At 70.5% G+C, this 57,211-nt stretch carries 51 protein-coding genes (2 of these 51 running past the window's edge); 25 read left to right on the plus strand and 26 right to left on the minus strand.

The features are described 5' to 3' along the window. Together AAH991_RS08795 and AAH991_RS08800 are read left to right on the plus strand one after the other, a co-directional pair. Window positions 1–135, plus strand: the final stretch of a protein-coding gene (locus AAH991_RS08795; RefSeq protein ID WP_346225254.1) for a polysaccharide deacetylase family protein. 744 nt of this gene lie to the left of the window's left edge; only the last 135 of its 879 coding nucleotides appear in the window; its start codon lies beyond the left edge, outside the window; it ends in the stop codon at window positions 133–135. Window positions 136–162: 27 nt separating this feature from the next. Next, complete coding sequence (locus AAH991_RS08800) at window positions 163–684, plus strand: hypothetical protein (protein ID WP_346225255.1); 522 nt, start codon at window positions 163–165, stop codon at window positions 682–684. Window positions 685–776: 92 nt separating this feature from the next. On the opposite strand, the gene AAH991_RS08805 is transcribed toward AAH991_RS08800, so the two are convergent. Further along, the gene (locus AAH991_RS08805; RefSeq protein ID WP_428833965.1) at window positions 777–1,235 is read right to left on the minus strand and encodes a MarR family winged helix-turn-helix transcriptional regulator; all 459 of its coding nucleotides are present in this window, start codon (window positions 1,233–1,235) and stop codon (window positions 777–779) included. 93 nt (window positions 1,236–1,328) lie between these two features. On the opposite strand from AAH991_RS08805, the gene AAH991_RS08810 reads away from it, so the two are divergent. Beyond that, window positions 1,329–1,508 (plus strand): hypothetical protein, encoded by a 180-nt coding sequence (locus AAH991_RS08810; protein WP_346225257.1) that lies wholly within the window; start codon window positions 1,329–1,331, stop codon window positions 1,506–1,508. A gap of 141 nt (window positions 1,509–1,649) precedes the next feature. On the opposite strand, the gene AAH991_RS08815 is transcribed toward AAH991_RS08810, so the two are convergent. Together AAH991_RS08815 and AAH991_RS08820 are read right to left on the minus strand one after the other, a co-directional pair. Further along, a complete protein-coding gene (locus AAH991_RS08815) occupies window positions 1,650–3,356 on the minus strand; it encodes a glucuronyl esterase domain-containing protein (protein WP_346225258.1) in 1,707 nt (568 codons plus the stop codon). Window positions 3,357–3,733: 377 nt separating this feature from the next. Then, entirely contained in the window at window positions 3,734–4,663 is a 930-nt protein-coding gene (locus AAH991_RS08820; RefSeq protein WP_346225259.1) for a DUF72 domain-containing protein, read from the minus strand. 93 nt (window positions 4,664–4,756) lie between these two features. On the opposite strand from AAH991_RS08820, the gene AAH991_RS08825 reads away from it, so the two are divergent. The 3 genes from AAH991_RS08825 to AAH991_RS08835 all read left to right on the plus strand — a co-directional run bounded on the left by AAH991_RS08825 (window position 4,757) and on the right by AAH991_RS08835 (window position 7,055). Next, window positions 4,757–5,305 (plus strand): hypothetical protein, encoded by a 549-nt coding sequence (locus tag AAH991_RS08825; protein WP_346225260.1) that lies wholly within the window; start codon window positions 4,757–4,759, stop codon window positions 5,303–5,305. A 74-nt stretch (window positions 5,306–5,379) separates the two neighbouring features. Then, window positions 5,380–6,060: a TetR/AcrR family transcriptional regulator gene (locus AAH991_RS08830; protein WP_346225261.1), complete on the plus strand. Its 681-nt coding sequence runs from the start codon at window positions 5,380–5,382 to the stop codon at window positions 6,058–6,060. Window positions 6,061–6,137: 77 nt separating this feature from the next. Next, window positions 6,138–7,055, plus strand: a complete 918-nt coding sequence (locus AAH991_RS08835) for an aldo/keto reductase (protein WP_346225262.1) — start codon at window positions 6,138–6,140, stop codon at window positions 7,053–7,055. Here the strand turns inward: AAH991_RS08835 and AAH991_RS08840 are convergent. The 15 genes from AAH991_RS08840 to AAH991_RS08910 form a co-directional block, all read right to left on the minus strand. Then, a complete protein-coding gene (locus AAH991_RS08840) occupies window positions 7,031–7,723 on the minus strand; it encodes a class I SAM-dependent methyltransferase (protein ID WP_346225263.1) in 693 nt (230 codons plus the stop codon). The two genes, AAH991_RS08835 and AAH991_RS08840, sit on opposite strands and share 25 nt — an antisense overlap. A gap of 155 nt (window positions 7,724–7,878) precedes the next feature. Further along, the gene (locus AAH991_RS08845; RefSeq protein WP_346225264.1) at window positions 7,879–10,860 is read right to left on the minus strand and encodes a type 2 lanthipeptide synthetase LanM family protein; all 2,982 of its coding nucleotides are present in this window, start codon (window positions 10,858–10,860) and stop codon (window positions 7,879–7,881) included. 80 nt (window positions 10,861–10,940) lie between these two features. After that, window positions 10,941–12,680, minus strand: coding sequence for an ABC transporter ATP-binding protein (locus AAH991_RS08850; RefSeq protein ID WP_346225265.1), 1,740 nt, complete (start codon window positions 12,678–12,680; stop codon window positions 10,941–10,943). Continuing rightward, window positions 12,680–15,265, minus strand: coding sequence for an ABC transporter permease (locus AAH991_RS08855; RefSeq protein ID WP_346225266.1), 2,586 nt, complete (start codon window positions 15,263–15,265; stop codon window positions 12,680–12,682). The genes AAH991_RS08850 and AAH991_RS08855 overlap by 1 nt, the downstream gene beginning before the upstream one ends. Continuing rightward, entirely contained in the window at window positions 15,265–16,023 is a 759-nt protein-coding gene (locus AAH991_RS08860; RefSeq protein ID WP_346225267.1) for an ABC transporter ATP-binding protein, read from the minus strand. Before AAH991_RS08860 ends, AAH991_RS08855 begins: the two co-directional genes overlap by 1 nt. Then, window positions 16,010–16,438 (minus strand): lasso peptide biosynthesis B2 protein, encoded by a 429-nt coding sequence (locus AAH991_RS08865; RefSeq protein ID WP_346225268.1) that lies wholly within the window; start codon window positions 16,436–16,438, stop codon window positions 16,010–16,012. Before AAH991_RS08865 ends, AAH991_RS08860 begins: the two co-directional genes overlap by 14 nt. Beyond that, entirely contained in the window at window positions 16,435–16,692 is a 258-nt protein-coding gene (locus tag AAH991_RS08870; RefSeq protein ID WP_346225269.1) for a lasso peptide biosynthesis PqqD family chaperone, read from the minus strand. The genes AAH991_RS08865 and AAH991_RS08870 overlap by 4 nt, the downstream gene beginning before the upstream one ends. Window positions 16,693–16,730: 38 nt before the next feature. Further along, window positions 16,731–18,527 carry an asparagine synthase-related protein gene (locus AAH991_RS08875; protein ID WP_346225270.1) on the minus strand — a complete coding sequence of 599 codons (1,797 nt, stop codon included), beginning with the start codon at window positions 18,525–18,527 and terminating at the stop codon, window positions 16,731–16,733. Window positions 18,528–18,709: 182 nt separating this feature from the next. Further along, entirely contained in the window at window positions 18,710–18,835 is a 126-nt protein-coding gene (locus AAH991_RS08880) for a lasso RiPP family leader peptide-containing protein (RefSeq protein WP_346225271.1), read from the minus strand. A gap of 111 nt (window positions 18,836–18,946) precedes the next feature. Continuing rightward, complete coding sequence (locus AAH991_RS08885) at window positions 18,947–19,072, minus strand: lasso RiPP family leader peptide-containing protein (protein ID WP_346225272.1); 126 nt, start codon at window positions 19,070–19,072, stop codon at window positions 18,947–18,949. 197 nt (window positions 19,073–19,269) lie between these two features. Beyond that, a complete protein-coding gene (locus AAH991_RS08890; protein ID WP_346225273.1) occupies window positions 19,270–20,703 on the minus strand; it encodes an alpha/beta fold hydrolase in 1,434 nt (477 codons plus the stop codon). 104 nt (window positions 20,704–20,807) lie between these two features. After that, a complete protein-coding gene (locus AAH991_RS08895; RefSeq protein ID WP_346225274.1) occupies window positions 20,808–21,500 on the minus strand; it encodes a response regulator transcription factor in 693 nt (230 codons plus the stop codon). Continuing rightward, window positions 21,460–22,698 carry a sensor histidine kinase gene (locus AAH991_RS08900; protein WP_346225275.1) on the minus strand — a complete coding sequence of 413 codons (1,239 nt, stop codon included), beginning with the start codon at window positions 22,696–22,698 and terminating at the stop codon, window positions 21,460–21,462. The genes AAH991_RS08895 and AAH991_RS08900 overlap by 41 nt, the downstream gene beginning before the upstream one ends. Next, window positions 22,686–24,323 carry an AfsR/SARP family transcriptional regulator gene (locus AAH991_RS08905; RefSeq protein ID WP_346225276.1) on the minus strand — a complete coding sequence of 546 codons (1,638 nt, stop codon included), beginning with the start codon at window positions 24,321–24,323 and terminating at the stop codon, window positions 22,686–22,688. Before AAH991_RS08905 ends, AAH991_RS08900 begins: the two co-directional genes overlap by 13 nt. Window positions 24,324–24,790: 467 nt before the next feature. Continuing rightward, entirely contained in the window at window positions 24,791–25,846 is a 1,056-nt protein-coding gene (locus AAH991_RS08910; RefSeq protein WP_346225277.1) for a ParB/RepB/Spo0J family partition protein, read from the minus strand. Window positions 25,847–26,356: 510 nt separating this feature from the next. Here AAH991_RS08910 and AAH991_RS08915 point away from each other — a divergent pair. Genes AAH991_RS08915 through AAH991_RS08935 form a run of 5 tightly spaced genes read left to right on the plus strand, consistent with a single transcriptional unit; the run spans window position 26,357 to window position 28,962 of the window. After that, window positions 26,357–26,785: a helix-turn-helix domain-containing protein gene (locus tag AAH991_RS08915; protein ID WP_346225278.1), complete on the plus strand. Its 429-nt coding sequence runs from the start codon at window positions 26,357–26,359 to the stop codon at window positions 26,783–26,785. 51 nt (window positions 26,786–26,836) lie between these two features. Continuing rightward, on the plus strand, window positions 26,837–27,328 hold the full coding sequence (locus AAH991_RS08920; RefSeq protein ID WP_346225279.1) for a hypothetical protein: 492 nt from the start codon (window positions 26,837–26,839) through the stop codon (window positions 27,326–27,328). After that, a complete protein-coding gene (locus tag AAH991_RS08925; RefSeq protein ID WP_346225280.1) occupies window positions 27,325–28,005 on the plus strand; it encodes a hypothetical protein in 681 nt (226 codons plus the stop codon). Before AAH991_RS08920 ends, AAH991_RS08925 begins: the two co-directional genes overlap by 4 nt. Before the next feature lie 28 nt (window positions 28,006–28,033). Further along, window positions 28,034–28,411 carry a DUF6545 domain-containing protein gene (locus AAH991_RS08930; protein WP_346225414.1) on the plus strand — a complete coding sequence of 126 codons (378 nt, stop codon included), beginning with the start codon at window positions 28,034–28,036 and terminating at the stop codon, window positions 28,409–28,411. A gap of 5 nt (window positions 28,412–28,416) precedes the next feature. Next, the gene (locus AAH991_RS08935; protein WP_346225281.1) at window positions 28,417–28,962 is read left to right on the plus strand and encodes a hypothetical protein; all 546 of its coding nucleotides are present in this window, start codon (window positions 28,417–28,419) and stop codon (window positions 28,960–28,962) included. Window positions 28,963–29,017: 55 nt separating this feature from the next. On the opposite strand, the gene AAH991_RS08940 is transcribed toward AAH991_RS08935, so the two are convergent. Next, entirely contained in the window at window positions 29,018–30,190 is a 1,173-nt protein-coding gene (locus tag AAH991_RS08940; protein WP_346225282.1) for an acyltransferase family protein, read from the minus strand. Between the two features lie 42 nt (window positions 30,191–30,232). After that, entirely contained in the window at window positions 30,233–31,891 is a 1,659-nt protein-coding gene (locus AAH991_RS08945; RefSeq protein WP_346225283.1) for a serine/threonine-protein kinase, read from the minus strand. Window positions 31,892–32,179: 288 nt separating this feature from the next. Between AAH991_RS08945 and AAH991_RS08950 the strand changes: the two genes are divergently transcribed. From AAH991_RS08950 to AAH991_RS08965, 4 genes are all read left to right on the plus strand, one after another. Continuing rightward, window positions 32,180–33,802 (plus strand): cytochrome P450, encoded by a 1,623-nt coding sequence (locus AAH991_RS08950; RefSeq protein WP_346225284.1) that lies wholly within the window; start codon window positions 32,180–32,182, stop codon window positions 33,800–33,802. A gap of 70 nt (window positions 33,803–33,872) precedes the next feature. Further along, window positions 33,873–36,443, plus strand: coding sequence for a class III lanthionine synthetase LanKC (lanKC, locus tag AAH991_RS08955; protein ID WP_346225285.1), 2,571 nt, complete (start codon window positions 33,873–33,875; stop codon window positions 36,441–36,443). 275 nt (window positions 36,444–36,718) lie between these two features. Further along, window positions 36,719–38,497 (plus strand): ABC transporter ATP-binding protein, encoded by a 1,779-nt coding sequence (locus tag AAH991_RS08960; RefSeq protein WP_346225286.1) that lies wholly within the window; start codon window positions 36,719–36,721, stop codon window positions 38,495–38,497. Window positions 38,498–38,518: 21 nt separating this feature from the next. Beyond that, a complete protein-coding gene (locus AAH991_RS08965; RefSeq protein ID WP_346225287.1) occupies window positions 38,519–39,547 on the plus strand; it encodes a radical SAM protein in 1,029 nt (342 codons plus the stop codon). A 19-nt stretch (window positions 39,548–39,566) separates the two neighbouring features. Here AAH991_RS08965 and AAH991_RS08970 read toward each other — a convergent pair whose 3' ends face one another. Further along, on the minus strand, window positions 39,567–40,484 hold the full coding sequence (locus AAH991_RS08970) for a DUF72 domain-containing protein (RefSeq protein WP_346225288.1): 918 nt from the start codon (window positions 40,482–40,484) through the stop codon (window positions 39,567–39,569). 145 nt (window positions 40,485–40,629) lie between these two features. Between AAH991_RS08970 and AAH991_RS08975 the strand changes: the two genes are divergently transcribed. From AAH991_RS08975 to AAH991_RS08995, 5 genes are read left to right on the plus strand one after another with little or no spacing between them, the layout of a single operon-like run. Then, window positions 40,630–40,803, plus strand: a complete 174-nt coding sequence (locus AAH991_RS08975) for a hypothetical protein (RefSeq protein ID WP_346225289.1) — start codon at window positions 40,630–40,632, stop codon at window positions 40,801–40,803. A 16-nt stretch (window positions 40,804–40,819) separates the two neighbouring features. After that, a complete protein-coding gene (locus AAH991_RS08980) occupies window positions 40,820–41,251 on the plus strand; it encodes a S26 family signal peptidase (RefSeq protein ID WP_346225290.1) in 432 nt (143 codons plus the stop codon). 14 nt (window positions 41,252–41,265) lie between these two features. After that, window positions 41,266–41,790, plus strand: coding sequence for a MauE/DoxX family redox-associated membrane protein (locus tag AAH991_RS08985; RefSeq protein WP_346225291.1), 525 nt, complete (start codon window positions 41,266–41,268; stop codon window positions 41,788–41,790). 18 nt (window positions 41,791–41,808) lie between these two features. Continuing rightward, window positions 41,809–42,354: a TlpA family protein disulfide reductase gene (locus AAH991_RS08990; protein WP_346225292.1), complete on the plus strand. Its 546-nt coding sequence runs from the start codon at window positions 41,809–41,811 to the stop codon at window positions 42,352–42,354. A 59-nt stretch (window positions 42,355–42,413) separates the two neighbouring features. Further along, entirely contained in the window at window positions 42,414–44,324 is a 1,911-nt protein-coding gene (locus tag AAH991_RS08995) for an ABC transporter ATP-binding protein (protein WP_346225293.1), read from the plus strand. Window positions 44,325–44,382: 58 nt separating this feature from the next. Here the strand turns inward: AAH991_RS08995 and AAH991_RS09000 are convergent, their stop codons facing one another. Continuing rightward, a complete protein-coding gene (locus AAH991_RS09000) occupies window positions 44,383–45,195 on the minus strand; it encodes an AfsR/SARP family transcriptional regulator (RefSeq protein WP_346225294.1) in 813 nt (270 codons plus the stop codon). Window positions 45,196–45,670: 475 nt separating this feature from the next. Here AAH991_RS09000 and AAH991_RS09005 point away from each other — a divergent pair, with 475 nt between their 5' ends. Both AAH991_RS09005 and AAH991_RS09010 read left to right on the plus strand, forming a co-directional pair. Then, complete coding sequence (locus AAH991_RS09005; RefSeq protein WP_346225295.1) at window positions 45,671–46,456, plus strand: hypothetical protein; 786 nt, start codon at window positions 45,671–45,673, stop codon at window positions 46,454–46,456. A gap of 55 nt (window positions 46,457–46,511) precedes the next feature. Continuing rightward, window positions 46,512–47,621, plus strand: a complete 1,110-nt coding sequence (locus AAH991_RS09010; RefSeq protein WP_346225296.1) for a helix-turn-helix domain-containing protein — start codon at window positions 46,512–46,514, stop codon at window positions 47,619–47,621. A 21-nt stretch (window positions 47,622–47,642) separates the two neighbouring features. Here the strand turns inward: AAH991_RS09010 and AAH991_RS09015 are convergent, their stop codons facing one another. Together AAH991_RS09015 and AAH991_RS09020 are read right to left on the minus strand one after the other, a co-directional pair. Next, the gene (locus AAH991_RS09015) at window positions 47,643–48,986 is read right to left on the minus strand and encodes a glycoside hydrolase family 36 protein (protein ID WP_346225297.1); all 1,344 of its coding nucleotides are present in this window, start codon (window positions 48,984–48,986) and stop codon (window positions 47,643–47,645) included. 69 nt (window positions 48,987–49,055) lie between these two features. Beyond that, window positions 49,056–49,424: a group I truncated hemoglobin gene (locus tag AAH991_RS09020; RefSeq protein ID WP_346225298.1), complete on the minus strand. Its 369-nt coding sequence runs from the start codon at window positions 49,422–49,424 to the stop codon at window positions 49,056–49,058. A gap of 363 nt (window positions 49,425–49,787) precedes the next feature. Between AAH991_RS09020 and AAH991_RS09025 the strand changes: the two genes are divergently transcribed. Beyond that, a complete protein-coding gene (locus AAH991_RS09025) occupies window positions 49,788–50,096 on the plus strand; it encodes a hypothetical protein (RefSeq protein WP_346225299.1) in 309 nt (102 codons plus the stop codon). A 72-nt stretch (window positions 50,097–50,168) separates the two neighbouring features. Next, complete coding sequence (locus tag AAH991_RS09030) at window positions 50,169–52,082, plus strand: hypothetical protein (protein WP_346225300.1); 1,914 nt, start codon at window positions 50,169–50,171, stop codon at window positions 52,080–52,082. A gap of 3 nt (window positions 52,083–52,085) precedes the next feature. On the opposite strand, the gene AAH991_RS09035 is transcribed toward AAH991_RS09030, so the two are convergent. Both AAH991_RS09035 and AAH991_RS09040 read right to left on the minus strand, forming a co-directional pair. Then, entirely contained in the window at window positions 52,086–52,565 is a 480-nt protein-coding gene (locus AAH991_RS09035) for a hypothetical protein (protein ID WP_346225301.1), read from the minus strand. Window positions 52,566–52,831: 266 nt separating this feature from the next. After that, window positions 52,832–53,764 carry an AMIN-like domain-containing (lipo)protein gene (locus tag AAH991_RS09040; protein ID WP_346225302.1) on the minus strand — a complete coding sequence of 311 codons (933 nt, stop codon included), beginning with the start codon at window positions 53,762–53,764 and terminating at the stop codon, window positions 52,832–52,834. A gap of 428 nt (window positions 53,765–54,192) precedes the next feature. Here AAH991_RS09040 and AAH991_RS09045 point away from each other — a divergent pair, with 428 nt between their 5' ends. Then, window positions 54,193–57,211, plus strand: partial view of a galactose-binding domain-containing protein gene (locus AAH991_RS09045; RefSeq protein WP_346225303.1) — the 5' portion only. It continues 593 nt past the right edge of the window; only the first 3,019 of its 3,612 coding nucleotides appear in the window; it begins with the start codon at window positions 54,193–54,195; its stop codon lies beyond the right edge, outside the window.

The raw sequence follows: 57,211 nt of genomic DNA on the forward strand, positions 1-57,211 counted from the left end.
GACGTCTCGGGCCGTCCGCAGGTCCTGCTCATGCTGGAGCGCCTCATCGAGCACATCAACAAGCACGAGGGCGTCCGGTGGTCCACGTTCGACGCCATCGCGGACGACTTCAAGGCCCGCCGTCCCCGGGCGTAACCGTCCGGGTAAGGGAGCGCGAACAGGATGTGCGGTGCCTGTGGAGGCCCATCCGCGGACTGGGCCGGGCCCCTCGTCTCCGGGCACCGGCGCCGGGCGGCGATCGCCCGGTTCGTCGGCGCCGTGTGCAAGGGAGTGACGGTCCGTCCCGTCCCGCAGGGGTGGCTGGCGTCCGGCAGCACCGGCGGGGCGCGCGTCGCGCCGACCCTCGACCGGCTGCTGGACGGCGTGGCCCGTCTCCTGGTCCCGTCGGGATGGGACGAGCTCGAAGCGTCGCTGCGCGACCACGAGCACGGGACCGCCCACGACGACGACGCCTATCCCGGCTACCGTCCGCCGTCGGCGCCCCATCCGCAGCCGGCCGTCACGGTCATGAGGGTGCCGCCCGGCGGCGCCCTGCACCTGCGGCTCGCCGCGTTCGGGCTGGGCGTCCGCGTGTTCGACCGCCGCGCGGTCGCCCTCGACGCCCTCGGCCGGGCGGCGCCGTTCCGGCTGCTCGCGGCGGAGGGAAGGATCGTCGGCTCCGGCCCCGGAGTGAGCGCAGAGTGAACGGGGTGTGAGCGGAGTTTGAGCGGGTGTGAGCGGAGTTCGAGCGGACAGCGGGCGGCCATCCCAGGGTGGCCGCCCCCGACCGTCCCTCTTTATCGGTGTCCGGCGAGGTGCGCGCCGGTGGCGGCGGCGATCACCCGGGTGAGCGCCTGGTGCAGGTCCTGCAGTTCGGTCAGCTCCATGCCCAGCCGCTCGACGATCGTCGCGGGCACCTTCTCGGCCTGCCGGCGCAGTGCCCGTCCCTCGTCGGTCAGCACCACCGCGAGCGACCGCTCGTCGTCGCTGGCGCGGCGGCGCTCGACGAGACCGGCGGACTCCAGACGCTTGAGCAGCGGCGACAGTGTGGCAGGCTCCAACTGCAGCAGCCGGCTGAGGTCCTTGACCGACAGCGGCGCGTGCTGCCACAGGGCCAGCATCACCAGATATTGCGGGTGGGTCAGCCCCATCGGTTCGAGCACGGGCCGGTAGAGGCCGATGACCGTCCGTGAGGCGACCGCCAGGGCGAAGCAGACCTGGTTCTCCAGGGCCAGCGGGTCGACGGTGTCGCCAATCTCACTCACTACGCACCTCCACTGCCATGGTAGCGGGTTAGTACACTAATAATTAGTGGACTAAGCGCCAGCGCCGAGAACACAGGAAGTGCCATGGCCCGTAGGAAGAGTCTCGAAGAGCGCATCGCCGACCGCGTCGCCAAGCGCCCGCCGATGAAGGACAGCAAGCACTTCGAGCACGGCCCCGCCAAGTGGATCTTCGCCAGCGTGCTGGTGTTCGCGGTGCTCATTCACTTCGTCATCGTCGGGATCGTCATGCTGCTGGGCGGCTGACCGGCGGCAGCACGAGGGACGCCCGGGCGGTTCCCGCGATCCTCACGAATCCTCACGCGAGTGAGCAGGACGGGATCGGGCCCGCGGCGCGGTCGCCGCGGGCCCGATCGATTCACGTTCACCCGGTCGTGGCCGATGCGGTCACGGGCTGGTGCAGGTGATCGCCGGGGTGGCCGAGGACCCTCCGGCGATGAAGCCGAAGGTCGTGCTTCCGCCGGCCGCGACCGAGCCGTTCCAGGCCTCGTTGCGCACCGTCACGGCCGAGCCGGAGCCCGACCGTACGCCTCCCCAGACCTGGGTGACGGTCTGCCCGCCGGGCCAGGTCCAGTTCGCGGTCCAGCCGTTGATCGGGGACGTGCCCGCACGCACCGTGACCTCACCCTGCCAGCCGCCGGACCAGGAGTTGACCACGCGCATCGTCGCCGAGCACGCGCCGGTCACCCCGCCGGACGGCGAGGGGCTCGGGAACGGACTCGGCGACGGAGACGGGCTCGGGCTGGTGCCGGGACTCCCGCTGGGCGAGGGGCTCGGGGAAGGGCTCGGGCTCGGAGACGGGCTGTTGTCGGTCAGGACAGGAGTCGTCCAGTCCCGCCACTGCGACAGGTTGCCGGACTTCCTGGACGAGATCCGGAACACCCCGGCGGCGTTGCCCGACTTCACCAGGAACTTCTGGATGTTCTGCTGCAGAGGCGTGCGCCATTCCGACCTGGTGGCGCAGTGGGTGCCGTCCTGCACGTCGGACCAGTAGCTGATGTTGTCCCCCGCGCCGAGTGCCTTGTAGACCTCCGCGCCGGCCAGCGCCGCCACGCTCCCCGACTGGGCGCCCAGCCAGTCGACGTGGGGGTTCTCCATGATGAACAGCCCGCGTGGGGCGATCATCCCCACCATCTCGTGCGTGTCGACCGGCAGCCGGCTCGGGTTGCCGGTGAAGGAGCCGAACGCGTCACCCAGCCACGGCTGCTCGGAGTAGGCGCTGCTCAGCGGCTGCGCGCCGCTCTCCTGGGCGACGCCGCGCAGGATCGGAACACCGGCGCTGCCGGACTCGATCGGCATGGTCAGCGCGATGCGCTGGTCGAACACTCCGGCCGTGAAGGCGCCCTTGCCGTACCGCGAGCACCCGGTGACGCCGGTCGCGTCCGCCTTGAGGATGCTCCCGCCCGACTGCTCGATGACGTCGATGATGCGGCTCACGCCCCAGGCCCAGGCGGCGAGCAGCCCGGTGCTGCTCGAAGAGCCGTAGATGCCGTAGAAAGCACCCTGCTTGTTGTTGCGTGCCGTGCCTTCCTTGCCGACCGTGAACGGGTCGTAGCTGATCACCGCGGCGCCGCTCGCCTTGATGGTGGCGGTGTCCGCGCCGAACCCTCCGTACACGATGACGGCCGGGAACGGCCCGCTGCCGCTCGGCAGGTCCACCGGCGCCGAGAAGCCGGCACTCCTGCCGTTGGCGGACACGTTCACGGTGATTCCGGTCCGCGAGACCGTGCCCGTGACACTCGCCGGCTTGCCGGGCTTCTCACCGTAGACGTAGCGTTCGGCCAGCTTCTTGATCTCCTCGCGGCGGCACCGCCACTCCGACTTGGACGTGACGCGCTGCCCGTTGATCTTCTCGAACGGATCGGGAAGCCGGGAGTTGGACGCCGGCGACCCCAGGTCGGGCACCGGGCAGTCGGCGCCCTCGTCCTCGACGCCGGCCGCGGCCGCCGCGACGAGCGTGGCGGTGGTGGCGTCCGCCCTGGGAATCTCCGTTGCCGCCAGGCCCAGCGAGAGCGCCGCGACGGCGCCGACGACGAGCGCGCGGCGTGCGCCCCGGGTTCGGCTCCTGCCGTACGAGCCGGCGGCGCCGATCATCGGGCGCTCCCCGGGCAGGGCCGTCCGGCACCGGCGGCGGGCATGCGTCCGGCCTGCAGCGGGCTCTCCATCGGTGCAGGCGAGACCGTGAGACGTTTCAAGGTCGCTCGTCCTTCCTCCTGAGGATCCCGGACCTGTCATCAGGTCCCGGGATGACCACAGGCGAGTAGGGAGGTAGGTATTTTCGGAGAATTGCCGAAAACTTCCGATCTCCACAAGGCCCAAGTCACGCAAGGTCGCCACCGCCGCGGTCACGCCGAAACAGAGCTGTTCCAAGCCATTGCAGCGACATGTCGCACACAAGTTTCGCTTTCATACACGAAACTTTCAGATTCGGGCACGCCTCGCCCGCCCGAGCGGACCGCACCGGCGGCGTCTCAGGCCGCTCGGCCGGGAGGTCTTCCGCCGGGAGGTCTGACGACTTCGGCACCTCGCTCGTGGAGCAGCTCGGCCAGGCGTGCCGCGTTGCGCTGGGAGTTGTCCGCGCAGCAGTTGTTGGTCAGCACGTGCGTGGTGGTCGTACGGGCGGCCAGGTCGGCGATCCCGCCGGCCCAGTGGCGGAGTTCCTCCTCGGAGTAGAGGTATCCGAACCGCTCCTCGATCACGCGGCTCGTCCACTTCTCCGAGTGACCGTGGAGGCGGACGACGGCGAGGTCGGAGGTGGCCGCCAGCACCGGCGGGACCGACGAGGGATGTCCCTGCGGCATGTCCACTCCGACGTACGGCAGGTCGTTGGCGGTCAGGAAGCCGAGGGTGTCGCTCCGGGTGGCCTCGTCCATCCAGGCCGCGTTGCGGAACTCGACGCACATCCGCATCGGCAGGCAGCGGTCACGGCATTCCAGGATGTACCGGCGGTTCGCGCCGCCCGGCGGGAACCACTGCGGGAACTGGAACAGCACCGCGCCGAGCTTCCCCGACTCGTGCAGCGGCTCCAGCGCGCCGAGAAACCGGCGCCACACCTCCTCGACGACCTCCGGGGGGAGGTCGCGCCGGTACAGCGTCCGTTTGGGCTCCCCCAGCACGGCCCGCAGGTCCTTGTAGAGCGCGGCAGGCCGGGTCGGATGCCCGGTGAGCAGGGAGAACGCCTTGACGTTGAAGGTGAAGTCCTTCGGCGTGCGGTCCCGCCACAACTCGGCCGTACGCCGGGCCGGCGGGTTGTAGTAGGTGGCGTCCACCTCGACCAGGGGGAACCGGCCGGCGTAGTAGCCGAGTCTCTTCTCGGGGGTGGAGGCCTCGGCCGGATACCAGCCCGACGCGAGCAGCGACTTGTCCGTCCAGGAGGCCGTACCTACCAAGATCTTGCCCATGCCTTTACCTCTCCCCTCCCTGAGGGAGGGGATTCCGGCCGTCACCGGCATCGGGCCGCGAACTTCTCCGCCGGGCACGGACTCCAACAGGACATGAAGCTCACGACCTCGCTCCGTGTCGTCCTCCCCGCCACCGTGGCCGCCACCGTTGCCGCCACCGTTGCCGCCTCGTCGGTCTCCGCCGCGGCGCTGCCCGCCGGCGCGGCCGCCATGCCGAAGTTCGCCAAGCCCAAGGTCTTCGGCACCTCGTTCCAGAGCGACCCCCGTCACGACTTCACCAAGCACATCTCGCCCCGGCATGACGGCATCCTGCGGGGCTGGGTCACGTACTACCGGTCCGGGACGGCGGAATACGAGCCGATCAAATGGGTGAAGGACACGACCGGCCACACGGAGGGGCACTTCGAGGGCCCCGCCGAGGGCGACGTCATGGCCTACGCCTCTCCCCTGGCGAAGAACGTCGTGTTCTACAGCGCCACCGGATGCGAGGGCACCGTGGTGACGGTGAAGAACGACAGCCTCGGGTCGAAGCGGTGCTCGCGGAGTGTGCTGGTCTCCCGGATGAAGGACGGCCACCGCCCGGCGCTCATCACCGTCTACCGCGGCAGGATCGTCAAGGTCCAGGAGATCTACACCCCCTGAGCGGCCCCGCCGATCGGGGCCGGCCGGGTCCGTCTACGGCGGCGTCGTTGAGAGGGGCTCACCATAATGAGGGGATGTCAACGCCGCGGCAGCGCTACCGGGACCAGGTCCGTTCGGAGATCAAGCAGATCGCTCTCGTGCAGATCGGCGAGGGCGGGGCCGCGGCGCTCAGCCTGAATGCGGTGGCCAAGCAGCTCGGCGTCACGGGTCCGGCGATCTACAAGTACTTCCGCAGCCGCGACGACCTGCTGACCGAGCTGATCCTGGAGGGCTTCGACGAGGTCGGCGCGGCCGTACGCACCGCCGTACGCGAGGGAGCGCCGCGGGAGCGGCTGCACGCGCTGGCCCGGGCCTTCCGCGAGTGGGCCGTCACCAACCCGCGCCTGTTCCAGTTGCTGGCCGGCACCGCCTCGCCCGGCTACCAGGCGCCCCCGGAGAGCGTGCTGCGGGCCCGCAATGTGCTCGCGCCCCTCCTTCCCGTGTTCGCTGGGGGACGCTGCCGTCCGGGTGCCGAAGGGCTGCGCGACCAGATGCTGCGGTGGCTGGAGGAGACCCCGGCGGTGGCCGAATGGGTGCGCGCGTTCGCCCCGCAGGGCGACCCCGCGACCGCTCTCGCCGGAACCGTGATGGCCTGGGCCCAGCTCCAGGGCGTGGTGAGCCTGGAGGTCCAGGGACAGTTCGCCGGGATGGGCCACGACGGCTCCACCCTGCTCGCCGCCTGCATGGACGGCCTCGCCGACCTGATGGATCTGTAGGCGGCCGCTCCGGGCACCCGCAACCGCCCTCCTCGTAGCTTCGGCCGGTTCACGGGGGTTTGTGGCACTCTGCAGGGATGGGTGGAGACAGGATCAGCGCGGCCGCGGCGGGCACCTGGAAGCTCGGCGACCTCACGGTCAACCGGATGGGGTTCGGCGCCATGCGCCTGACGGGCAGCGCGGCCTTCGATCTCGGCACGCCGAGCGACCGCGAGCGGTCGATCGCGGTGCTGCGGCGCGCCGTGGACCTGGGCGTGAACCACATCGACACGGCGGCGTTCTACTTCTCCCGGCTGCGCTCGGCCAACGAGCTGATCAACCGGGCGCTCGCGCCGTACCCGGACGATCTGGTCATCGCCGCGAAGGTGGGCCCGGGGCGGGACCCGTCCGGCGAGTGGCTGCCGTTCGCCCGGCCCGACCAGTTGCGCGGCCAGGTCGAGGAGAACCTGCGCCAGCTCGGCCGGGACCACCTCGACCTGGTCTACCTGCGCCAGCCGGGGCTCGACTCGATCGCCGAGCACTTCGGGGCGCTCGCCGAGCTGCGCGCGGCCGGGCTCATCCGGCACCTCGGGATCTCCAACGTCCGGCCCGCCCATCTCGCGCAGGCCCAGGCGATCGCCCCCGTGGTGAGCGTGCAGAACCGGTACGGCGTCGGCGTCACGCGCAGCCGGGAGCTTCTGCGCACCTGCGGCGAGCAGGGCATCGCGTTCGTGCCGTTCTATGCCATCGCCGGGGAAGGCCGCGAGTCGGGGGCGAGCGGCACGGACCAGGACGAGGTGCGCGCGGTGGCCGCAGCGCGCGGGGCGACCCCCGCGCAGGTGCGGCTGACCTGGACGCTCGGGCAGGGGCCGCACGTCCTGGCCATCCCGGGCACCGGCAACCCCGATCACCTGGCCGAGAACGTCGCCGCCGCCGCGCTGCGCCTCACGGACGAGGACATGGCCCGCCTGGACGCGCTCACCGAGGCGCCTCAGGGTGCCTTACGCGCGAGGTAGACAGGGGTGAGAAAGTGCTCGACCACGTGTCCCCCCAGATCGTCGACGACTTGCGCGATGTCCCGCAGCAGCGCTTCCCGACGACTTTCGGGGAGTTCCCGGACGACGGCGAACGTGCCGTACAACCGGGCCGTCTGTTCCGCCGACATCACGGCCGCCCAACGGATGATCTCCGCTCTGATGTCGTCGAAAACACCGGCGGTGCTCAGCTCTTCGATCCAGGCGTCATGGTCGAGCGGCTCACGGGCCCCCTTGAGTCCGCCGGCAGGCCGATGCCGGCGGAGGACGCCGTCGAGCGACTCACGGAACACGCTCGGCCTCGTCGGGTCACCGTAGATCGTCCACCAGGCGGCGAACCAGCCGCCCGGACGGAGCAGCGCCGCGATCCGCGGGATCGCGGTCGCGCTGTCGAGCCAGTGCAGACTCGCGGCGCAGACCGCGAGCCGGAAGTCCTCCCGCATCCCGGTCAGGGAGTCGAAGTCTCCCTCGACGACCGTCAGCCGATGTCCGGCGAGTTCGGCGCGAAGGCGAGCAGCGAAGTTGGCACCCATTTCCACCGCGATGACCTCGGCACCGCGGTTCAGCAGTTCCCGCGTGGCCTGGCCGGCTCCCGGACCGATTTCCAGGACACGCGCACCCGGGTGCAGCGCCCCGGCTTCTTCGAGCATCTCGTACAGCTCCGGGGGGTACCCGGGCCGAGAGGAGTGGTAGCCGAGAGCGTCCTGGTCGAACAGCTCCCGACGCCGTAACCGATCCTCGATGCCGTACATCGACGTCCTTCCCTCTCGGAGATCCCGACCGGCGAGCGGCCGCTGGTGCATGGTCACGGTCCCGCCGGCGCTGCCAGCCAAAGAACTGATGGAACCTTCGCCGGGGCCACCGATCTCAGAAGCGAGATGCATGCTCCTGCCTTTCCCCGCATCAACCCCGGAGCGTCGTCTCCCGGCAACGAAGTGACACCTCCGCCTGCGCCGGTCTCATCGGCGAGGGCCTCCAGCGCACGCGATCGCAGTTCGCCCCAGCGCTCCTCCTCGGGAAACGCCTCGGCGGCGAGTCCCAGCAGGTCCAGGCGGCCCAGATGCCCGTGACATAGGGAGGAATCCATGAAGTCGGCGCTACACGCGGCCGTCAGCGAACGACGCGCCTCCCGCAGGAGACCAGGGTGTGGCGACAGGCGATGCGCCAGGAGGCAGGCGATGGCCGTTCCGGTGTCGCCACGGCACCATCCGGCTCCGCCACCCGCTTCCTGTCCTCCAGCCGCCCCTCCCCGGTCGGCGTCAGACCGGGCGGCGCCCACCTCAGTGATCATCCGTAGGCCCGTGTCCATGGCCGCGGTGTCGGCGACGAGCCGGCCCGCGCTGAGCAGTGCCCAGCCGATTCCGGCGGCGCCGAAGCCGAAGCCGGCTGGGTCCGCTTGTCTCACCGCCGTGCCCGCCGCCAACCGTTCGAGGCACAGGACGGCCGAATCCCGCAGTTCGGCGAATCCGTGTCGCGCGTACAGCTCCGCGCAGACCACGGCCGCTCCGGCGTACCCCGTCACCACATCCGGCGGATGAGATCCGTCCAGGCATTTGTACAGGTAGGGCGCGCACCGCCCAATGAGATCGAGATACTCCGTCCGTCCGGACACGGCGGCGAGGTGATCCAGAACGTAGAGCGTGCCGCAGATTCCGGTGTACGCACCCACCTGCCTCGGGCGGCCATCGCCTAAGTCCCGCCCGAGATCGGACAGCACCGGGCGCATGCAGCGCACCGCCAGCGTGAGATATTCCTCCTCATCGAGGACCTCAGCGGCATAAGCGAACATGAGCGCCATTCCAGGCAGCCCGTCATACAGGCGCGCCGGAAGGGGCCCATAATCCAGCGTTTCTTCCGGCACACTGTCCGCGATCAGGCCGATCCACGTGCAGTCCCCGACACCCTGGATCACGCTCCGCGCCACCTCGCGGACCGCCCTTCTCGCGGTGGTTTCGAAGCTTGCCATCTGTTCCCCGGACTCACCCCGCCTCGGCATGGCAGCCCCGGTCCCGCTTCGAGCGCGCGGCAACGTGCTCAGCGCACCCGTGAGAATTCGTAACTGGGCGGCACGGTGCTGCTCGCCGAACGCCCATAACCTCCGTTCGGCCGCCGCCAGGCCGGGCTCGGCGAAGAAGTTCTCGACGCTGGCCCCGGAACCGATACGCAGCGACGTGGAGGAAGGCGTGGTCTGGAAACTGGGGACGTCTCCAGCGAGGAGGGAACGCCGCTCGGCCTCCACGACCTCGGACAGTTCTGGGCGTCCCTCGGCGAGATCCCCCAACACGTCCGTGAGCCTCTCGGCGTCCAGCGCGTCCCTCAAGTGCCTGGGCTGGTGGCCTTCGTACAGCAGGAGGCCGTACACGCGCGTCGGCCTGACGAGGTAGCGGATCACCGTGCCCGCGGACCGTCGGAGCAGCTCCGCGAAAGCCGGCTTGTCGCCGGCCATGACGTCGTAGGCGTCCCGGAATCCGGCGAGCATCTCGGGTATGTGGTCTCCGGGATCGATCTGTCCGTCCGATTCGCGATCCCGCAGGAAGGGAAGGTTCCGGGAGGCCGGAAGCGCCGTCTCCGCTGTCTCAACGCGCATCAGATCAGTGAACGGTTCGACGAGGCGGGGTGCTTTCACGGAGATGCCTCTCCTCACCCCGCCGCCGATCGCGCTGTTGTCGACACCGCCTCTGATTCCGTCCCCGGGACCGGTACGCCTGGGCAGCAGACCCGTGGCCATGACGCTGTCGCCGAGGAGGGCGAAGGCCACGTCCTCGGCCGACCCCACGGGCGTCCCGGCGACGGCGGGAGGCTGGACGATCGTCTCGAGGTCGATGGGAACGGGGAAGTCCCCGTTGGCCACCAGGTTCTCCATGTGCATGTCGGCGGCGCCGAGATACATGAGTACGGCGGCGCATGCCCCCACACGCCGGTAGAAGTCGCGGACTCCGTCGTGACCGGAAGCCCCTTCGTGCTCGACGAATTCACACCAGCCGTATTCGCCCCGTACGACCACCTTCATGGCCCGCAGGCCGAGTTCGGGCCTGGCGGCATTGACCTGGGCGATGACCTGCCGGTACAGGTCCTCGGCGTCGAGAGGACGCGGTTTGTACACGACCCGGCCGCCGTCGGTGAAGGTCACCTGGGCCACGGACCGGCCACCGTGATGCGGATCCCCCAGTCCCGTCTGGATCCGCAGGACCCGCGACTCGTCGTCCGGCACGATCCCTTCCTGACGGAGAAGGGGTATGTCCGCCGCGAGCCGGTCGAGCAGTTCGACACTGTTCCTCACCCAGTTGTGCGCGCACCGCACGAGGGTGCGGCCGAGAACCGGGTAGTTCGCGAAGAGCGACGTGAGATACCGCCTGTCCCGCAACATGTGCGAGTCGTAATGGGCGTACCTCTCCTGCGGCGTCGCACCGGCGAGTTCTCCCCTGGCGCGCGCCAGATGCATGTCGACGATCAGCGTGTGGTGGCAGACGGACAGCACGTCTCCGACCAGGTTCCGGATCAGGGAGGCCCACGCCGCCGTCGTCAGCATGCCCCTGATGGCAGAACTCCTCGGGTGCCGGTCCGCCGCCTCTTTCAGGACACGTCCGTAGTGATGAGCGAGTCTCGCCATGAACCCCTCGAAGGGGACCCTCTCGTAGAGATCCCCGTAGACCTGCACCGGGAGGCCGGGCAGCCTCGCGGGGGCGGGGGCGAGGATCATCCGCTCGATATCCCCCATCCATGCGAGCGCCGTGCCGTCCGGCGCCGCAGCACGGCGTACGGATCCGGGTTCTGCCGCCGGCTTCATGGACACCTCTCCTGTCTAGCGAGTTGCGGTCGTTCTCGCCGCGCAGGCGCCGCGGATACGGGAAGACGGTCTCGCATCTTTCAGCCGGCCAGGAGCTGTGCGCCGGCCAGTTCCCGGTAGAGGCTGTCACCGCGGAGCAGTTGTGCGTGCCTTCCCTGCGCTCTCACCCGTCCCCGTTCCAGGACGATGATGCGGTCCGCGTCCATGACCGTGGAGAGGCGGTGAGCGATCATTATCACCGTCGCCGTTCTGGCCACCTCCGTGACCGTCTCCCGCAGCGCGAGCTCGTTGGCGGCGTCCAACTGGGATGTCGCCTCGTCCATCAGGAGTATCCGCGGGCGGCGCAGCAGAGCCCGGGCGATCGCGATCCGTTGCCGCTGGCCCCCCGACAGCGTCGTTCCCCTGTGACCGACCTCGGTGTCGAGGCCGGCGGGAAGCCCGGTGACGAAGTCCGTCAGTCTCGTCTTCGCCAGCGCCTGCCACAGTTCTTCTTCGGTGGCGCCGGGGGCCGAGTAGCAGATGTTGTCGCGAAGACTCCCGGCGAGCACGGGTGCGTCCTGTTCGACGTAGCCGATCTGGCCGCGCAACTCCGTCAGCGGCCAGTCGGCCACGTCCCTGCCGTCGATCGAGATCGTCCCGGAGGTGGGCTCGTAGAAACGCTCGAGAAGTGAGAAGAGCGTGGTCTTGCCGGCGCCCGACTCGCCGACGAACGCGGTGACGCCTCCCGGAGGGATTTCGAAGGAGACGTCATGTATCACCGGGTCCGCGCGATAGCCGAAGGACACGTTGCGGAAGCTCGCACCGGCGGGCGGACGAGATGCGGGCTCCACTGTGGATGCGGCCGCGGCCACCGCCTCCGCCGGCATCTGCTGAACCTCACGCATGCGGCGGACGGCCGCGACACCCGACTGGAACTCGGTGGCGCTCTGGACGAGCGTCGAGATCGGCTGACTCAGGTTGAAGAGATAGAGCAGAAACGCCACAAGGGACGACACACCCAGATCGCCCGCGGCGACCCGCGCTCCGCCCGTGCCGAGCACGACGAGAAACGCAAGCTGGACGGCGATCCCCGCGGATCCCCTGGCGACGGAGTTCCACTTCGCCGTACTCGTCTCGAATCTCCACGCCTCGTCCACGGCGGCCCGCAGTTTCGATGTCTCTCTGTCCTCCGCGACACTCGCCTTCACGGTGCGGAAGGCGCCGAGCACGCGTTCCAGGGCGGCCCCGATGTCACCGACCGCCCGTTGCACACCTTCCTGGGCACGGGAGATCCGGGTCATGACAAGACTCGCCGCACCGAGCGCGAGAACGAGGACCGCCCCCGATATGCCGAGAAGAATCGGGTCGAGGACGGCCATCATGACGATCCCGCCGATCAACATGACGAGCGCGTTGGCGGAGTTGACCACCGCTTGCGTGGCGGCGCTGCTCAGCAAGGTCGTGTCGGAGGTGACCCGGGAGATCAGGTCACCGGGCCGGTCGAGAGCGTCGACACGCAGGCGGACGATCCGCGTGACGAGTTGCCCGCGGGCGGCGCGGACCACGCCCGCCGCCGTTCGTTCCAGGAGATAGGTACCCGCACCCGCCGCGACCGCGCCGAGGACGACCAGGCCGGCGAGGACCACGACCGGACCCCAGACCGGTCCCCGTGCGCCGACGGAGTCCATGACCCACTTGGCCGCGAGCGGCTGCGCCAGCCCCGTCGCCGTTCCCGCGAACCCCAGGACTCCTCCCACCGCGAGGGCACGCCGGTGGGGGCGGACATGTTCCAGCAGAAGCCGCCGGACCTCGCCCCGCATACGGGCCTCCTTGGCGCTCATCAAATCGTCGCCTCCTTGTCCGTGCCGCGCATCGCGGAACGAGCCGTGATCAGGCACCCGACGATCGCCGTGACCAACGCGAGCACTCCGAAGGCGGCGAACGCGGCCAGGGGAAGGGCTCTCACGGTCGCCCCGGCATCGCCACCGGACATGAGGAACGCCATCCACACAGTCGCCGCCACACCCAGCAGCCAGGCGGGGACGACGGTCAGCACCATCTCCCAGACGATCATCAGGGTGATCTGCGCGGGTAGCGCGCTGACCTGCCGGAGTGAAGTGAATTCGGCCGCGCGGTCGGCCGCGCTGAGCACCAGCGCGCTGACAGCCGCCAGAAGCAGGAACCCACCGACCAGAACCACGGCGAGAATCCCGATGTTGGAGGTGTTCGCCGAGCGCTCTCTCACGTACTCCTGCTGGAACTCCTTCTTGTCCTCGACCTTGACGATCGTGGTCGTACCGGCGATGTCCTCGAGAGCCCTGCGGACATCCGGCCGCGCACCTGATCCGGTGCCGACCAGAATCCGGTTGTAGGGCACCTCGGCCATGTGAGCGGCAAGCGCACGGCCGGGGAGGACGAGTCCTTCCTGGCCTCCCTTGTCGAGGCCGAAGACGGCCGCCACAGGGAGGACGACGGGACTCGACGCTCCGGTGATGCGCACCTCCACCTGGTCGCCGAGCGCGATGCCGCGCTGCCGGGCGTAGGAGGCGCCGACCGCGGCGCCGAGACCGGCGTCGACCTTCGCCAGGTCTCCCTGCAACACCTGGAGGTCGAGCAGCCGGCTGGGGGCGCCCGTCGCGACGGTCGCGTACGTGGAGGCGGCGTTCTGGACCGACCTGTCGGAGCCCTGCCGAAGCGACGTGGCCTGTGCCCACGCGTCCCACAATCCGGCCGTGGCCGTGACTCCGGGGACCGCCGCCGCCCTCTTGCGGAACTCCTCGTCGAGGCCGATGTAGGTGTCGCGCACGAGCGGAGTCCGAACGATGTAGTCCGCGTCGATCCGTGCCGCGGCCTCCGCCGTGGTGCTCAGGGTGTACAGCGGGAGACTGCTGAGCGCCCATCCGGCGATCGCCACGCCTACGGCGAGCGGAGCAACGACCCCGGCGTACCGGCGGTGCTGAAACCGTGTGTTCGCCGCGGCCAGGTAGCCGCTGACGGGAGAGAGCGCTCCTACCGGGACGCGCGCCAGGAACGCCATGCCGAACACGATCCATGAGCCGATGAGCCCGATGCCGATCATGACGAGGCCGCTCGCCGCCACGCCGTAGACGCCGCGCAGAGCGGGCGGCATCAGGCCTGCCATGCCCAGGACCTGTATGCCGCCCGCACCGGCGAGCGACAGAAGCCCGAGCACCACCCTGGTCCTGACGCCACCCCGTCTTCCGATGGACGCGAACGCGTTCGTCAACGCCTCAGCGGGCCTGATCTTCAAAGCGGCACGCGCGGCGAACCAGGCGGCCACCTGACTCGCCAGAACGGCGATCAGCACGGCCAGCGCGATCGGCCGAAGATCGTAGACAACCCGGAAAGCCGGATTGAAGATCCCGCGGGACCTCAGAGCCACGGCGAGCACCTCTGCCAGGACCAGCCCCAGCGCGCTTCCCGTAAGGGCGCCCAGTACGCCGAGCAGCAACGCCTCGGCCAGGCACAGCAGCCTGATCTGCCCCGGGGTGGCGCCGATCGCCCGCAGCAAGGCGAGTTGTCTCGCTCGACGTCGAACGGACGTGATCAGCGCGCCGCTGATGACGGTGATCGCCATGAATGCGACGATCACCATCAACATCCCCATGGTCTGGGCGGTGGTCCGATCGTCGGGCAGGCTGGCTTCCAGCGCGCCCCGGGCGGTCCCCGAAGCTACCCGCAGGGTGGGCAGGTCGGCGGGACCCGGGGTGTCGCCCCGGATCTCGCCGGCGAGCGCCGCCCGGACCCGCGCCTCCACCGCCGCCGGATCGGCGCCGGGGGTGACGAAGACACCGAGACCGTCCGCTCTGCCGGCGCCGTGCGCCGCCGCCTTCGCCGCCTGCGCCGGTGTGAAGAAGAGCGTCCTCTGATAGCGCAGCGGCGCGGCTCGGTCCGGTTCGGCTATCCCGGCCACGCGGTATTCGCGAGGGATCCCGGCGACCAGAACCGTCACCCTGCCGCCGGGCGACACCGCGGCCGCCTCCGCCCAGGTGCGGTCCAGGACCACCTCGTCGTCCGATCCGGGGCTCCGGCCCTCGATGAGCGAGAACGGCGTGAGCTTCGCGCTGGTCCACCCGTGACCGAACTGAGCGATCGTCGCCGGGTCGAGCGCCGGCTGCCCCTGCCGGTTCAGGACGACCGCGGTGAACGTGAGCTCGGGCACGACCTCGCGTACCCCCGGCAACGCCTCGACGCTTTTCACCGCCTCGGCGGTGAAAAGGCCCGGCGCGCCTCCCGCCACGACGGGGACCGCCGCGTACCGTTCGACCGGCGCCTCGGAACGGGCCGCCGAACCCTGGATCACCGAGAAGGCGCTGATCAGGCCGGCACCGATGACGATCATCAGGAACGCGCCGGCGAGCGTCCCCGGCTGACGCCGTAAAGTACGCCATGCGACGCCCAGCATCAGTCGCCCACCATGCCCGTCAGGCTGCCGGCGACGCGCTCCGGTGTAGGGGCGTCCATCACGTCGACGATCTCGCCGTCCACGAGGAAGAGCACCTGATCCGCGTACGCGGCGGCCACCGGATCGTGCGTCACCATGATCATGCTTTGGCCGAGGTCGTTCACGGTCTCGCGCAGCACCGACAGGACCGCCCTGCTGGACGCCTTGTCGAGGGCCCCGGTCGGCTCGTCGGCGCACAGGATCCCGGGTTTCGTGACGAGCGCCCGGCATATGGCCACCCGTTGCTGCTGCCCGCCCGACAGCTCGTGCGGACGATGGCCGAGGCGATCGGCGATGCCGGCGCGACTGACGATGGCGTTCATCCAGTCCTCGTCGGCGGAGCGACCGGCCAGGCGCAGGGGAAGCGTGATGTTCTCCGCCGCGGTCAGCGCGGGCATCAGGTTGAAGGACTGGAAGACGAACCCGACCCGCTCACGGCGGATCATGGCGAGTCGCTTCTCGGGCAGGCCGGTCAGCTTGGTGTCGCCCAGGTAGACCGATCCCGAACTCGGTTCGAGCAGTCCCGCCGCGCACTGCAACAAGGTCGTCTTGCCCGAGCCGGAAGGACCCATGACGGCGGTGAAGGTGCCGGAGGCGAAGCTCCAGTTCGCGTTCTTCAACGCGACCACCGCCGTCTGCCCCTCACCGTAAACGTGGGTCACCTCTTCCAGGCGGACGGCGGCCCGCGTGTCCACAGTGTTCGTCTCAGCGCGCGTCATGAACCGCCACCTTCATGGTCACGAAGAAGTGAGCGATCTCCGCCGGGTTCTCACCGATGGGCTTTCCGTTCACCTCGACCCAGGCGTGGGCCTCGAACGGATGCGTGCTGACTCCCGTGCACCACTCCGGCCAGCCGCCGCTCAGCCGGCACAGCAGGGCCGTCGCGATGGACCGTTCGAGGCAGCGCGGGCCGGCGAGCCGGATGCCCATGCCGACGACCGCCCCTCGCGCGCGCTCCGCCTCGTGTTCCGTGGCCGGGCGCGCGCCGCGGCTGAAGATCTCCAGAAGGCGCCTCAGCCGGTACGGGCTGCAGCGAGCCAGCGGCCAGGCCAGGCCCATGGCGAGCAGCGCGGGCGGGCGCAGACGCCAGGGCGGCCGCTCCGCCGTCTCGAGCGTCACCAACTTCGGGCTCATCGGACCACCAACTCGGCCGCCTCGAGCTTCTCCAGCATGCGATGGACGTCCGCCGCCAGATCTCCGGCCGCTTCCGGATAGCGCTCACGGAGATCCGCGAGCGCCGACTCGACGCCCTCCTCCTCCGTGAGGTGCCGGATGACCAGCGCGGCGGTGTCGTTCATCTGCCAGTACCGTCCGCGCCGGGTGTCGAGAAGCACCGCGCCGGTACTGGTCTGCGTGAACGTGATGTGAGACGGCAGATGCCAGGTCATCCCAACTCCTTGAAATCCGTCCGGACGGCGTTCCACACTCATCCGATCGCTTCTCCCGATAGCGACCTGAGCCACAGTTCGACCCCGAGCGTGGTGTCGAACGGCATGAACGGCCTCGCGTCCGCGTGCTCCTCGAAGAGGACGGACCGCAGACCGCCGGGATCGATCAACCCCATGCGGGCCAGATGGGAATCCCCGCAGATCTCCCACAACCGCTGCCGGTGCATCCGGAGCCCTTCGTAGAACTCGGCGCTCCCGTCGCCCTTGGTCTGCCGGTCGAGGACGTACGGCACCAACCCCCGCATCGCGGCGGCGAGGACGGGCTTCGCACGGGCCGTCGACAGCCGGTCTTCGAGGCGGACCGACAGAGCCGCGTCGAGCACGAGGTCGTCCAGGTACGGGGCCTCGAGCGAAACCCCGAACTGCTCGGCCATTCGGGAGACCCCGCGGATGTTCCAGCCCGTCGCCTGGACCGACCGGACCATCTCATGCTGGACCGGCAGTGCGGAGAAGGGCGCGGGCTGTTCCTCCGCGAGTTCGTACAGCAGCCGGCGAGCGGTGCGTACCGCGTCCTCGGTCGCCCACGGCGGCATCCGGGGGACGATCTCCCAGCCCGTCTCGTCGCCCCACAGCCGCTGGTCGTCGATCTGGTCCGCGTTCCAGGCGAGCCAGCGGGGATACGGCTTCATGGTCGAGAACCGCCGGATCGTGTCGCTCGGGCTCCAGCGGTACCGGGCCCTGGCCGACCTGATGTGGCGAAGTGATCGCCACGGTGTCTGACGCGACATGGTGTAGACGCCCGTCGTCGTCGTGTGGAACAGCTCGTCACCGCCGGAGCCCTGCATGTGTCGCGTGGAGCCCATATCGGCGACCAGTTTCAGCACGTGTTCGAGCCGCGCGCGAGGACGGGCGAGCGGGACGGGCCCTTCCAGGTCGAGCCGGGCCGTGGACAGCGGGGCGTACAACGCCGGTCCCGTACCGCGTGACAGGACCACGTGCTCGGCGTGCGGGAGTTCGGCTCGGCACCGATCCGCCCAGACCTTGTCGTCGTTGAGATCACCGGCCGCCTCGTAGTGCACGGTCACCAGGCGGCCGGGGTTCGCCGCCGCGAGGAAACACAGGGCGGTCGAATCCATTCCGCCGGAGAAGTCCGAGCTGATGGTCTCGGCCCGGTGGCTGCGTGCCGCCACCGCCGCCCGCAGAGCGTCGCGGACCATCCCTGCTCCGTCGGCGAGGGATACTTCGGGCGCCGGCGGGGCCCACCAGGGCTCGACGTTCCCGGCTCCGTCCGAGGTCATACGCAGATAGCAGCCAGGCCGTAGCGCTCGGACGCCTTTCCAGAGCGAATTCTCGCTCAACGGCCAAGGGGCGCCGAAGGGAGTCAGGAGGTGCAGCGCCAGACGCTCTTCGTCGATCCACGCGCTGGTCAGCTGTGCGATGGTCTGCGGCCGGTCCGCCGCGACCGTGACGCCCAGGACAGTGCCGTAGAAGATCTGGCGGGCGGTCGAGATGGTCCCCTGCGCCCGCACCTGCCCGCCGACAGATCCGATCAAATGGAAGGAACCGGAGATCGACCTGCTCAACGCGTCGAGGTCCCGGACGGTCCGCAGACGACGGAGCCGGTCGGACAGGTCTTCCTCGGCGACGGCCGAGGTGCCCAGGAGCGCGATCCCCCCGTGCGGGGACTCGGCCAGTACGACGTCGGCGTCGCGCCACCGGCCCACCAGCCAGGGACGGCCGGAGGGATGTCTCAGGACCTTTTCACGCAGCGATGCGGGAAGCAGGTCCTCGATTTCGTTCGCCGCCGGACTGTCGGGCAGAACGACGAATTCCATAGCCAGCCTTCCAGTCCCAAATCGAATAACACTCGTACGCCTCGACATTTCCGCGAGCGGACCGGCGCGAGGAGTACGCCCACACGATTTTGGTCCGGGGGAGGGCGACTTCCGACGGCATGTGCGCCGTCGGAAGCCGCCGTCTCAGGACGGATCGATCACGCCATGCGGCTACTCCCGGCTCAGAGCCAGTACCAGCCCAAAATGCTGTCGATCCACTTACCGCGGAGGGCATCCCGGGTCAGCTCGGAGAAGTCGCCGACCTCGGCGACAGCCGGAGCCTCGTAAGGCGCCTTCTGCTCGTTCATGTTCTCCCCTTTCATGCGCCGGCGGCGCATCACCCGGACGTCAGGGCCGATGAGTCGTCTCGTCGGCCACCGCCCAGGACGGATCGATCACGACGTGCGGCTACGCCCGACTCAGTCCCAGTAGTAGCCCCAGATGCTGTCCGCCCACTTACCGCGGTTGGTGAGCTGGGTCAGCTCGGAGAAGTCGCCGACCTCGGCGACAGCCGGAGCCTCGTAAGGCGCCTTCTGCTCGTTCATGTTCTCCCCTTTCGTGCGCCGGCGGCGCATCGATTGGATATCACGGCCGATGAATCCTTTCTTCGGCCGCGGCCCTTCGGACAGATCAAACTCTGCCCCACGAGAATTCCCCGGCGCTTCCCCGCCGATTCCTCCGCCGCGTTCTCCGACCACTTCGCGTTTTCCGCCGCGCGAATTCGGGAGCACGCCCGGGCGTTTCAGGGCCGGCAGACGGCAGTGGGCGGGGGGAGCCGGAGATTTTCGATGTAGCGGACGAGGTGCCCGACGACGCATGCGCCACCCGCTGTCCCGTTCAGGTAGGAGACGTGACCGGGACCGTCGTAGTGGATGGTCACCGAGCCCGGGACATGCCGCAGCAGGCGGCGGGTGGTCTCGTAGTCGCCGGGATCGCTACCACTGCCGAGGAACGGCGGCAGCCGTCCGCCGGCCAGCGGCCGGGGCGGATTGACGACAGGGGTGGTCCAGCCCGTGCACGCGATGGTGGTGAAGGAGACGCTTCCGAAGTCGGCCGACGATCTCTCGGCGGCTCGGCGGCTCCTGCGCAGGTCCGCGTAGCCCGTCCTGCCCCAGAGACCGTCGGCACACTGCATCGCCAGGCTGACCGGTGCCGTCCAGATCTGCGACATCCCGAAGCTCGTGTCGCCGAAACCGGAACCGTCCCCGTGACGCGCCCTGTCGATCGCCTCCGCGAACGCCTTCCAGGAGGTGCGGTCGGAAGCGGCGTCGACGAGGAAGACCGGAGCGCTGATCTTGAGATGCCATGCGGTCAGCCTCCGGCCGCGGAAGGGTCCCGACCTCACCGGCAGGGGAGCGGTGCCGGCCTGCTTCAGCAGCGCCCGCCAGAGCGATCGGACCGGCCTGCCGTGCAGCCGGCAGGCGGCGGTGGCGGCGCACCAGGAGGCGAAGCGGGTGAACGCCTTCTCCGTGCCGGTCAGCCACATCGCGCCGGAATCACTCCACGCGTCGACGTGATCGGGCACTCCGTCGAAGTAGGCCGCGCGGACATGCTGTGGGAACAGCCGGGCGTAGGCGGTCATCGGCACTCCGCCGTTCGATCTGGCCACGAACGTCAGCCGCTCCTGTCCGAGAGCCCGGCGAACCGCGTCCATGTCCCTGGCGATCGAGATCGAGTCCAGGTGCGCGAGCAGGCCGCTGCGGTCGGCCCGGCGGCAGTCGCCGACGCTTCTGTCCAGAACCGCGGCCTGCCTCGCATAGGCGCCGCGGGTGCGGGGGTCGGTGAGCGACGGCCCTGGCCGGGTACAGGCGCGCGGCAGGATGGCCTGCGCGACGTTGGTCCGCGGGTTGTAGCTGACCACGTCGAACCGCCGGCGCATCGCCCGATGAGCCGCCGAAAGCCTGCTCAGTGCGTCGACGCCCGACTCCCCGGGCCCACCCGGGACATCGAGGACGGCCCCGATGCGGTGGGCCGGATCGGAGGCCGGGAGTTTGGCCAGCGTGAGCGTGATCGTCCCGCCGTGCGGACGTGCCCAGTCGACCGGCACTCGCAGGGTCGCGCAATACACGGTGCGGGCTTGGGAGCAGGGACGCCACGAAAGGGACGGGCGCACCCCCGGCGAACAGGCGCAGGACGCCGCCACGACCAGGGAACACCCCACGGCCACCGGTCGCATGCGCCCTCCTCGAAGTCGTCACGACGTGCGGACTTCTTCAGGATCACGGCCGAAGGCCCGGATGTCCTCACTCCGGAAGAGGAATCGTCTCTGGGAGCACGCTCCTAGGGACCGCTCTGGGTGGGAGCGTGCTCCCCCGGCTTCACCAGTCCCGCCTCGTAGGCGACGATCACGGCCTGAGCCCGATCACGCGCTCCGATCTTGGCGAACAGGCTGGTCACGTGGTTTTTCAAGGTCGAATCCGCTACCCGCAAGGCGGCCGATATCTCCGCGTTGGAGTAGCCGCGGGCGATCAGCGTCAGCACCTCGCGCTCGCGTTCCGTAACCCCCTCCAGACGTGGCCGCCGCCACACGCGCGGCACCCGGACGAACGTCTCGATGAGCCGGGTCAGCAGCCTCGGCGCCACGACCGCGTCCCCGCGGTGCGCCACTCGTATCCCCTGCACCAGTTCCTCGGGCGAGATGTCCTTCGGCATGAAGCCGCAGGCCCCGGCCCGTAGCGCGTCCATCACATACTCATCCAAATCGAACGTGCTGATCGCCAGAACCCGTACGCCGGGGAGTTCGGCCGTGATCCGCTTCGTCGCGGTGATCCCGTCGGTGCCGTTCGGCATGTGGACGTCCATGAGGACCACGTCCGGGGAGGACTCGCAGCTCAACCGATACGCGTCGGCACCGTCGTGCGCCTCGCCAACGACCGTGATGTCCTCCTGGGCGTCGAGGATCATACGGAACCCCATCCGGACCAGGGCCTGGTCATCGACGACGAGCACCTTTATCGACGGGAATGCGCGCATGAATGTGGAACCCTCCCTCCGCTGTAGGCCCGGCATGCAACTCCCCGCCACACAGGGCGACCCGCTCGGCCATCCCGATCAATCCCAGGCCCCCGGTCATGGCCGCGTTCCTCGTGCCGGGCTTTCTCACCGCCGGACCGCTGTCGGACACCCTCACCTCGATCGAATCAGGGCGATATCTCACAACGACGGAGGCATCGGCGCCCCCGGCATGTTTGCGGGTGTTGGTGAGTGCCTCCTGGACAATCCGATACACGGCGTGTTCCGTCGAAGCGGGGAGGGTGAAGCGCCTGCCCATCACATCCAGCCCGATTTTCTGCCCCGTCTCCCTCAGGCGGCGTACCAGGTTGGGCAGGGCGTCGACACCGGCCGCGTGATCCTCCGTATGGGGCCGCCGGGCATCCTCCGCGCGGAGCACGTGCAGCAGGTGCCGCAGTTCCTCGACAGCGTCCCGCCCGCTCGTCTCGGCCCTCGTGAGCGCGTCCTCCGCAGCCGCGCAATCGTTCCTTAGAGTGACGCGTGCCCCGCCGATCAGCACACTCATCGTGGTGACGTGATGCACCACCACGTCGTGGAGCTCCCGCGCGATGCGCGCCCGTTCTGCCCGCACGGCCGCCGTCGCCAGCGCCTCCTTGCTCCGCTCCTTCAGCTCATGGCGCAGCCGTATCACCTGGCCCACCGCGACCAGCAGCAGGATCGGGATCAGCAGCAGACCCGCGAAGACGACAGCGGTGGAGAACCGCCCGCCGGCGTCGCGGCTCAGGATCGCCATGTCCATGCTGTGCAGGGCGACGAGCACGCCGGAGTAGGACAGACCGGCGACGGCGGCCGCGGGCCAGGCGAGACGGGCCCGCAGGTGCCGTCCGGTGGAATACAGCGCCACCGCGAACGCACCGGGAAGCACGGGGTGCGGCGAGTAGCAGGTGATCGACAGGACACAGACGAGGTTGACGGCCAGCACCGCGAAGGTGCGTTCCCGTCGCCACAGCAGAGCGATCGAGGCCACCGCGCTGGCGAACAACTGAACGGCGAGGCCCGCCGGGCCCGCGTGTGCGCCCACTCCGGGTTGCGAGAGCAGCCATGCGAGCAGGACCAGCGCGACGTCGGCGACCCGCGGTGGGCCCAGCCGGCCGGTCGGCCTTCTCCGCGCGCCGGACCGCCGCGATGCCGGCGCCTCCGGAGGCGCTAGGAAGGGCACGGCGCTCCGTCTGGGCGGGCGTGCCGCAGCCGAGGAAGGCTCGCGACGAGCTCGGCGGCGGGGCTTTCGGCCAGCGCCTTCTCCCGGGCATGCGCGAGGATCATCGCAGTGCAGTGGTACCTGAGGCCACCCCCCTCACCAGCCCTCACGTGGAGGAGCTTCGCCTCGGCGAGGGCTTCGAGGCGTCGTTCCGTCTCCGTCAGCGCAAGGCCCGCGATTCGGGACACCTCCCGAGCGGAGATCTCGGTGCTTCCGTGGTGACCGATGACGCGCAGGAGGACTCGCAGGTCGGGGGACAGAGTGCGGTAGCCACGATCCAGCGCGACACGGAGGTGGAGGTCGTCGTGCCGGAGCTCGTCCAGCAGCGCGTCGTGATCCCGCAGGCGGGCAGCCAGGCGCCCGATGCTCCAGTGAGGTTTGGCGGCCAGTTTGGCGGCGACGATGTCCAGCGCCAAGGGCAATCCCCCACACACCTCCAGCACATACCTCGTGGCGTCGGGCTCGGCCTCCAGGCGACGCGCGCCCACGCTCTCGGCAAGCAGGGTCCAGGCGTCACTGAAGGGCAGCTCGGCCAGGGTCACCTGGACGGCGTCGCGGAGCGGCATCAGCGAGCACGAGCTGGTCACGATCAACGCGCATTCACTGCTCGCGGGAAGTACGGGACGGATCTGCGCCGCACTGGTGACGTCCTCCAGCACGATCATGACCCGTCTGCCGGCCAGCAGCGTCTGCATGCGCGCGCTACCTTCCTCCCCCCGGTTCGGCACATACCCACCGTCGAGGGCTCGCAGGATCGCCGGGAGCGCGTTGTCCGGCTTGGTGATGTACAAGTGTCCGTCCGGGAACATGCTCGCCACCTCGTGGGCGGCCTCGAGCGCGAGAGTGGTCTTCCCCGACCCGGCGGCTCCGACGACGGCCACCACACGGCTGCCGGTCTCCAGTGCTCCCCGGATTCTCGTCAACTCGCCATGCCTGCCGATGACCCTCCAAGGTCTGCGGGGAAGCTGCCGCGGCACGGACCCTTGCGGAATCGGGACGGGTTCCTGGCGGAGGATTCGTTCATAGAGTCGCTGGACATCGGCCGACGGGTCGATGCCCAGCTCCTCGGCGAGGTTCGTACGGAGTTCGGCGTACGCGGTCAGTGCCTCGCCCGGTCTCCCCGCGCGGTAGTAGGCCAGCATCAACCGCTCATGTGAGCTCTCCCGCAGAGGGTGATCGATGACCAGGCGCTGCAGCTCGGGAATGATCTCGCCGTGACCTCCGAGAGCGAGTTCGGCGTCGACGCGGGCCTCCAGGGCGGTCAGACGTCGCTCCTCCCACTCGATGGCCGCGGCCCGGAAGACGTCGCTGTCCAGGTCGCCCAGCGCCGGACCCCGCCAGACGCGCAGCGCACGCCACAGGAGCGTCGCCTTGTCGGCCGGCGGGACGGCTGCGCTCGCCTGTTCGGTGAGCTTCTTGAACTCCCACGCGTCGACGGCGTCCAGGCTTGTGTCGATCATGTAGGAACCGTCGCGCTCGATGATGGAGACGCCGTGCTTGCGCAGTTCACCGACGCCACGCTGGACCTGGTTCCGAGCGCTTTTGGTCGGATGCCCGCCGTACAGGCCCTCGATGAGGGCAGTCATGCTCACCAGCCGGTTCGGAGACAGAAGCAAGCGCGCCATGACCGCGCGCGAACGTCTGGTGGCCAGCCTGACCTCTCCGCCGTTCCTCCAGAGTGCTACAGCCCCCAAAATTCCATAGGACATCGACGCGGACGTTTCCCCCATAACGAATTCATCCTTCGCATTAATGGTCCCACCGTGGACCGGCAAAAAGCCGGTCGTTCCATCAGCGCGCAGTATCGCCCCCGGGGAGAAGCAGGAAAGTCGCGTTTCCATTCACCAGCGCGTGCCGCCCCGCGAACAAAATCGCCACTTCAGCTGACAGATCTCCCGATTGCCATGGTTTCCACGAAAATCACATCTGTCAACCCAATGCCTGCTCCTGAGTGTGAGCCGTGGCGCCGATAACCGCTTCAAAGGACGCATCGAGGCACTGTGTGCAACTGCTGAATCTCCGCAATCGCACACGGCGCGTCTCAGCCTTCTGCTCACACCCTGCATCGCTCGCTTCTGCGTTCGAGGCGTTCGGCGAACTCCGTCCAGGCCGCGGCGCTCTCCTTGGCCACCTCGCAGACCAGGCCGACACAGTGCTCGGGAATCGCCTCCATCAACTCGTCCCGGCTCGGCGCGAGGGAAGCGCCCACGCTGAGAATGCGAAGGAGTTGCCGGCCCCGCTCCCCTGACCGGAGAGACGGATCCCCGATCAGAGTGCTCAGCGGCGAAGGCCGATCCCGGTCGTGTCTCGCTCGAGCCAGAGCCTGCCGCCCTGGCGTATCCGGATGCGTGGCAGCCGGCGAGTCCGGCCATTCCCGGTCCCCCGCTCCGGGCACCGCTCCGGACGACCGCAACGAACTCGGCAGAGGATCTTCCCCTCTCCGCAGACGGTCGCGAACGTCCCGCACCGTGCTGGGTGATATCCCTGCCTTCTGCGCAATCTCCCGGAGGGATGTCTGCGGCTCTCGCGCGAGCAGTGCGGCCGCGCGGATTCGGCCGGCGGAGCTGTCCAGCGGACGAACCCGGCCGTCACGCCCAAGCCGTTCCGACGGCTGATCGTCCCCCGGAAGTGCGTCACGGCGGACGTTTCTCACCGTCCTGGCCGAGAGTCCGGCGATCTCGGCGATGGCCCTGTCGGACAAATGAGGATGCGAGCGCAGGATTCGGGCAACCGCTGCGGCCCGGTCGCGGGCGGAGAGCGGAAGCCCGTGAGCGACGTTCGCTTTCACCGCGAGGAGAAAGGCGTCACGTTCGTCGCCGTCGAAGTACTGGACCTGGATGGTCTCCTGCCCACGCAGCACCGCTGCCCGCAACCGGTGCATGCCGTCCACGACCCGCATGGTGGGCCGATGCACGATCACCGGGGGCAGTGCGGTGTCCGATTCAGAGAGCAGACGGACGTGGTCGAGATCTTCGCCGTCGCTCCGCGGCGAGTCCGCCGGTAGCAGTGTCAAAACGGGGACGGTCTCGACTGCCGACAGCTTGGATATCAGGTCCTCCCTCGGCTCCTTCTCCTCCATCTTGGACGCTTCCGATGCCTTGGCCGGCATCCGGGCAGCCAAAATTCTCCCCCTCCTCATGCTTGAAGCGCCGGCGGCCACCCCGTCGTGAATTCCCCCGAGCACGTCACGAGCAGCCGGTTTCGCGAATGGCGCACGACTCCCGGCAACCGTTCGCACGATTGCGGCGGTGCCTCCGAACGTCCAAACGGACGCGCCCGCGCCATGAACGAGCGGTCGCCGTGTCAGACCGCAGGCCAGTCGCTCCTGCGGCCGAACCTCGTGGATCATCGCACACCGGAATACGGTCCCCCTTAGAACTGATACAGGCGATGCCTTTTGCAGGATGCCGCTGCCGGCGTCGCGGTAATCAAAGCCAAGGCTCCAGAAGAGGCGTTAACCGGTGACAGACGGGAGGTGCGACGTGGTCGTTGCTGGTTTACACTCTACGACGACATTGGACAACGCAAGCAGGATATTGTCAACCTTCGTCCCCGTTCTTGATAACTTATATAAATTCTCTACACGACGACCGACGGCGAAACAGGGAGGATAGAGAGGGTGGCCACTCTGGCCGAGCGACTGACCGAGGCGTTGCGGCAGAAGAAGCTGTCAAACCGGGAAGCGGCCCGAGCACTCCGCAGAGCGGGCACGCCGATTTCACACGTCTATATCGGTCTGCTGTGCAACGGCAACAGGGTCAATCCCACTCTGGAGCAGATGGAGGCACTCGCCGGGCTCTTGGGCACGACGGTGGGGTGGCTGGCGGGCGAGGACGTCCCTCGCGAACCGGCGCCGCGATCGGAGCGCGCACCCACGCGCGCGGAGGAGCAGCGGCCGCGCAAGGTCCTGGACGATCTCGACGCGCTCGGCGTGTTGAACGTCGCCGAGCGGATGACCGGGCTGTCCCCGCTGTCCATCGACGCCATCGCGACCATGGTCGAGGCCATGCGCGCGGCCGAGCAACTTGACGACCGCCACGACGCTTAGGTGCCGGCGAGACGAGAGCGCAAGCACCTTCCGCTCGAGAGGTCCGAGCCATTGCCATCCCCTGAGCTACGGGCCGCCCTGGAATCGGCCCGGATTCCCGTCCCGTTCAGACTCGAGACGTACCTGGAGGAAGTCGAGCGCATCCGCGACAGGCGCTTGCACACGCACGACCTGCCCATCGAAGCGACCAGCGTCGTCTCCGGCCTGTGGATCGCCACCCGCAAGGCCGACCATATCTTCGTCGCTCCCGGCGCAGTGGGTGTGCTGCGGATCAACATAGTGCTACACGAAGTGAGCCATATGCTCCTGAACCACGGCAAGGTCGGGGACGTGGAGGAAGTCCTGTCCCGTCTCATGAGGCCGGCTGTCGGAGCGATAGGAGCGGTCGCCGCCCGTACCCGGTACGAAGCGCGTGAGGAACGCGAGGCCGAGGCACTCGCGACACTTATCTTGATGAGGGCGAACGAGTGGCCTTCCGAGGGCGATCATGGGCTGCGCATCATCGAACAGACCTTTGGATACGGCGGACGATACCCCGTATGAGCATCGTCGACTGGGCGGCCCTCGTCCTACTGTGGAGCGTCACACTGCTTCGCCTGTCCTCTGCACGGCGTTCCCACCGGCATCGGCCGCTCTGGGGGGCGTTCTTCTGGCTGGCGATCTCCCGGGTGTTCTCCGCCGAACCGGTCGTGGCATGGCTGGACGCGACCACCCGGATGGAGTGGGCGACACTGTGCCGGCATCTGAGCGGCCTCACCGCGGCCACGTGCCTCCTGGCCTATGTCGAGGTGATCGGCCGGGGTAGCCGCATATCCCGGACGTACTGGGCCTGGCCGCCGGCCGTGATCGTCATGACCGCCCTCACCGTGATGTTCGCGGTCCGGGGCGGCCGGATCTACTGGGTCGACGGCGCCTACGCGCCGGGTCTCACCTCGACGGCCGGCCGTGTCTATCTCACCGTCTTCGACCTCTGGCTGATGTACTGCCTCGGTGTGGCCGCGTGGATGTCCGCCGGTTACGTCCGCCTGGCTGCGCCGTTGCTGCGCCTGGGTTTGGTGCTGTCCACGATCGGCATGCTCGCGGGCGTCCTCAACCGCGGCCATGTCATGGTGGTCAACCTGATCAATTTGTTGTGGGCTCATGCGCGCGCCCAGGAGTGGGCGCTCTTCCATCGGGCTACGTTCCTGCTGTGCGTTGTGGGGATGACAGCAGGGACGTAGCCCGGCCTCGCGGGCGGCGTCGGTCCTTATCCGGCAGGCCCGTGCCTTGCACGAACTACGTCCGCTGTGGAAGGCATTGATCGGCCGGTATCCGGACATCGCGCTGGACATGGACGGTCCGCTTCGGTTCCGGCTCTACAGGCGTGTGCTTGAGATCCGTGACGGGATGCTGTCACTCACCTCCGTCATGCCGGCGCCGGCGAGCGAAGATCCACGGGAGGTGGCGGCATGGGTGACGTCAGCGTTGCGGGCGAGCCGTCCGGAACAGGGGCAGAGCGTGCCGTCCGGAAGCATTCCGGGACCGGACTTCGCCGGTGACATCGAAAGGGAGACCCAGTGGCTTCGGCAGGTCGCAGCGGCGTGCAAGCAGGTCGCCAAGGAGAGAACCGTTTCGCCCGCGGACTGACCGAAGTGTTCGCGCCCGCGCACATCGTCATAGTGCTGCCGCTGCTGGTGGGCGCGGTCAGCAGCGGTTGGTCGGGCGTCGCCTGGGGTGCGCTGGCCGCGGCCCTGTGCGGGGGGATTCCCCTCGGGGTGCTCCTGGCGGGCGTCCGTTCGGGCCGCTTGGGCGACAAGCACGTCAGGGACCGTGCCCAGCGGCCGAAACTGATCGGCCTGATCGTCGTCCTGGTGGTCGCCGCGCTGGCCCTGATGGTCCTGCTCGGCGCTCCGCGCCTGATGGTCGCAGGCGCAACCGCAATGCTCACCACGCTGGCCGTGACCGGCCCGGTCACGCTCTGGTGGAAGATCAGTTTCCACACGGCGGTGGCGGCGGGCGGCGTGGTGATGCTCGCATGGGTCCTGCCGCCGGTTCCGGTCTACGCGGCCGGCGCCGTGCTGGTGGCGGCGCTGGCCTGGTCCCGGGTGGTCATCCGCGATCACACCGCCGCCCAGACCGTCGCGGGAGCGGTGGCGGGCGGCGCCGCCACGTGGCTCACCCTCGCCGTCCTCCTCTGACCGCAGGCGCCGCGGCTCCTTCTCGCCGTCCTCCTCTGACCGCGAGCGCCGCGGCTCACGCACCGTCCGGCAGGCGCCCCCGCTCACCCCGCACGGCTTCGGACCCGGCGGCGGCGCCGCGCCTGGTGTTCAGGCGGCGGCCGAGGCGCTGGCCGGGGGACTCCACGAGCCGGTACGCCACATGGCCGAGGACCAGCAGGGCGAGGAAGAACACCGGCAGGTTCGGGACGGCCCGCAGCAGGAGCGGGTGCAGCAGATACAGGGAGAAGCTGATCACCCCGAGGTATGCGAGCCACCGGGGGAACGACCGGCGCCGCAGCGCGAACACGAGCACGAAGAACCCGGCCGCCAGCAGGACCGCCGAAGCCCAGGCGGGCTCGCGCGCCACCAGGACACCGCAGGCGAGGACCGTCAGCAGGGCGGCGACGGCCCACCTCCACCGGAGCATGCCCCGCTCCGCGCGGTGGACGGCCGTCCCGGCGAACATCATGGCCGCGATGACCAGCCCTTGGCCCGCGCCGATCCTGCTGCCGAGGACGACCAGGGCCAGGCCGAGAAGGCCGCCGATCACCGCGGCAGCCGTCCTGAGGCGCCCGTTCGCGAGCATGGTCACGGCGATGACCAGGACCACCGCGACGCCCAGGATCGCGGCGGCCGGGTCCGCGCCGCCGTTGATCGTCGCGTGCGGCATGAGCAGCCCGAGCGGCACGGCCGCCACCGCGAGGACCACGGCGATCGGCGCCGGCCTGTGTGCCTGCCGTACGGCGAACAGCCCCGCCGTCATCAGGTAGAACGCCATCTCGTACGACAGCGTCCACATCACGCCGATCACCGAGGGGACGCCGAGGAGTTCCTGCAGCATCGTGAGGTTGGCCAGCGCGACGAGCGGCGGTGGCCGGTTGTCGAGACCCGGGGACGTCTCGAACACCCCGGCGTACGCGAGGAGCAGCGCGAGGGCGAGCGCGGCGAGCAGCAGCGGGAGGAGCCGGAAGGCCCGGCCGGTCCAGAAGGCCCGCAGGTCGCCCCGCCGCTCCAGCGAGGCCGGAATGATGTACCCGCTGACCAGGAAGAACACGAAGACACCCCAGGTGCCGACGTCGACCCTGCGGTCGACCTCCGCCCAGACGGCCGGGACGAAGGTCCAGGCCGAGTGGTGCAGCGCCACGGCCGGAGCGGCGACCCCCCGCAAGGCGTCCAGCCATGCCAGCCGGGAGCGGTTTGATGCCATTCAGGTGACTTTAGGCGATAAATGGGGACGTGATCCCCCGGGTCAATTCGCCTTGCGGACGCTGAAATCGTCGAACGATACGGTGACCGCGCTGCTCCCGGCCTCGGGCACGCGAGCGAGGATCCCCGCCTGGTGGTGCGGGCCGGGCGGCAGAGGTTGGGCGTCCTCGGCGTCGAGAGCGCGCGTGCCGTCGACCCAGAACGTGAGGCGGGAGCCCCGGCAGGCGGCCTGGAGGCGCACCGCGCGCCCGGCGCGCGGCGGGGCCGCCTTCACCGGCGGCACGACGTCGAGACGCGTCCCCCCGGACTGCCGCACCACGCGGGCGGTGCCGTCCAGCCCGAGCAGGAACGCGTATCCGCTGGGGGCGTCCTCGTCCCACCGGCACACGAGCCCGAAGCCGCCCTGTCCCGCCCCCTCCCGCAGCTCGGCCGTCACGCCGACCAGCACGTCGCGCCCGGCCGCGGCGTCGGTTTTGGCGGGCACGGGCGACAGCGCGGTGTTGACCGGGCCGGAGCGGTCGGCGCGGACCGTGAAGACACCGCGCTCGATCTCGTAACCGCGCGTCGTGCGCCGGTCGCCGGTCGCGCCGGGATCGAAGGTGTAACCGTCCCAGTTGCCCCGCTCGCCGAAGTCGTCGCCGTACAGCAGGCTGCCGCCCGGAGGAACCGCCTCGTCGCCGTCGCGGGGCACGTACAGCAGGAGGACTCCGCCCGCGACGAGCAGGGCCGTCACGCCCGCCGCGAGCCCCACGGCCCACCGCCGCCTCGGGCGGCCTTCGGCGATCGCGGCGCCCGAGCCGACCGTCTGAGCCTGCTCGTCCGGCCGCGGCACCGCTGCTGAATCGGCCGGCCGGGTGACCGCGGCGGCGTCGCCGCCGCCGGTGAGGGCGCGCAGCAGGCCGGAGGCGGCGGGCCGGGCGGCGGGATCCTTCGCCAGGCCCGCCTCCAGCAGCGGGCGAAGGTCGGCGGGCACGCCGGACAGGTCGGGCTCGCGGGCCGAGATGGCCATCAGGATGGCCGGCACGGTCGGCCCGGCGAAGGGCAGGCGCCCGGTCGCGGCGTACGCGATCGTCACGGCCCAGCTGAACACGTCGGAGGCGGGGCCGGGCCGCTGCCCGGCGAGCTGCTCGGGGGCGATGAAGGCGGGCGTGCCGGCCATGCCGCCCCCGCTGACGGTGTGGTCGGCGGCGGTCGCGATGCCGAAGTCGATGACCACGGGCCCCTCGGGGCCGAGGATCACGTTGCCCGGCTTGAAGTCGCGGTGCACGATCCCGGCCCGGTGGATCGCGGCGAGGGACGTCAGCGTGGCGACGGCGAGGCGGTGGAGCCCGCTGCCCGTACGCGGGCCGTCCTCGGCGACCGCCGTCGCCAGCGAGGGCCCGGGGATGTACTCGGTGACGATGTACGGCCGCCCGTGATGGGACCCGGCGTCGAGCACGCGGGCCGTGCAGAAGGGGGCGAGCCTGCGGGCCGTCTCCGCCTCCCGCAGGAAGCGGCGGCGGCTCGTGGCGTCCATGGCGGCCCTGGCGTGCAGCACCTTGATCGCGACCTGGGCTCCCGAGGCGTCCCGCGCGAGGTAGACCGTGCCCTGGCCGCCTTCGCCGAGGACGCCGACGAGCCGGTGGTCGCCGATCCGCTCGGGATCACCGGGGTCGAGGGGGTGCGGCGGCACGACGCGGTTCGTCACGCGCGGCGGCCGCACGTGATCGGCTCCGGCCGTTCCCGCATTCGTCCCGCTCCCCCACGATGCCGTCGGTATGTCGATCAACCAGGCGGATCCTGTCATATCCGGAGGTCACCCGGCAGCGAATCGGCCTCAGCCGTCGTGGCAGGAGCCGGAAGGCCCGGCCGCGCGGGCCCTGCCGGCATCCGCGCAGTTCATCCCGCGTAACACGCGGTTCACAAGTAAGTCTCAACCGGATGACAAGAGCGGTCGGGAGAAATGGATCCCGTTGCAGCGGTTCCACGGGGAATGGAACGGGGGCACCACATGACAACGATCGTCGGCGGCGGGGGCCGGACCCTGCTGATCCTCAACGCCGAGGGCGCGACGGGCCGCCTGGAGAGCGAACTCGCCGGCCTGGGCTGGCACACGGGCAGGGCCGACCTGATCGCGGGGGACCTTGCCGGCCTGGTGGACCGGCTCGCGGACCTGATGGCCGCGCCCGGCAGCCCGGACCGCACCGCGATCCTCGGATTCGGCGAGGCGGGCCTGGCGGCGCTGGAGATCGCCGACCGCCACCCGGAGCGGGTCACCGCCGTGGTCGTCGTGGGCACGGCGGAGCACGACCTCGCCGGGGAGCTGTCCTGCCCGACGCTGACGCTGCCCGCCTCCGGGCGGGAGTCCGTGGTCTCGGCGGTCGTCCCCTTCCTGACCACGCTGGACGCGGCGGACGCGGAGGCGGAGGCTCCCCCGCACCTGCCCGCCACGCTCCGGCCGCTCACACCGGCGCTGCTCAACGACGCCGAACTGCTCGGGCGGTTCCGTGAGATCGGGCCGGTCCACCGGCTCACCGCGGAGGGCGGCGCGACGACCTGGATCCTGACCGGTCACGCGGCGTCCACCCGGACGCTCACCGACCCGCGCCTCGCCGGAGAGGTGGAGATCACCGCGGGGTTCCGGCTCCAGTCGGACGATCCGGCCCTCGCCCACAAGGGCGACCTGGACCTCATCACGATCGACGGCGGGGAGCACGCCCGGCTGCGCCGGCTCCTCGAGCGGCACCTCACCCCCGAGCGTGTCGAGGCGCTGCGCCCGCGGATCCGGCGCGCGGCCGACGCCCTGCTCGACGCGATCCCCGCCGGGGAGGTGGTGGACTTCCTCCACGCGTTCGCCTACCCGCTGCCGGTCCTCGTGCTGTGCGAGCTGCTCGGCGTGCCGGAGGACCGGCGGGGCCACATCCGCGAGTGGATCCTGGAGCGGCTGGTCACTCCGCCGCCGAAGGCGCACCCCGACATCGACGAGCTCCTGCGGGACCTGATCGCGGCGCGGCGCGAGAGCCCGTCGGACGACCTGCTCGGCTGGGTCGTCGCGGCCGAGGGAGACGACCTGGCGGAGGACGACCTCGTGTCGGCGGCCCGGTTCCTCATGGTGAACGGCCACCGCGCCCCGACGACGGTGCTGGCGAGCGGCCTGGCCGCCCTGCTGAAGCGCCCGGAGCAGTGGGCCCGGCTCGTGGCCGAGCCCGCGCTGGTCGCCACGGCGGTCGAGGAGCTGCTGCGGCTCGTCACGCCCTTCCCCGTCACCATCGCCCGGCAGGTGACGGCCCCGATGGAGGTGGGAGACACCCCGATCCCCAAGGGCGATCTGCTCGGCGCGTCGCTCGTGGCCGCCAACCGCGACCCGTCGTTCTTCCCCGACCCCGATCTGCTGGACGTGGGACGGCGGGACAACCCGCACCTCGCGTTCGGCCACGGTCACCACCACTGTCTCGGTGCGGACCTGGCCAGGGCCCAGCTGCGGGTCGCCTTCGGCACGCTCGCGCGGCGCTTCCCCGACGTCGAGCTCGCCCGCGACTCGCGGAGCCTGCACTACCGGCAGAGCAGCGTGCGTTACCTCCTCGGCCTGCCGGTCGTCCTGCGCCCGGATCGTCGCGGGGAGCCCGCCGCCTGATCGCGAGGCCGGTGCCCGTCTCACCAGAAAAGTCCCCCACGCACGCCTTCAGCAGCCAGGAGCCGACCCGATGAAAGAGACGATTCCGCAGTTAGTGGCCTACTGTCAGGCCGACCCGCTGTTCTTCGAGCCGGTCTGGCGCATCCCCGACGACGACAACCGCTTCCCGGCGGGCTCCCGGCCGCTGCCCGCCGGATGGCGCCGCGGCGAGAGCGAGCTGTGGGTCGTGCTGCTCCCGCCGGACCTCGCGCTTCCGGAACAGGGATGGAAGATCCACGTCTCGGCGACCGACGCCGACGCCGCCGCCGTCTGCGACCTCGTGGCCGGCTTCTGCCTGGAACGCGGCATCGCCGTCAAGTTCCTGCGCAGCAGGATGGCGGTGCGGCTGATGAACAACAAGTACGCCGACCGGGGCAGCAGCGGCAAGCTGGTCACCCTGTATCCGGTGGACGAGGAGCAGTTCGCCGAGGTGCTGCCCGCGCTGGCCGAGCTGCTCAGGGGATACACCGGGCCGTACATCCTCAGCGACCTGCGCTACGAGGACTCGCCGGTCTACGTCAGATACGGCGCGTTCCAGCCGATGACGTACACCAAATCGGACGGCAGCCTCGGATACGCGATCCGCACGCCGGACGGCAGGCTGGTGCCCGACCAGCGCACTCCCGCGTTCACCGTGCCGGAGTGGGTCACCCTCCCCGAGGTGCTGCGCGGGTCGTACGAGAAGCACACGGCGGGCGACGGGGAGGAGCTGCCGTACCAGATCGAGCGGGCGCTGCACTTCTCCAACGGCGGCGGCGTCTACCTCGCCCGTGACGCGGCGTCCGGCGGGTACGTGGTGCTGCTGGAGGCCCGGCCCCACGCGGGCCTGGACGCCGGGGGCGTGGACGCGGTCGCCCGGCTGGCGCACGAGCGCGACATCCTGGAGCGGCTGAGCGGGCTCGACTGCGTGCCCCGGCTGCTCGGCCACAAGGTGATCTGGGAGCACCACTTCCTGGTCGAGGAGTACATCGAGGGCAAGACCCTGCTCGACGAGGTGTTCGAGCGCTACCCGCTCGCCACCCCCGACCCGGCCCCCGAGACGCTGGCCGCCTACACCCGCTGGGCGATCGACATCCTGGCCAAGGTCGACCACGCCCTGATGTCGATCCACGCCAGAGGCGTGCGGATCGCCGACCTGCACCCCGAGAACATCATCGTCCGGCCCGACGGGCGCGTCGCGCTCATCGACTTCGAGATCGCGTCCGACCTGACGGACACGCGGCCGCCCGGCCTCGCGGCGGCGGGGTTCGCCGCGCCCAAGGAGCTGAGCGGCCGCGCGGCCGACAACTACGTGCTGAACTGCCTGCGGCAGTGGATGTTCCTGCCGATCAGCCCGCTGCAGGACCGCGACCCGGTCAAGCTGGCCAGCCTCACCGACGTCATCACCGGTCACTTCCCCCTGCCGCCGGGGTTCGGTGCGCGTATGGTCCGCAACTTCGAGGCGGTGCGGGGACCCCTCGGCGAGGACGCCGCGGCGCGGATGTTCGCCGAGCCGGACTGGCCGGCCATCCGCGACTCCATCGCGGCGGGCATCACGGCCGGCGCGACGCCCGATCGGAAGGACCGGCTCTTCCCCGGAGACCCGCAGCAGTTCGCGACCGGCGGGTTCACCGTGGCCAACGGCGCCGCCGGAGTGCTGTGGGCCCTGCGGCAGGCCGGTGTCCCGGTGCCGGAGGAGTACGTGGACTGGCTCGTCACGGCCGTGCGCCGGGCGCCCGATCCGCGTCCCGGCCTGCTGAACGGCCTGCACGGCGTGGCCGCGACGCTCGAGTCGCTCGGCCGCCGCGACGACGCGCTCGACGTGCTCGACCGGGCCCGCAAACTGCACGACGGCCTGGAGGTCCCCGGCCTCCACGGCGGCCTGGCCGGAGCCGGCCTCAACCTCCTGCACTTCTTCGCGATCACCGGCGACGAGGACCTGCGCGCGGAGGCCGTGCGCATCGCCGACCGGCTCGCCCGCGAGCTCGGCGACGACGGGTCGCGCGTGTTCCGCCCGGACGGCAGGGTCGGCCTGCAGCACGGCCTGACCGGGGTCGCGTCCTACTTCCTGCGGATGCACGACGTCACCGGGGAGTCCGGCTATCTCGACCTGGCCCGTACGGCGCTGCGGCGCGAGATCGGCCGCGGCCAGACGCTGCCGGACGGCGGCTTCTGTCTCCTGGACAGCAACCGATACCTGCTCTACCTCGGCACCGGCAGCGGCGGGCTGGCCCTGGTGCTGTCCCAGTATCTCGGCCGGCGTGAGGAGCCGGGCTTCGCCGACGTGGTCGGCGGCGTCCGCCGCGCCCTGCGCGCGCCGTTCACCCGCCACCCGGCCCTGCTCGAGGGCCGGGCGGGCACCATCGCGACCCTCCGCCTCATGGGCCTGCCGGAGGACCGGCCGCTCGTCGACGAGCACGTACGCCGGCTCTCCTGGCACGCCCTGTCCTACGAAGGCCACCTGGCCTTCCCCGGCAACCAGCTCATGCGGCTCTCCATGGACCTGGAAACGGGTTCCGCCGGTGTGCTGGCCGCCCTCAGCGTCGCGTTCGACCAGAGCGCGTCGGTAATGCCGGTTCTCGATCTGCGGACCCCCGCGTTCGAGACGACAGAAAGGAAATAGGAAATGGCTCAGGTTCTGCAGCTCCAGACCCTCAACCCGAACGAGGCCAAGGCGCACCCGTGCTCCAGCATCGTGACCTCGTACAACGGCACCGCCTGCTACATCTGCGTCTGACCGAGGCCGATCGAGCGGGCGCCGGGGTGGTCGCCGCCGGTGACCACCCGGTGAACGCTCGCGGACGGTGAGACACCCGGCCCCGGCCGGTCGCGCCCGGCGCGGCCCGGCCGGGGCCGGACTCTACGCTCTCCCTCTCCCACAGTCTTTGCGAGGAATCCGTGGACACGCAGCGCGACCAGTCCGCCGCGCCGGCGGCGGCTCCGGCCACGTGGCGGGTGCTGCTGCGCTACATGCGCCCGTCCTGGCGCTGGCTCGCCCTCGGCGGGCTGCTGAACCTCACGACCGGAGCGGTCGGGCTGACGCTCCCGCTCGTCGCCAGGCGGCTGATCGACGACCTCGGCGCCGACCGGCCGCTGACCGGCGTCCTGCTGCTGATGGGCCTGCTCGTCGTCGTGACCGCGGGCGTCGGCCCGCTGGGCGAGTGGGTGCTGCGCCGCACCGGCGAGTCGATCGTGCTCACCGCCCGCCGGCGCCTGGTCTCTCATCTGCTGCGGCTGCGGGTGCCGGCCCTCGACCGCGCCGAACCCGGCGACCTGATGTCCCGGGTCACCTCCGACACGATCCTGCTGCGCCAGGTCACCACCGATTCGGTGATCGGCATCGTCACCGGGAGCCTCACGGTCCTGGCGACCGCCACGCTTATGGGCCTGCTCGACCCCGTGCTCCTCGTGGTCACGCTCGGCGTGCTGGTGCTCGCCGGGACGCTCATCCGGGTGGTCATGCCGCGCGTCGGCAGGATGAGCAAGGACGCGCAGAAGTCCGTCGGGGCGATGGGCGCCGCCCTCGAACGCGCGCTCGGAGCACTGCGCACGATCAAGGCCTCCGGCGCCGAGCACCGGGAGGAGGCCGCCGTCCACCGCTCCGCGGAGGAGTCGTGGCGGGCCTCCGTACGTGCCGGCAAGTGGCTGGCGATCGCCGGGCACACCGCGGAGCTGGCCCTCCAGGTGGCCTTCTTCGTCGTCCTCTCCGTGGGCGGAAGCCGGGTGGCCTCCGGGGCGATCGACGTGGGCACGCTGATCGCGTTCCTGATGTACGTCTTCTTCCTGGTGCCGCCGCTTCAGCAGCTCATCGGCGCGGCCGGGCAGTACCAGGTCGGCGCCGCCGCGGTCGCCCGCATCACCGAGGCGGAGCGGCTGCCCGCGGAGCCGGTCGCGCCGGCCGCGACGCTCCCGGCGTCCGGCGCGGCCCCCGCGGAGCTGGAGTTCCGCGACGTGCACTTCCGCTACGGGCCGGAGCTGCCGCCGGTCCATCACGGGATCAGCTTCCGCGTGCCCGCCCGGGGCATGACCGCCTTCGTCGGGCCCTCCGGCGCGGGCAAGACCACGGTGTTCTCCCTCATCGAGCGGTTCTACGAGCCGGCCTCGGGGAGCATCCTCATCGACGGCGGCGACATCGCCACCTGGGACATCCCGCGCCTGCGGGCCGCCATCGGCTACGTCGAGCAGGACGCTCCCGTCCTGTCGGGCTCCCTGCGCGACAACCTCCTGCTCGGCGCGCCCGAGGCCACTGGCGAGGAGATCGAGCGCGTCCTGCGCGTCGCCCGCCTCGACGCTCTGGTGGCGCGGCTGCCCGAGGGCCTGGACACCCTGGTCGGCCATCGCGGCACCCGCCTGTCCGGCGGTGAGCGCCAGCGCGTGGCCATCGCCCGCGCGCTTCTGCGCCGCCCCCGCCTGCTGCTGCTGGACGAGGCCACCTCCCAGCTCGACGCCGTCAACGAGGCGGCGCTGCGCGACACGATCGCCGAGATCGCGCGTACGACGACGGTCCTGGTCGTGGCGCACCGGCTGTCCACGGTCACGCTGGCCGACCGGATCGTCGTGATGGACGCGGGCGTGGTGCGGGCCGTCGGCACGCACGAGGAGCTGGTCGGGGCCGACCCCCTCTACGCCGAGCTGGCCGCCACCCAGTTCCTCGCCGCCTCCGCCGTGACCGCGTGAACCATCCTCTTTGGAGCATCCATGGAAACGCCCGACCGCCCGCTTGAGATCATCTGGGACATCACGTACGCCTGCCCGCTGCGGTGCTTCCACTGCTACTCCGAGTCCGGCCGCCGTCCCTCGCGGCAGCTGGAGCGGGACGAGATGCTGCGGGCGGCGGACGCCGTCATCGCGATGCGGCCGTACGGCGTCTGCCTGGCCGGCGGCGAGCCCCTCCTGGTGCCGGGCGTGCTCGACGTCGCCGGCCGCATGACGGCCGCGGGCGTGCGGGTCTCCCTCTTCACCGGAGGCTGGACGCTGCGCCCGCAGATGGTCGGGGACCTCGCGCGGACCGCCGCCAGGGTGAGCGTGAGCCTCGACGGCGCCACGGCGGAGGTGCACGACCGCGTCCGCGGCCGCCGCGGCTCGTTCGACCGGGCGATGGACGCCCTCGCCTTGCTCGACGCCGCCGCGCGGGAGCGGCGTCTGGCCGGAGACGGACCGCTGTCCTTCGGGATCGACTGCGTCGTCGTGCGCAGCAACTTCGACCAGATCGACCAGTTCTGCACCGACATCGCGCCGAGGTTCCCCGAGCTGGAGTACGTGTCGTTCGGCGCGGTCATCCCGGAGGGGCTCGCCAGCCGCACGGGGGTCGTGGAGCACGAGCTGCTGTCCGACGCCCAGGTCGCCCTGCTCGGCAGCCGCGAGTTCACCCGCCGCCTGCGCGCGCTGGCGCCGCCGTCCGTCCAGGTGAGCGCGACCGACAACCTCGCGCTGCAGATGCACCCCGACCGGCCGTTCCTCCCCGTGCTGCAGGTCGAGCCCGACGGAGCGGTCCGGGCCATGCCGGCGTACGAGGGCACGGTCGGCAACCTGCTGACGGACCCGCCGGAACGGCTGTGGGAACGCGCGCTGGAGCGCTGGCGCGACCCCTTCGTGGTCGAGACGTTGAGGTCCGTGCACACGATGGAGCAGTGGGCGGAGGCGACCCGGAAGATCGACTACCGCTTCGGCTCCGACGCCGACCGCGCCCGCATCGACCGCCGGCCGCACTTCGCGCCCACGGCCTGACGTCTCCGGCGGGGCGCGTTCAGTCCTCCGGCCCGCCGCCGGGCCGGGGTCGTACGTCGCAGTCCGGCAGGCCCGCCAGGACGGCGGCGAGCTGGCGGGCGTTGGTCTGGGCGTGGTCGCGGTAGCAGTTGTTCATCAGCACGTGGGTCGTGGCCGCCCGGCCGCCGAGCTCGCGCAGCCTGGGCGCCCACCGCTTCAGCTCCTCCAGCGAGTAGCGGTAGCCGAAGCGCTCGTGGATGTCGTGGCTGGTCCACTTGTCGCTGTGGCCGTGGAACCGGACGACCTCCAGGTCGGACGTGGCCGCGACGACCGGCGGGATCGAGTCCGGGTAGCCCTGCGGCATGTCCACGCAGACGTACGGAAGGGCGTACGAGCGGAGGAAGTCGAGGGTCTCCGCCTGGTTCTCCTCGGTCATCCACGTGTGGTTGCGGAACTCCACCGAGATCCGCAACGGCTCACAGCGCCGCTTGCACTCCAGGATGTACTGCTTGTTGGCCCTCCCGATCGGGAACCACCGGGGGAACTGGAAGAGCACCGCCCCGAGCTTGCCCGCCTCCCGCAGCGGCAGCAGGGCGCCGACGAACCGCTCCCAGACCTGGTCCACGACCTTCGGGTCGAGATCGCGGGCGTACAGGTTCTTGCCCGCGCCGCCCGGCCGCAGGTCCTTCGGCAGCGCGGCCGGCCGGGTCGGGTGCCGCGTGAGCAGCGAGAACGCCTTGACGTCGAACGTGAAGTCCGCAGGCGTGCGCTCGGCCCACAGCCGTGCGGTGGCCTCGGCGGGCGGCGCGTAGTAGGTCGAGTCGACCTCCACCACCGGGAACACGCTCGCGTAGTGGCGCAGGCGTTGCTCGGGCGTCGTGACCTCGGGCGGATACCACCCCGACTCCAGCAGCGTCTTGTCCGTCCACGACGCGGTGCCGACCAGGATCGTCCCCATATCTCACGATAGGCGCGCCCGCCGTACGCCGGTGGACACGCGGAGTCGATGTACGGAGAACGTATTCGGCCGGTATCGGTATTATTTCGACCCTTTTTACAGTTTCGGTGACCCTGAACGGTTCTCCATTGAGAGGCGGTTCGACATGTTCACCAAGATGGCCGACCGGCTGATTTCCCGGCTGGCGCCGAAGCACTCGGCGCAGGCCGCGTGCCCCTGCTGGTATGAGGGCACCGCCTGTCTCTTCCGCAAGTGCTGCACCTACGGAGCGTCCTGCGGCACCGGTGAGTCCTGCGGCAACTGGATCCTGAACTGCTAGCCCGGACGGAGTGACGATGCTCGCGTGGACGGCCGCACTCGTCGTCGTCGCCGGCCTGGCTCTGCTGTGGCTGCGGCGTAGTCTCGCCGTCGTCGTGGTGTCCGGCGTCAGCATGGAGCCGGCCTTCCACGCGAGCGACCGGCTCCTCGTCCGCCGGTCCGGACCGTCCCGGCTCAAGGTCGGAGACGTCGTCGTCTTCACCCGGCCCGGCCGCTACGCCGGCGAGGAACTCCTGCCGGTCGAGGAGCGCTGGATGGTCAAGCGGGTGGCGGCGCTTCCCGGAGACCCGGTGCCCGAATCGGTCCTTCCCGCGGTCGCGCAGCCGCGGGTCGCCGCCGACCGGCTGGTCGTGCTGGGAGACAACCCGGCGGCCAGCTACGACTCACGCCAGTTCGGATTCCTCCCGGCGGACCTTCTCCTCGGGGTCGTGCTGCGGCGGATGCACTGACCGAAGGAGCAACGGTGGACTACCTCACTGTGGGCTGCCGCAGCCTGCTGGCGCTGCTGTTCCTGGCCTCGGCCGGGGGCAAGCTGCGCGGCGCCGGCGCCTACCGGGACTTCGTGGCGGCCACCGGCAGACTCGCCCCGCGGTTCCTCCCCACCCGCTGGGCCGCGGTCGCGGTGGTCGTCACGGAGATCGCCATCGCGGCGCTGGTCGCCGTGCCCGCGACGACCACGGCCGGGTTCCTGCTGGCCGCCGTCCTTCTCACCGCGTTCACGCTCGCGATCCTGGCCGCGTTGCGGCGCGACGAACGGACGCCGTGCGCCTGCTTCGGCCGCTCCCGCCGTCGTCTCGGGGGCGGCCACGTGGTGCGCAACCTCCTCCTCCTGGTCGTCGCGGGGCTCGGTCTCGCGGGATCGGCGTCCGCGGCGGCCGGGCCGGCCGACACCGCGGGCATCCTGACGGCCGTCGCGGCCGGCGCGGCGGGCGCCCTCCTCGTGTCCCTCGCCGACGACTTCATCGACCTGTTCAGCCCTGTCGCCTGAGATCGGAAAGGCCGCCCGATGCCGTACCTCGTCACGCTCGTCGTCCTCGTGGGTGTGCTCTGCCTGGTGAACCTCGTCCTGATCGTCGGCGTGATCCGGCGGCTGCGCGAGCACGGCGAAGCCCTTGCCGACAGAAGCGCACAGGAGCAGAACCGGCGGGCCATCCTTCCCGAGGGAGAGGTGGCGGAGCCGTTCGAGACCGTCTCCACCGACGGCAGCGTCGTCTCACGCGACCGGTTGGAGCAGCCCACGCTGGTCGGCTTCTTCTCCCCCGGCTGCACGGCCTGCCACGAGGCGCTGCCGGACTTCCTCGCCCTGGCCGCGCGCTTCCCCGGCGGTCCTGAGCAGGTGCTCGCCGTCATCCTGGACGAGAACGGCGAGCTGGGCGAGCAGCGCGAGGCACTCGAACCGGTCGCCCGTGTGGTGGTCGAGAAGCTGGGCGGTCCGGTCAGCTCCGCGCTCCACGTCCGGGCCCTCCCCTCGTTCGGCCTCGTCGGTCCCGGCGGCAGGGTGATGTCCAGCGGCCTGCGCCTGGAGCAGGTCCTCACCACCGCACCCGCCTGAGCACGCGCCCCCGCCGGTCCCGTCGAGTCCCCATCCCGTCCAGTCACGGAGCAGCGCCGATGTCGGACACGCCACCGCAGAACGGCCCCGCGAGCTCCCCCGAGCCGCCCGCGCCGCCCGTGCCCCCCAGGGCCACCCCCGCCGCCCTGGCCGCGGCGCTCGCCCTGGCCTGGCGGGCGGGCCCCTGGCACACCCTCGCGTACGGGCTGCTGGTGCTGGTGGAGGCGGCTCTGCCGGTCGCCACGGCCTGGCTGACCAAGTCCGCTCTCGACCTGCTCGTCAGCCGGGCGCACGGCAGTGCCTTCTGGACGGTCGGGGCCGGGCTGGCCGCCACCGGCCTGGCGTCGACCGTGCTGCCGCACACCTCCGGATATCTGCGTCAGGAGCTGGCCCGTCGCACCGGACGGCTCGCCCAGGACCGGCTGTTCGCGGCCGTGGAGCGGTTCGCCGGCCTGGGCCGCTTCGAGGACCCGGTGTTCCACGACCGCCTCAGCCTGGCCTACCAGTCGGGCGGCGTGGCGCCGAACGCGGTGGTGGGGGGCACTCTCGCGACCGCCCGAGGGCTGGTCACCGTGCTGGGCTTCCTCGGCTCGCTGCTGGTGATCAACGCCGTGCTGGCGGTGGCGGTCCTGGCCGCCGCGGTGCCCGCGTTCCTCGCCGAGCTGCGGCTGTCGCGGCAGCGGGCCACCATGTTGTGGCGGATCGGACCGGTCGAGCGGCGGGAGCTGTTCTACCGTCAGCTGCTGACCAGCGTGCGGGCCGCCAAGGAGATGCGCCTGTTCGGCGCGGGACGATACTTCCGCGAACGGATGATCGAGGAACGCGCCGTCGCCGACGCCGAGCGGCGGGGGCAGGACCGCCGCGAGCTCACCGCCGAGGGCGGGCTGGGCCTGCTGTCGGCGGCGATCGCCGGCGGCGGCCTGATCTGGGCGCTGTTCGCCGCCGCCGGCGGACGCATCACCGCGGGCGACGTCGCGCTGCTCACCGCCTCGATCGTGGGCGTCCAGGCCGCCGTCGCGGCGCTGGTCGGCGAGGTGACGACGGCCCACCAGCAGGTGCTGACGTTCGGCCATTACCTGGCCGTGGTCCGGGCCGGGCCGGACCTCCCCGTACGCGAGCGGGCGATCGCGCCGGGGAACCTGCGGCAGGGCATCGAGTTCCGCGATGTCTGGTTCCGCTACTCCCCCGGCCATCCGTGGACGCTGCGCGGGGTTCGTTTCACCATCCCCGCGGGCACGGCGGTCGGACTGGTGGGCCGCAACGGCGCGGGCAAGAGCACGATCGTCAAGCTGCTGTGCCGGTTCTACGACCCGGTGCGGGGCTCGATCCTGTGGGACGGCGTGGACCTGCGCGACCTCGACCCCGCCGAGTTGCGGCGGCGTGTGGGCGCGGTGTTCCAGGACTACATGGAGTACGACCTGACGGCGGCGGAGAACATCGCGGTCGGCGACCTGCGCGACGGCCGGATGGACCTCGACGACGGCCGCATCGAGGCGGCCGCGCGCCGCGCCGGCGTGCACGAGACCGTCGCCGCGCTGCCGCTTGGCTACCGGACGATGCTCACGCGCATGTTCTTCGGCCCACCCGGCGAAGGGGCGGACGCCGAGAGCGGGGTCGTGCCGTCAGGCGGCCAATGGCAGCGGCTGGCGCTCGCCCGTGCGCTGCTGCGCGACCGGCAGGACCTGCTCATCCTGGACGAACCGAGCTCGGGCCTGGACGCCGAGGCGGAGCACGAGATCCACACGAGGCTCCGGGCGCACCGCGCCGGGCGCACGAGCCTGCTGATCTCACACCGGCTCGGCGCGATCCGGGAGGCGGACCTGCTCGTCGTGCTCGACGAGGGACGGGTGGCCGAGAGCGGCACGCACGAGGAGCTCATGCGGCTCGGCGGCCTCTACCACCGGCTGTTCCTGCTGCAGGCACAGGGTTACCAGGAGCAGACCGTGGAATCCCCTGCTGCGGGCGGATGATCGGGATCGTGAGATCCGGTCGCGCCGGTCGCGGCGGCTCGGGCACCGGGGGCGGCGGTCAGCGGCGGCTCGGGCGCCGGGGTCGGGGGCAGGCCGTCCTCCTGGACCGCCACCCGACGGCGGGCCCGGCCAGCCGAGGGTCACGGTTGAGCATGAGATGGTGCAGCTCGGTGAGCTCAGGCCCCGGTTCTATACCGAGGTGCAGATTCAGCGCCTCCCGCGCCTCGCCGTAGACGGTCAGCGCCCCCGCCACGTCCCCCGTCCGGTAGAGGGCGACCATGAGGTGGCCCCAGAGCCGCTCACGTGTGGGACGCAGCGCCAGGGTCTCCCGTAGCCCGCCGATGACCTCGGCGTACCGCCCGAGAGCCAGTCTCGCCCGCGCCGCCTCCTCGACCGCCAGGAATCGCTGTTCCTCAAGCGCGTCGAGCTGGGCCGCGACTCCCATCGTGCGGGGAACGTCCTCGGCCGCGCCACCCCGCCACAGCCCGAGCGCCGCGCTGAAGTGACGCAGCCCTTCCGCGTGGTCGCTTCTCGCCATCGCCTCCCGTCCCTGGCGCAGCGACTCACGGAACTCCAGCACGTCGAGCTCTTCGTCGCAGACCGTGAGCGAGTAGCCCGGCGGCCGGGCTCGCAGACGGTGGTCGTCCAGCCGCCTGCGCAGCAGGTTGACGTAGCTGCGCACGTTGGCGAGCGCCGACTTCGGCGGCCGGTCCTCCCACAGCGCGGCGAAGAGCCGCTCGATGGAGACGGGTCTGTTCGGTTCGAGCAGCAGGCAGGTGAGCAGTAGACGCTGCTTGGCCGCACCGAGGTGGACGGGTTCTCCGCCCTGCCACACCTGAACCGGACCGAGAATGCCGAACCTGAGGCGCATCCACCCCTCCCCGACTTCGCTCCCGGGTGGTGGGAGCGCTCCCAGGGAAGGTATGCGCCTGTCGATCACGTGTCAACGATGTTCTGTATTCGTTTACAGGAGATGACGGACGCCCGGAAACGGTCAGCCGTTTGGCCCTGGCGACGCCTGCGGCCTGCGTTGACGCGAGACGCTGACGTGCGGCGACGCATGGGTGTCACGGCCCGCACACGGTCCGTGCGCCACGGCCGCGATTAGTTGCCGGGGTACACCAAATGAAAGCTTCACCTTGCGGCTTCACGCGCAGCCGGCGACTCGATCCCGGCCGCCGGTTCCGCGCCGGGGGCGGGGACGAGGCCGGAGATCACGTCACCCCGAGGGGCCGGGACCGATGCGGCAGGAGTGACCCGTGAAGCGGCGGCGGGTCTATGATGTCGGAAAATAAAGTGCCCCGGTGTTCCGGTGGCACCTCAAAGCATGCACACCGGAGGTGGCGATGCTGTCGACCTGGGCCCTGGAGACGTTCGGCCCGCGTGCCGAGCAGATCCGCCACGGAGTGGCCGAGGCGCTGGCGCTCGCGCTGGAGAACGCGCAGGACGCCCAGAAGACGGCACGGACCGACCACCTCCATCCGTTCGGCTTCACGCTGATGTCGCGCAAGTTCGAGGCGCTCGCCCGCACGTTCGCCGACATGGCCGATGTGGAGATCATCAAGCCGCCCGGCTCGCAGCACGAGCTCGTCGTGCTCGGCGGCAACCTGCTGTTCCCCTTCCGCTACGCCAAGGACCGCTCGGTGAGCGTGGTCAACGCCCGGATCGGCGACGGCAGGCCGTCCGGGCTGGTCCAGGCGCTGTTCAGCAGGTTCGGCCCGCAGCCGTGGGCCGAGCAGCTCGCGCTCGGCGGCGTCGAGGCCGCCCTGCCGGAGCCCGCGACTCCGGCCGCCCGTGCGCTCACCCGGCTGCCCGAGGACACCCGCCTGGTCCTCATCGCGTACGCCTGCAACGCGCGGGCCGGTCTCCTCGACGTGTGGTGGGGCGAGGCCGAGCTGCTGGACCGCACCGGCAGCCTGCACTGGCACCACTGCGAGGAGATCCCGCTCGCCGGAGCCCTGCCCGCCGGGCTGCCTTTGGTCGCCCCGGCCGGACAGGAGTCCCCGTTCGCCGGGGGCGCGATGCCGGCTCCGGAGCTGAACCCCCGGCCACGCCACGAGCGCGCGACGGCCCTGCCCGCGACCGGTGAGGCACCGTACGCACCGGACGCCGCGGCTTATGAAGGACGGTAGGCGGCTCCGCCCGGCCGGAGACGGAGGAGTCCCGCCCGAACCGAGCCCGCAGGCCGTGGCGGACGCCTTCGACGGCACGCGGCTCACGCAGGCGCGGCGGCTGGCCGCGCTCACCAAGAAGGAGGTGGCCGAGCGCATCGGGGTGTCGCCCGCGGCGGTCGGCCAGTACGAGGCCGGGGTCACCCGGCCGCGTCCCGACCTGGTCCCGCTCCTCGCCGAGGTGCTCGCGGTCCCGGCGGCCTTCTTCCTGCCCGGCCGTCCGCACGGCAAGCTGGACGGCTCGATGGCGCACTTCCGCAGCCTGCGCTCCACCCGGGCCTATCAGCGGGCCAAGGCGGTGGCCTTCGTCGAGCAGGTCTGGGAGCTGACGTACGCGCTGGAGAAGCGGGTGCGGCTCCCGCACGTCGACCTGCCGGGATTCGCCGGGGGCGAGGTCGATTCGGGCAGCGCTCTGCCGCGCGACCCCGCGGGAGCGGCGCGCGCGCTGCGCGCGCACTGGGGGCTCGGCGCCGGGCCGATCAGTCACGTGGTGCGGCACATGGAGTCGCGGGGAATCGTCGTCGTCTTCCCCGAGGCCGACGAGGACGCGGTGACGGTGGACGCGTTCTCCACCTCCAGCCTGCCCCGGCCCATCGTCGTGCTGACGCCCAACCGGTTCGACGACGTCTACCGGCACCGTTTCACCGCCGCGCACGAGCTGGGACACCTGGTGTTGCACGGGGACGCCGCGGCCGGGGACAGCCAGCAGGAGCGCGAGGCGGACTCGTTCGCCGCGGAGTTCCTCACCCCGCGCGACAGCATCCTGCCGAGCCTGCCCGCACGGGCCGACCTGCGGCGGCTCGCCGAGCTCCGCCGCGTCTGGGGCGTGTCGGTCGACTCGCTGCTGTACCGGTGCCGCGAGGTGGGACTGCTGTCCGACTCCGCGGCCGGGCGCGCCTATCAGCGGCTCGCCGCGCTGCGCGACCAGCCGGGCTTCGCCACCGAGCCGGTGTCGGGCTACCCCGGCGAGCAGCCCGTCCTGCTCAGCCGGGCGTTCGAGATGGCGGCGGCCGAGACCGGGCTCACCGCGCCCGCACTCGCCCGGGAGCTCGCCTGGCCGATCCCGAGGGTGCGTGAGCTGATCGGCCTGCCCGCCCACCGCCCGGAGCTGAGACTCGTCCCCTGACGACCGGGCTCGAAGAGGCGGTCAGACGAGTGGGGCGGGGTCGCCGGGGGTGAGCAGGCGCCGGGTGGTCTCCAGGCCCCACGCGTCGAGGCCGTACAGGCGGTCGCCGGAGGCGCGCAGGCCGCCGTAGCGCTCCACCGTGCGGGCCCAGTCCTCCCGGCGCTCGACCTCCGAGCGGAGCATCAGGCAGTCGGGGTCGTTGATCCAGAACCTGCCGTGCTGCCAGGCGCGGGCGACGGTGTTCCTGGTCGCGTTGGCCTGGCTGGGCTCGGTCGGATGCCCGGTCGGGCTCTGCCAGTAGGCGGCGATGTCGGGGCCGACCCGCATGGCGTCGACCATGCCGACCGAGGGCAGGATCGGGGCGCCGCAGCCCAGCAGGTACGCCTCCGGCCCGATCGCCTCCCGGATGAGCCGCAGGCCGCGCCGGTAGGCCTCCACGCCCGTCACGTCCTCGTGGCGGCGGCCCTCCAGCGCCCCGGCGTAGACGAAGTCGATTTTGACGTAGTCGACGCCCCAGCCGCGCAGGGTGCGCAGCACGTCGGCCAGGTATTCGGCCGCGCCGGGGTGGGTGAGGTCGAGCGCGGCGCAGGAGTCGCCGAGGACGTCTCCCGCGACCACGGGTTCTCCGCTCTCCGGATCGGTGACCAGCCATTCGGGATGGGCCGAGAACAACCGGCTCGCGCGCGCCACGACCATGGGGGCGATCCAGATGCCGGCCCGCCGTCCGTGGTCGCGGATGCGGCGCAGCAGACCGGGCAGGTCCTCGAAACGGCCCGACGAGACCAGCCAGTCGCCCGGCGCCGCCTGGTAGCCGTCGTCGATCTGCACCACGTCCACGGGGAGTGCCAGATCGTCCATGGCCGCGAGGTTCTCTTCGACGTCCCGCTGCGTGACGCCGGAGAAGTACTGGTACCAGGAGCACCAGACCGTGGGCGACGGGCGCGGGCGCACACCGCCGGCCTCCCCGGCGAACGCGTCGCCCCACCGGGCCAGTGCCGCCTCCAGGCCGCCACCGGCCGTCGTGTGGCGCACCGGGGCGTCCGCGGCGATCACGACCCGCCGGCCGTACGGCCGCGCCTCGACGACCGGGACGCGGGCGGCGGCGGTCTCGGCCCCGAACACGTGGACCGGCCCGCCGTCTCCGGGGTCGACCGCCAGCAGCCCCTCGCCCCGGAACACGCCCTCGTCGGGGGCCGAGCAGTAGTGGCAGTCGATGACGAGCGAGTTCGGCAGCGTCACCCGATAGGGCACCTCGGCCAGCGGGAGGGGGGCCGTCAGGCTCCAGGACTGCCAGCCCTCGGCGTACACGCGGGCCCTCGCCGGGTCCACGTCCAGTGCGGTAATGTCCTCGGTCGCGACTCTCATCACGACCAGTCCAGCCATGAACCGGTTAAGGGTCAAGATCTGTCTCACCGCGTGGACGGCCCCTCCCGGTCAGGCGGCGACGGCGCCCTCCACGATCTGCTCTCTCAGCGGCGCGAGGGCGCCGGCGATGGATCCGATCGTCTCGGCGTCGACGCCGCACGACTCGAGCGCCCCGGCCAGATGGAGGACCACCTGGCCGAACTCCTCGGCGGTGATGCCGAGCCCGGCGTGCGCCTCGCCCATCGACTTGCCCCGATACTCCTGCGGGCCGCCGAGCGCCGCGGCGACGAAGCTGCGCTGGTGCGCCTTGAGCTTGGCCATGTCCGTGTCCGCGAAGTAGCCGCGCAGCATCGGGTCGGCGACGACCCGCGCGTAGAACACCTCGACCACGGCCGCGACCGCGTCCGAACCGCCGATCCGATCGAAAATGGACCCCATACGCTTTCCTCCCGCGCCGATGTGACCTCGTGCCCACGACGATCGCCACGGATCGTTACGCACCGATGACGGGACGGAAATACGTGCGTAGCGGGGCGCTCACCCGGTCGACACGACCGAAAAGGCCACACGCGGGTGCCGGTTGTCGCCCCAAGTAGTTGCCAGATCCCACTGGCCACGGGAGGCAGGCGGGGATACGGTTCCCACCGGGAAGGACCTTTTTCACCATCACGACAAGAAAAGCGTCAGCGAATTCAGTCTCGATATACCGCGCCATTTCGGGGTTGCCGACGCTTGAGAGCGATGTCTACCTTTGACATCAAATGCAACTCGGGGGCGAGCGGCGGGGCAGCAGGGGGCGGCGTGGCGGAAGAGATGGTGCCCAACCCTCGCCACGCACAGCTGGTGGAACTTCTCAAAGAGGTACACAACCGATCTCAGGAGGTCGGGCACGCATATCAGCGCGTCCACGCGTCGATGCAGTCCGGCACGGTCTGGACGGGGCCGACCGCCGCGAAATGGGCTACCGAGGTCGCCGATCGGCACCACCGCCTGGCGCGGCTCGTACGGCAGATGACCCACGCCATCGAGGAGGAGATGCACCGGCACCCGGCGATGGTGTCCCGCTCCCAGGCCGAGCTCATCCGTCGCCGGCTGACCGGACGCCCCTGAGCCGGGCGCCACGCGAGGAAGGACGCGATGACATCCCCCAGCGGCGACTTCTGCGGCATCGACCCGGCGGCGATGAACGCCATGGCGGCCGACCTGCGCCAGGCGTCCGACCGGCTCACCACCTTCGCCACCGACTTCGAGGGGCTCTTCCGGGCCAACGGAGTGAGCACCACGCCACTCGCGCAGATCGCCGCCATCGCCGACTGGGGCAGAAGCCAGGCCCCCACGCTGTCGGAGCGGGCCGAGCTGATCAAAGCGCTGAACGGGACCGGCGACCACACCTTCGCCCACCTGCCCGACGCGCTGGACAGCCTCGCGGCCGGCCGAGACCTGGGCCTGATGTACGGCACCGGCATCCTCACCAACCCCGGCATCAGTGCCGAGACCAAGGGCGAGCTCTCTCACCAGCACATCAAGGAGATCGCCGCACTGGCCAAGGACCCCGCCGCCGCCGCGGCGTTCTTCGCCACCCTTCCGAAAGAGGTGCGCGAGGCGTTGCCCGACCTGCTCGCCTCGACGGGCAGCCCCACCGCCAAGGAGGATCTGGCCGCCTTCGGCGCCGCCCTGGGCGCCGCGCTGCGCGCACCCGGCCGCATCCCGGCCATGGAGAAGGTGAAGGCCGAACTGCTGAGCAGACCGGCCGACCGGGGTGTGGCGTGGAACCGGCTGGCGCTGCTGGCCGGGGCGAAGGCCCCGGCCGATGTCCGCGTGGCCGCCGCCCGCGCGCTTGCGCTGGACGATTTCACGAAGAATCCGCGGCAGGAGTGGCGGGGCGGCAGCCCGAGCCTGTCCCGGACGTACGGCTACTCCCCCGACACCATCGCCCTCGCGCTGGAGGTGCTCGCAGGGGACGGCAAGGCCGCGCGGGCCGCCTTCGCCCAGATGGGCGGCGACGGGGTCACGCTCACCCAGGTCGAGAAGATGAAGCAGTTCCTGGGCTACGCCAAGACTCGTGGGACAGGTGACCAGGTCGCCGACGCCTTCGGCCGGGTGATGGAGTCGGGCAGCGAGGCCACGACGGAGAAGCCGGGCAAGCACTCGGCGGAGGCCGCGGCGTTCGCCCTGGACGCGATCCTGGCGACCGGTTCCTTCGGCAGGGACCTCCCGAACTCCGCTCGGGACTCCATGGCCTCGATCGCCACGTCGTACATCCACGAACTCGCCTCCGGCGCCCGCTTCGACAAAGCCGCCTACCGGACCTCCGGCATGACCCGGCCCGACGAGTGGATCCCGATCCCCGGCGTCACTCCTGCCTTCTACCTGAGCCCCGGCGACACCTACCGCTTCCTCCAGACGTTCGCCGGCGAAGAGCGACTCACCGACAACTTCGACAAGACCGCCGCGCGATTCCGTTACGACATCCTGACGAACGCGGCTCGGTTCGAAGCCGACGAGAAAAGTGATCATCTCGAAAACGCCTCCCAGATGTTCGGAGACCTCGGCGGCATCGAGTTCAAGGCGGCGCTTGAGGTTCGAGGCGAGAAGGACGCCACGGACAGTCTGCTCAGGGACCTCACCAAGAACACCATGGGCCTGGGCATCGATCAGCTTCCAATCGCGGGCGCCGTCATCGAGGCAGGCTGGACGCTGACGAAAACCTATGTCGCGAGCAAATTGCTCGACAATTGGGCAGCCAGTTTCGAGACCCGCGTTCAGGCACTGACCGAAGCGCGGGCAAATTTCACTCTTCGCCAGAAGTACGACATGGCGTACCTGTTACATGAGGCGGGTTACCCGGCGAGCAAACCACCGAAAGAGCTGATCAGCGCGGAGACTCGCCGTCTCAAAACATTCGACGAACTGATGCTCGAAGCCAAGCAAGAGGCGACTCGCACCGGAAAGAACCGGGAGACCGTCCTCCGCGCGAAGCTGACCCCATACGAACGATGGATGGACAGCAACGAAGCCCTCGACAAACAGGTTGAGAGGTCTTCGCGCGCGCAGACAAGCGAGTTGGCCAAGGAACTCATCCGCACATGGGATTGATGCCTATGACCTTGGCAGGCAGTCGGTCTTCGCGACCAGCCGCCAGGTTGGCGACTCCGGCACCACGATCACATTGACAGTGATCCCGGGGATATCCTTCCTACCTGCGATCAATCGCGCGTCCTTCCAGTCCAACTGCGACAAGTCGTAGGTCACTGTGTAGTGAAGGAATGAGGAGAGAGTGCTCTCCATCACCCGCTCAGCCTGGTCAAGGTGACTATCCACATCAGAGCTTTCACGTTCGTAGTCAGCGGTTGCCCGTAGCACCCGCTGAAACTTTCCCTTATCACAGGGAAGATCCTGGTCAGGGCGCTGCACGATCCGCAGGTTGCTGTATGGCTTCTTCAAAAGGCTGTCGCTCTGCAGGCGGTGCGAGTCTTTCTGGAGCTCTGTGGTGGCCGCCTGCAGGGTCGGACCTGAACCACACCCGGAAACCATTCCGCCGAGCAGGAGAAACGCCACCGCGATCCGTGCAACGCGCACGCCTCTACCTCCAGCGAGTAGACAGGCAGACAACGCAATCTTGACCCAAATCCCCACCCCTCGTCATCCCGTCGAATAATTCAGCGGGCAGAGCCTCGAGGAGGCCTTGGGAGCGCAGAGCGATACCAACGGCTCGGTCTCGGTGGTCGGTCTTGTGGGACAGCGAGACGGTGCCCGCCCCCCGATGGGCGCGGGCACCGGTCATGGGGAGGGTCAGTTCCTTCCGGCGACGCGCAGGGCGCTCCGGATCGCGGGCCCTCGTGCCGTCACGGTTCGAGGCTGTCCGGGATGGAGTCCGAGCGGCCCTTCGGACGCTCGGTGCGGCCGTGGGCGTCGTAGATCTTCACCCAGCGGATGCCGGGAAGCCGCTTGAGCGTGGGCATGATCTCGTCGGCGACGGTGAACGCCGACCCTCCGCTCGTGACGGAACCGGTGAGCCGCACGTGGGCGACCCCGTCCCGGACGACGACCGAACGGACGCCGGTGGCCCCCGAGGCGACGAAACGCAGGCCCTTGGCGTACTCGGCCTGCGTCGGCCCGGCGAACAGCCGCTGGAGCGCGCCGCGCGCGGTGGACGGCGGCGTCACCGGCCGCGACACCGCCACGGTGTACGGCCCCCGCCCCGCGGCGTACGCCCGGGAGTCGAGGAAGTACGTCCCCACCGGCACGGTCCGGTAGGGCGTCTTGACGTCCACGACCACCCGGCTCGGGCGAGTGAGGGTGTAGACGCGGTAGGACGACTTCCGGGCCAGGCCGATGCCGAAGGTGAGCTCCGCCTCGAAGTCGCCCGCGTTGACGACCTGGATCACGCCGGGCAGCGCGAAGGTCTCGCGGGCGGGCCCGTAGGTGGGGCGCCCGTTCAGGTCGTGGCCGGCCGCGCCGCCGAAGCGGAGCCCGAGGATCGCGTCACCGGCCACCGGGACCGTGCGGCCCGAGCCGTCGGCGATCAGCCGGGACACGTAGCGGGCGCTCCGCCGCGCCGGGAGCGGCCCGCCGAACTCGAAGACGACCCGGTCCAGGCCGGGATGGTGCGAGGCGCGTACGTCGACCAGGGTCGCCACGCGGGGAGCCGCATGGGCGGCGGCGGCCGGACGGACGGACGTGGCGGCGGCCGGGGTGGCCGGGACCGCCAGCAGGGTGGTCGCGCTCACCAGCGACACGGCCAACGCCGCGAGCGAGCGCTTGGGGGGCAGAAACATGAGGGCTCCTCTGCCGGGTTCCTTTCGCGAGTTGGGGGACCCGCGGGCGGGCGCCCGGACCCGTTTCCGGCACCGGCGCCCAATTGAAGTATCTCCAGGTGGACGGGGATCGGGACGGGCCTTTCGGCCCGACTTACCTTCCCCGTTGACGGCGACGTGGGCCGTATGTAACATCTGGGCAACCTGATGTAAGAAATTTGCATCTACAAATCGAGACTTTGCGGTCCCCCGCAAGTTCCGGCAGGAAGCACTGCGTCCGTGCGCCCCGCCACCGTCACCTTTCGCATGAAAGGACTTGAGGTGATGTCGGCCACGGCAGTGGGCAACCGGTCGCCGCCGCGACCTCGTGCGCCCCGGTCTTCGAAATCCCCCCACGACCGCGGATCGGATGGCCCGCCGGTCGGTTCCTGCCGGACAGAGGAACGCCAATGTCGAAAACGCACGTCCCCTTATCGCGCCTGATCGCTGTGGTGGTCGCGGCCTGCCTGCTCGCCGTGGCCGCGCCCCTCTCCCCCGCCTCGGCCGCCGGCGGCCCCAACCTCGCCGCCGGCAAGACCATGAAGGAAAGCGCCCACGCCGACGTGTACGGCGCGGGCAACGCCAACGACGGTAACCAGGCGACCTATTGGGAGAGCGCCAACAACGCCTTCCCGCAGTGGCTCCAGGTGGACCTCGGCTCGGCCGTCAGCATCAACCAGCTGGTGTTGAAGCTCCCCAACCTGTCGGCCTGGCAGACCCGCACGCAGACGCTGTCGGTGCTGACCGGCACCACCGACAACCCGACCACCACGACGGTCCCCTCCGCCGGCTACACCTTCAACCCGGCCGGCGGCAACACCGTCACCATCGACTTCACCGCCACCACCGCCCGGTACGTACGGCTGAACATCACCGCCAACACCGGCTGGCCCGCCGGGCAGATCTCCGAGTTCGAGGTCTACGGCCCGGGCGAGCCCGGTGGTGACGATCAGAAGCCGACCGCTCCGGGCACCCTGGCCTACACCCAGCCCGCCTCCGGGCAGATCCGGCTCACCTGGAACGCCTCGACCGACAACGTGGGGGTGACCGGGTACACCGTCTACGCCAACGGCACGCAGCGCGGCGCGGTGGCCGGCAACGTGCTCACCTACACCGACAACCAGCCCGACACCGCCACGGTGTCCTACTACGTGACCGCCAAGGACGCCGCCGGCAACGAGTCCGGCCCGTCCAACACCGTGACCCGCACCGGGACCGGCGGGCCTGGCGGCACCAACCTGGCACTCGGCAGACCGATCACGGCCAACGGCTCCGTGTTCACCTTCGTGGCCACCAACGCCAACGACAACAACACCGCCACCTATTGGGAGGGCGCGAGCGGCGGCTACCCCAACACCCTCACCGTGGCGCTCGGCGCCAACGCCGACATCTCCCAGGTGAACGTCAAGCTCAACCCCGACAGCTCCTGGGGACCGCGCACGCAGACGATCCAGGTGCTGGGCCGCGAGCAGAGCGCGTCCGGGTTCACCAATCTGACCAGCGCGACCCAGTACTCCTTCAGTCCGGCCACCGGCAACTCGGTGTCCATCCCGGTGAGCGGCCGGGTCGCGGACGTGCAGCTGAAGTTCACCGGCAACTCCGGCGCCCCGGCGGGCCAGGCGGCCGAGTTCCAGGTCGTCGGCGTCCCCGCCCCCAACCCCGACCTGACCGTCGGCGGCCTCAGCGCGTCCCCGGCCTCCCCGGCGGAGACCGACCCGGTCACGCTCACCGCGACCGTCAAGAACATCGGCAACGCCGCCTCCGGCGCGACGAACCTGAACTTCTACTTCGGCACCACCAAGGTCGGCACGGCGAACGTCGGCGCGCTCGCGGCCGGCGCCTCGGCCACCGTGACGGCGGACGCCGGCCGGCGCGACGCGGGCAGCTACCCGCTGAGCGCCAAGGTCGACGAGTCCAACGCGGTGATCGAGCAGAACGAGACCAACAACTCCTTCAGCGCCTCGTCGCCGCTGGTCGTGCGGCCGGTGGACAGCTCCGACCTGGTGGCCTCGCCGGTGAGCTGGTCGCCGGGCAACCCGGCCGGCGGGACCCCGGTGACGTTCACCGTGGCGATCAAGAACCAGGGCACGGTCGCGACGGCCGGCGGCGCCCACGGCGTCACGCTGACGATCGCCAACGACGCCGGGACCGTGGTGAAGACGCTGACCGGCTCCTACAGCGGCGCGATCGCGGCCGGCGCCACGACGAGCCCGGTGAACCTGGGCACGTGGACGGCGGTCAACGGCAGATACACGGTGAAGACGGTGCTCGCCGCCGACGCGAACGAGCTGCCGGTCAAGCAGGCCAACAACACCTCCAGCCTGCCGTTCTTCGCCGGCCGCGGCGCGAACATGCCGTACGACATGTACGAGGCCGAGGACGGCGTGACCGGCGGCGGGGCGACGGTCGCCGGTCCCAACCGGACCATCGGCGACCTGGCGGGCGAGGCGTCCGGCCGCAGGGCCGTGCGGCTCACCACGACGGGCAGCTACGTCGAGTGGACGACCAGGGCGAGCACCAACACCCTGGTCACCCGTTTCTCGATCCCGGACGCGCCGGGCGGGGGCGGCACCGACGCCACGCTGAACGTCTACGTCAACGGCAGCTTCCTCAAGGCGATCAACCTGACCTCGAAGTACGCCTGGTTGTACGGCGACGAGGCGAGCCCCGGCAACTCGCCGAGCGCGGGCGGCCCGCGGCACATCTACGACGAGGCCAACGTCATGCTCGGGACGACCGTCCCGGCGGGCAGCAAGATCCGGCTGCAGAAGGACGCCGCCAACACCTCCACGTACGCGATCGACTTCGTCAACCTGGAGCAGGTGTCGGCGATCCCCAACCCCGACCCCGCGGCGTACGCCGTGCCCGCCGGGTTCACCCACCAGGACGTGCAGAACGCGCTCGACAAGGTGCGGATGGACACCACGGGCAAGCTCGTGGGCGTCTACCTGCCGCCGGGCGACTACCAGACGTCGAGCAAGTTCCAGGTGTACGGCAAGGCGGTCAAGGTGGCCGGCGCCGGGCCGTGGTTCACCCGGTTCCACGCGCCGTCGACGCAGGAGAACACCGACATCGGCTTCCGGGCGGAGTCGTCGGCCAACGGCTCGGTGTTCTCCGGATTCGCCTACTTCGGCAACTACACCACCCGCATCGACGGGCCGGGCAAGGTGTTCGACTGGCAGAACGTCGCGAACATGACGATCGACAACATCTGGGTCGAGCACCAGGTCTGCATGTACTGGGGCGCGAACACCGACAACATCACGATCAGGAACTCGCGGATCCGCGACACCTTCGCCGACGGCGTCAACATGACCAACGGCAGCACGGACAACCTGGTCTCGAACATCGAGGCGAGGACGACCGGCGACGACAGCTTCGCGCTGTTCTCGGCCATCGACGCGGGAGGCGCCGACGAGAAGAACAACG

The organism is Microbispora sp. ZYX-F-249 (assembly GCF_039649665.1).
Classification (GTDB): Bacteria; Actinomycetota; Actinomycetes; order Streptosporangiales; family Streptosporangiaceae; genus Microbispora; species Microbispora maris.

Coding starts and splice junctions, on each gene's coding strand:
- AAH991_RS08830 (WP_346225261.1), top strand. CDS start 5,380: ATGTCAACGCCGCGGCAGCGCTACCGGGACCAGGTCCGTTCGGAGATC.
- AAH991_RS09005 (WP_346225295.1), top strand. CDS start 45,671: ATGCTGTCGACCTGGGCCCTGGAGACGTTCGGCCCGCGTGCCGAGCAG.
- AAH991_RS08835 (WP_346225262.1), top strand. CDS start 6,138: ATGGGTGGAGACAGGATCAGCGCGGCCGCGGCGGGCACCTGGAAGCTC.
- AAH991_RS08880 (WP_346225271.1), bottom strand. CDS start 18,835: ATGAACGAGCAGAAGGCGCCTTACGAGGCTCCGGCTGTCGCCGAGGTC.
- AAH991_RS08855 (WP_346225266.1), bottom strand. CDS start 15,265: ATGCTGGGCGTCGCATGGCGTACTTTACGGCGTCAGCCGGGGACGCTC.
- AAH991_RS08850 (WP_346225265.1), bottom strand. CDS start 12,680: ATGAGCGCCAAGGAGGCCCGTATGCGGGGCGAGGTCCGGCGGCTTCTG.
- AAH991_RS08870 (WP_346225269.1), bottom strand. CDS start 16,692: ATGACCTGGCATCTGCCGTCTCACATCACGTTCACGCAGACCAGTACC.
- AAH991_RS08995 (WP_346225293.1), top strand. CDS start 42,414: ATGTCGGACACGCCACCGCAGAACGGCCCCGCGAGCTCCCCCGAGCCG.
- AAH991_RS08800 (WP_346225255.1), top strand. CDS start 163: ATGTGCGGTGCCTGTGGAGGCCCATCCGCGGACTGGGCCGGGCCCCTC.
- AAH991_RS08905 (WP_346225276.1), bottom strand. CDS start 24,323: ATGACTGCCCTCATCGAGGGCCTGTACGGCGGGCATCCGACCAAAAGC.
- AAH991_RS09015 (WP_346225297.1), bottom strand. CDS start 48,986: ATGAGAGTCGCGACCGAGGACATTACCGCACTGGACGTGGACCCGGCG.
- AAH991_RS08975 (WP_346225289.1), top strand. CDS start 40,630: ATGTTCACCAAGATGGCCGACCGGCTGATTTCCCGGCTGGCGCCGAAG.
- lanKC (WP_346225285.1), top strand. CDS start 33,873: ATGAAAGAGACGATTCCGCAGTTAGTGGCCTACTGTCAGGCCGACCCG.
- AAH991_RS09040 (WP_346225302.1), bottom strand. CDS start 53,764: ATGTTTCTGCCCCCCAAGCGCTCGCTCGCGGCGTTGGCCGTGTCGCTG.
- AAH991_RS09020 (WP_346225298.1), bottom strand. CDS start 49,424: ATGGGGTCCATTTTCGATCGGATCGGCGGTTCGGACGCGGTCGCGGCC.
- AAH991_RS08940 (WP_346225282.1), bottom strand. CDS start 30,190: ATGGCATCAAACCGCTCCCGGCTGGCATGGCTGGACGCCTTGCGGGGG.
- AAH991_RS08820 (WP_346225259.1), bottom strand. CDS start 4,663: ATGGGCAAGATCTTGGTAGGTACGGCCTCCTGGACGGACAAGTCGCTG.
- AAH991_RS09030 (WP_346225300.1), top strand. CDS start 50,169: ATGAACGCCATGGCGGCCGACCTGCGCCAGGCGTCCGACCGGCTCACC.
- AAH991_RS08825 (WP_346225260.1), top strand. CDS start 4,757: ATGAAGCTCACGACCTCGCTCCGTGTCGTCCTCCCCGCCACCGTGGCC.
- AAH991_RS08925 (WP_346225280.1), top strand. CDS start 27,325: ATGAGCATCGTCGACTGGGCGGCCCTCGTCCTACTGTGGAGCGTCACA.
- AAH991_RS08815 (WP_346225258.1), bottom strand. CDS start 3,356: ATGATCGGCGCCGCCGGCTCGTACGGCAGGAGCCGAACCCGGGGCGCA.
- AAH991_RS08950 (WP_346225284.1), top strand. CDS start 32,180: ATGACAACGATCGTCGGCGGCGGGGGCCGGACCCTGCTGATCCTCAAC.
- AAH991_RS08965 (WP_346225287.1), top strand. CDS start 38,519: ATGGAAACGCCCGACCGCCCGCTTGAGATCATCTGGGACATCACGTAC.
- AAH991_RS08970 (WP_346225288.1), bottom strand. CDS start 40,484: ATGGGGACGATCCTGGTCGGCACCGCGTCGTGGACGGACAAGACGCTG.
- AAH991_RS08895 (WP_346225274.1), bottom strand. CDS start 21,500: ATGCGCGCATTCCCGTCGATAAAGGTGCTCGTCGTCGATGACCAGGCC.
- AAH991_RS08810 (WP_346225257.1), top strand. CDS start 1,329: ATGGCCCGTAGGAAGAGTCTCGAAGAGCGCATCGCCGACCGCGTCGCC.
- AAH991_RS08860 (WP_346225267.1), bottom strand. CDS start 16,023: ATGACGCGCGCTGAGACGAACACTGTGGACACGCGGGCCGCCGTCCGC.
- AAH991_RS08875 (WP_346225270.1), bottom strand. CDS start 18,527: ATGGAATTCGTCGTTCTGCCCGACAGTCCGGCGGCGAACGAAATCGAG.
- AAH991_RS08890 (WP_346225273.1), bottom strand. CDS start 20,703: ATGCGACCGGTGGCCGTGGGGTGTTCCCTGGTCGTGGCGGCGTCCTGC.
- AAH991_RS08845 (WP_346225264.1), bottom strand. CDS start 10,860: ATGAAGCCGGCGGCAGAACCCGGATCCGTACGCCGTGCTGCGGCGCCG.
- AAH991_RS08840 (WP_346225263.1), bottom strand. CDS start 7,723: ATGCTCGAAGAAGCCGGGGCGCTGCACCCGGGTGCGCGTGTCCTGGAA.
- AAH991_RS09000 (WP_346225294.1), bottom strand. CDS start 45,195: ATGCGCCTCAGGTTCGGCATTCTCGGTCCGGTTCAGGTGTGGCAGGGC.
- AAH991_RS08910 (WP_346225277.1), bottom strand. CDS start 25,846: ATGCCGGCCAAGGCATCGGAAGCGTCCAAGATGGAGGAGAAGGAGCCG.
- AAH991_RS08990 (WP_346225292.1), top strand. CDS start 41,809: ATGCCGTACCTCGTCACGCTCGTCGTCCTCGTGGGTGTGCTCTGCCTG.
- AAH991_RS08865 (WP_346225268.1), bottom strand. CDS start 16,438: ATGAGCCCGAAGTTGGTGACGCTCGAGACGGCGGAGCGGCCGCCCTGG.
- AAH991_RS08885 (WP_346225272.1), bottom strand. CDS start 19,072: ATGAACGAGCAGAAGGCGCCTTACGAGGCTCCGGCTGTCGCCGAGGTC.
- AAH991_RS08980 (WP_346225290.1), top strand. CDS start 40,820: ATGCTCGCGTGGACGGCCGCACTCGTCGTCGTCGCCGGCCTGGCTCTG.